We start from the raw sequence: 55,364 nt of genomic DNA on the forward strand, positions 1-55,364 counted from the left end.
CCCCCCCCCCCCCCCCCCCCCCCCCCCCCCCCCCCCCCCCCCCCCCCCCCCCCCCCCCCCCCCCCCCCCCCCCCCCCCCCCCCCCCCCCCCCCCGCGCCACGTCTGGAGCCCCGTGCTCGCTCCCGTCCTGTTCCTGCTCGCCGGTGCCAGCGCCCTGCTGGCCGCCCTGCTGCCCCGGGTCGTCGACCGGCTGCCCCTCAACCTGCCGATGACGTTCCTCGGCGTGGGCGCCCTGCTGGGCCTCGTGCCCGGCCTGCCGCTCGTCAGCCCCGTCGACCACCCCGTCGCCACGGAGCACGTCACCGAGATCGTCGTGATCATCTCCCTGATGGGCGCCGGCCTGGCCCTGGACCGCCCCGTCGGGTGGCGGCGCTGGGCCAGCACGTGGCGGCTCATCGTCGTGGCGATGCCGCTGACCATCGGCCTCGTCGCCCTCACCGGCACCGTCCTGGCCGGGCTGCCCGTGGCCGCCGCCGTGCTGCTCGGCGCCGCCCTGGCCCCCACCGACCCCGTGCTGGCCAGCGACGTGCAGGTCGGCGAGCCCGCCGACGAGGAGGGCGCCGAGGACGAGGTGCGCTTCGCCCTGACCAGCGAGGCCGGGCTCAACGACGGCGCCGCGTTCCCCGTCGTGCACCTGGCCGTCGTCCTGGCCACCGCGGGGGCCACCGCCGGAGCGCTGGGCGGGTGGGTCCTGGAGGACGTCCTGCTGCGCACCGTCGTCGGCCTCGGCGTCGGGCTGGCCGTGGGGAACCTGCTGGGCCGGCTGTTCTTCCGCCTGCACCTGGGCGGCGGCCGCCTGGCCGATTCCGTGGAGGGGTTCACCTCCCTCGCCGTGACCTTCCTCGCCTACGGCGTGGCCGAGCTGCTGCACGGGTACGGGTTCGTGGCCGTGTTCGTGGCCGCCTGCTCCATCCGCGCGGTCGAGCGCAGCCACGACGCCCACCGCGTCGCCCACAGCTTCGTCGAGCAGGTCGAGCGGATGCTCACCGCGTGGCTGCTGCTGCTGCTGGGCGCCGCGCTCACCGACGGCCTGCTCGGCGCCCTCACCTGGCAGCTCGCGCTGGCCGGCGCGCTCCTCGTCGTCGTCGTGCGGCCCCTCGTCGGCTACCTCAGCCTCGCCGGCACCCCCACCGGTCCGCGCGAGCGCTGGGTCGTCGGCATCTACGGCGTGCGCGGCATCGGGTCGCTGTACTACCTGGCCTGGGCGCTGGAGCAGCACGACGGGTTCCCCGCCGAGCAGCTGTGGGCCACCGTCGGCTTCACCGTGGCCCTGTCCGTGCTCGTGCACGGCGTGACCGCCAAACCGGTCGTGCGCCGCCTGGACGCCCAGCGGTTCGAGCGCGCGCCCTCCGACCGGCCGCAGGACGTGGCCGGCACCCACGTCTGAGGGCGCTCAGCCGGCGGTGCCCACGCGCACCTCCGGCGGGTCCGGCGGCAGCACCACCGGGCCGGCCTCCGGCGGGCGCGGACGGTCCTCCGGGTGGGTGCGCAGCACGAGCAGCGCCACGTCGTCGTCGTGCTCGGCGGCCACCTCGGCCACCAGCGCGTCGCACAGCTCCTCGACGGTCAGCTCGTGCCGGGCCGCGACGAAGTCGCGCAGCCAGTCCAGGCCCTGCTGCAGGGGCGCGTCGCGGCGCTCGACCAGGCCGTCGGTGTAGAGCACGACCGTCGCCCCGGGTTCCAGCCGCACCCCGTGGTCGGCGCGCGGGCTGTCCGGCGCCAGGCCCAGCAGCAGGTCCGGCGGCGTGGTCAGCAGCCGCGCCGCGCCGCCCGGCTCCACGAGCACCGGCGGCGGGTGGCCGGCGCTGGACCAGCGCAGCGTGCGCACCCCGGCCGCCCGCTCCGCCGCCGTCTGCTCCACCTGCGCCAGCACCGCCGTGGCGATCGCGCCGATGCCCAGCTGCTGCATCGCGCGGTCCAGCCCGGCCAGGACGTCCGCCGGGCCGCCGGCCAGCGCCACCGCCACCCCGCGCAGGAGGTTGCGGACCTGCCCCATCGTGGCCGCGGCGTCGCGGTCGTGGCCGGCGACGTCGCCCACGACGAGGCTCGTCACGCCGGGCGGGGCGATGAAGCAGTCGTACCAGTCGCCGCCGACGCGCGCCTGCTCCGCCGCCGGCAGGTAGCGCACCCCCACCTGCAGGTGGTCCGGCTCGTAGGGGGCCGTCAGCAGGCTGCGCTGCAGGGCCTCGGAGACCTGCCGCTCCTGCTCGGCGGCGCGGATGCGCGCCAGCGTCTGCGCGCACTGCGCGGCGAACGCCGACAGCAGCTCCACGTCGCGGTCGCTGAACTCCTGCTGCTCGCGCCAGCCGACCGTCAGCGAGCCCAGAGTGCGCTCGGCCGCGCGCAGCGGCAGCGCCACCCACGTCACCAGCCCCGTCTCGGCGACGACGCGCTCGACCTCCGGCGAGAGCGGGGCCTCCGCGCGGGCGTCGGGGACGACGACGGGCGAGCCCGTGGCCGCGGCCACCGACGGCGGCAGCGGCGAGTCCAGCGGCACCGTGCGCCGCTGCCCGCCCCAGCGGCGCAGCGAGCGCGTCAGGGTCAGCTCCAGGCCGTCGCCGGTCACCACGCCCACCGCGCCGCCGTCGGCGCCCAGCACGTCCAGCCCCCGCACGACCGTCTCCGTCAGCTCCGGCAGCGTGGAGGCCGCCGTCAGGTGCACCGCCACCCGCGCCAGGCCCGCCAGCCGGCGGTTCGCCGCCGCCTCGGCCGTCAGGGCGTCGCGCAGCCGCCGGCCCTGCGCGTGCAGGTCGCCCTCCAGCTGCTCCACGGCCCGCTCCGCGTACGGGGAGACGGGCTCACCGCCCTGCGCGCGCACCCACGCGGTGACGTCCTCCACGCGGTGCAGCAGGTACGCCACCTCGCCGTCCGGGCCGCGCACGGGCGCGTTGACCGGGCTCCACCAGCGCACCTCGAAACCCGCCCCGTCGGCGACGGCGATGTCGTAGCGCTGCAGCGGCATGACGTCCGGCTCGCCCGTCTCCAGCACGCGGCGCAGCGAGGCGGCCAGGTTGCCGGCGCCCCGGGAGCCGGGGTCGTCGGGGTTGTCCGGGTACACCTCGAACAGCGGGCGGCCCACGACCAGCTCGCGCGGGTGGCCGGTGGCCAGCTCGCGGGCGCGGTTGACGGCCACGACCCGCAGGTCGCGGTCCAGCACCAGGTACGGCGTGGGCAGGTCCTCGAAGACGGCCGCGAAGTCGACGCCCGCCCCGGCACGGGTGCCAGCGCGGGTCCCTGCGTCGGTCCTCGTCACGGCGGTGCTGCTCCTGGACGTCCGGACGGCGCACGCCCGGCGTGCTCGGTCCTGCTGATCGTAGGCGGCGCACCGGCCGGGCGGAGGACGCATGAGCGTCGCCGTCCGCGGGTAGGCCGATCCCGAGCGCCCGCCGCCGGCGGGCCGCACGACCCCGAGGAGGACCACCCGTGACCGGACGCCAGACCCTCATCCGCTCGTTGCACGACGTCGGCCTCGCCGCCTGGTTCGGCGGCTCGCTGTTCGGCGCCGTCGGCCTCAACGGCGCCTCCGCCGTCGTGCGCGACCCCCGCGACCGCACGAAGGTCGCCGCCGCCGGCTGGGCGCGCTGGGCCCCCGTCAACGCCGCCGCCCTGACCGCGCACGCCATCGGCGGCGTCGGGCTGATCGTGGGCAACAAGGGTCGCGTCCTGGGGCAGAGCGGTACCCGCGGCAACACCGTGCTCAAGGCGGCGCTGACCGTCGTCGCGATGGGCGTCACCGGCTACTCCGGCCTCAAGGGCGCCCAGCTGGGCAAGGACGCCGACGCGCCCGCCGCCAGCGGCGTCGACCCGGACGCCCGCACGCCGGAGGACGTCGCCGAGTCGCAGCGCAAGCTGAAGGCGCTGCAGTGGGCGATCCCGGCCCTGACCGGGGTGCTGCTGGTGATGACCGCCCAGCAGGGCGAGCAGCAGAAGGTCTCGCAGGTCGTCAAGGGCTTCCTGCCCGGCGTGCGCTGACCCCCTCCCCCCACCACCGCCCCCTCCCCCACCACCCCCGCGGTGATCGTGGATGGGTGAACGCTCACCCGTCCATGATCACGGCGGGAGGACGAGGTGGGGACGGGAGGGTTGGTCCGGGCGGGTGACACGGGGCGCGCGGGTGCAACGCGGCACCCGGCGCGCGCGATGAGCAGGACGTGACGCAGACACGAGCCCTCGCCGCCTGGTGGGCCGGCCTGGACGAGGGCCGGCGCGCCACCGCACTGGACCTCCAACCCGGCCAGCACCTGCCCGCCGACCTGGCGGACACCCTCGTCCAGCACGGCGTGCGCGTGCCCACGGCCTGCGTCGTCTGGGACGCCGCCGGCGTGCAGCTGCGCCGCACCCTGCACGTGCAGCCCGGCGCCCTCACCGACTTCCTCGCCGGCGTGCGCGCCTGGAGCTGCGCCGCCGCCTGAAACCCGTCCCGCGGTGATCATGGACGGGTGGACCCTCACCCGTCCATGATCACGGCGGGGTCAGGTCAGGGTGTTCTTGACCTTGCGCACCACGTTCTCGACGGTCTGCGCCCGCGCGCCGGCGGCGTTCCCCGGCTTGGCCGGCCCGGCGTTGCCGTCGTAGGTGACGAACTGCAGCGGGTCCGGCGCCGGCAGCGTGCCGTCGTCCTCCGTGAGCGGCCGCAGCGGCTCGACCCGGAACGGCTCGCCGTCGATCACGCTCTCGCCCGTCGCCCACAGGCCCTGCCCCGCCGCGCTGTCGTCCTGCGCGGTGTAGAACACGTGCGCCGCGTCGTCGTCCTCCAGGTCCGCGTTCGAGCGCTCGATCACGCCCTCGACGAAACCGTCCTCGATGAGCATCTGGATGCCGAGCATCCACTGCTGCTGGTGGTAGGTGTCGCGGGCCAGGTTGAAGGCCAGCATGTCCTTGACGCCGCGGTCGTCGGTCATGTTCGCGATGCGGCTGGTCATCAGGCGGCTCTGGCCCTCGGCGGCCGCGTTGGAGCGGAAGTCCGTCAGCAGGTTCCCGCTGGCGACGATGTAGCCGGCGTTCCAGGGGTTGCCCAGGCTGTCCGTGGGGCGCGCGCCGCCGCCGGAGACGATGGCGTGCTGCGGGTTCTGCCCGCCGATCACGGCCGCCAGCACGGGGTTGGTGGCCACGGCCTTCTCGGTCACCTCGCCGGGCGCGCCCTCCAGCAGGCGCGCCAGCATGACGGTGAGCATCTCGACGTGCGAGATCTCCTCCGTCCCGATGTCCATGATCATGTCCTTGTACTTGCCGGGGACGCGGCAGTTCCAGCCCTGGAACAGGTACTGCATCATCACGGTCATCTCGCCGAACTGCCCGCCCAGGATCTCCTGGAACTTCATGGCGAACAGCGCGTCGGGCTTCTCGGGCTTCGCGGTGAACTGCAGCTCTCGGGTGTAGCGGTACACGATCTCGCCTCCGGTGGTTTCGTCAGGACGTCCTGTTCCCGGGAGCGGCGCGCGGACGGCACTGCCCCGCACGGCGGTCCACCGGGGGCCTGGGCTCGACCACGCCCGACGCTAGGCGCGGAGCGGGCGGTCCGCACCCGGGGAACGGCCCGGTCGCGGGCCTTGTTGCGGAGGGCGGGGGGCGGACCTAGCGTTCCCGGCAGGTCGACACCAGGCCAGCACCAGCGCAGCACCGCGCACCCACCTCCCGTCGGAGAGACCGATGACCCCCGCAGCCCGCACCGCGGGCACGCCCTCAGGACCGGCCCGCGGGCCGGACCTTGTGCGTGCCGTCGCAGAACGGCGCACTGCCCGTCCTGCCGCAGCGGCACAGGGCGATCGTGCGCCGCTCGCGCGGGACGTCCACGCCGTCGGCGTCGAGGACGACGGCCGGCCCGCGCACCAGCAGCGGACCGTCCGGGCAGACGGTGATGGTCACCTCGGCGGGAGGCGTCGCCGGGACCTCCCGGCCGTCGTCGGTGGGAGCGGCGTCGCGGAGCCGGTCGGCTCGGGTGTCGGTCACACGACCGCTCTACCCGCTGCGGCGCGGTTCCACCAGCGCGCCGCCCCGAGGCGACCCGGAGGTCCCGTGACCACGCAGCTCGAGCCCACGACCACCGCACCCGGCACCGACGACGGGCGCATGCCGCTGCCGGCCCCGCGCGGCCGGCTCAGCGCCGCGCTGCTGGCCCACCTCGTCGAGCCCGGCTCGGCCGGGACGGCGCAGGACCTCCTCGACCTGGCGCGCGCCGCCGCGAGCACCGCCGACGTCCTGCGCGACGAGGACGTGCAGCTGTCCCTGACCGTCCTGTACGAGCTGTCCTACCGCGGCCTGGCCGGGGTCGACGACGCCCTCGAGTGGGACCTGGACCTGCTGCGCGTGCGCCAGACGCTCGAGGAGCCGTTCGAGCGGGCCGTCCGCGAGCTCGTCGACGTCCCCGCCGCCGAGCCCGGCGACGTCGCCGAGACCCTGTTCCGGATGGCCGCCGAGGACGACGGCCCCGGCCTGTCCCGGTACCTGGCCCGCCGGGCGGACCTGGAGCAGTACCGCGAGTTCCTCACCCACCGCTCCGTGTACCACCTCAAGGAGGCCGACCCCCACACGTGGGCGATCCCCCGGCTGGCCGGCCCCGTCAAGGCCGCGCTCGTGGAGGTGCAGTCCGACGAGTACGGCGGCGGCCGCGCCGACCGCATGCACGCCGCCCTGTTCGCCCGCACCATGCGCGCCCTCGGCCTCGACGACACCTACGGCGCCCTCGTCGACCGGGTCCCCGCGATCACCCTGGCCAGCACGAACGCCATGTCGATGTTCGGGCTGCACCGGCGCCTGCGCGCCGCCGTCGTCGGCCACCTGGCGGTGTTCGAGATGACGTCCTCGATCCCCAACCGGTTCTACGGCAACGGGCTGCGGCGCCTCGGGTTCGACGCCGACGCCACCTGGTTCTTCGACGAGCACGTCGAGGCCGACGCCGTCCACGAGCAGATCGCCGGGCGCGACCTCGCCGGCGGGCTGGCCCGCCGCGAACCCCACCTGACCGGTGACGTCCTGTTCGGCGCCGCGGCCTGCCTGGCCCTCGACGGACTGGTCGCCGCGCACGTCCTGGAGCGCTGGGAGGAGGGGCGCAGCTCGCTGCGCGACCCCGCGTGACAGCCGGCCCGGAGGCGGTCGCCCACCGCGCGGTCCCCGTCCGCGGCGCCCAGCGCCTCGACGGCGAGTACGTGCTGCCGGTGCGCTGGTCCGGGCGCCCCGGGCACGAGCTCGAGGAGCTGGCCGCGTACCTGCGGGGGCTGTCCGGGCAGCTGCACGTGACCGTCGTCGACGGCTCGGCGCCGGAGGAGTTCGCCCGGCACGCCGCCGCGCTCGGCGGCACCGGCGTCCGCCACGTGCCGCCGGAGCCGTGGCCCGGGCGCAACCGCAAGGTCGCCGGCGTGGTCACCGGGGTGCGGGCCGCCCGCTCGGAGTTCGTCGTCGTCGCCGACGACGACGTCCGCTACGGCCCCGGCGAGCTGCGCGACGTCCTGGAGGCGCTGCAGGACGCCGACGTCGTCGTCCCGCACAACGTCTTCGCACCGGTGCCGTGGCACGCGCGCTGGGACACCGCGCGCGTCCTGCTGAACCGCGCCACGTGGGGCGACTCCCCCGGGACCCTGGGGGTGCGGCGCAGCCTGTTCACCGCGATGGGCGGCTACGACGGCGACGTCCTGTACGAGAACCTGCAGCTGCTGCGCACCGCACGGGCCGCCGGCGGGCGCGTGGTGAGCGCGCCGTGGGTGTACGTGCGTCGGCTGCCCCCGACGGCGGCGCACTTCCGCTCCCAGCGGGTGCGGCAGGCCTACGACGACTTCGCCCAGCCGGCGCGGCTGCTCGTGGAGGCGAGCTGGCTGCCGCTGCTCGTGCTGGGGGCGCTGCGGCCCAAGCTGTTCGGGCTGCCGGCGGCCTCGCTGCTGGCCGGGTCCGTCGCGGTCGCCGAGGCGGGCCGGCGGCGCGCCCGCGGCACCCGCCACTTCCCCGCCGACGGTGCGCTGTGGGCGCCGCTGTGGGTGCTGGAGCGCTCGGTGTGCGTGTGGCTGGCGATCGGCGCCCGCGCCCGCGGCGGGGTGCGCTACTGCGGCGAGCGGCTGCCGCGCGCGGGGCGGCGACCGCGGCCGCGGGTGACCGGCTGGCGGGAGGGCTCGTGAGCGCCCGCGTGGCCGCGACCGGCAGCTGGACGGCCGACGACGGCGCGCGCCTGCCCGCCGGGGAGGTCCACGCCTGGGAGCCGGGGCAGAACCAGACGCTGTGCGGCGTCCCGCTGCACCGCGCGGGGCTGCGCCGGTTCGCCGGGGTGGCGTTCACGGACGTCGACCCGGCCACCGGCGGCAGCGCCGACGCCGTGCGGGAGGTGTGCCCGCGCTGCCTGGCCGCCACGGGCGCCTCCCGCCGCGGCCGGCACCCGCGCTGGCAGCGCACCGACCCCCGCCCCTGACCCCCCTCCCCCACCGTGATCACGGAGGGGGCGGCGCGGGGAGGGGCGGTCTAGCGGCGTCAGCCGCGGGGCTGGGAGGGGTTCGTGGGATCGCCGTGCGAGGGCGGGTTGACCGGCGGCGCGTCCGTGTCGCCGACCTTGCGCCCGGCCGGCGGCGGAGCGCCCTCCGGCTGCAGGCCCGCCGGGTCCCCGCCCGAGGGCTCGGCCCCGGACGCCAGCTGCGCGGCGCGCTGGCGCAGCACCGTCAGCACCGGCTCGCGGGCGCCGTGCTGCTCCTCGTAGGCGATGATCTGCGCCAGCTGGCCGGCGTCCAGCGCGCGGGCCCGGTCGGCCAGCGCCGCGGTGGGCAGGTGGTCGTAGTCGGGCACGGCCAGGTGGCTGCGGTCGTCGGTCACGGTTCCTCCGTCGTCCTCGTCGGGTCCCGGGGACCGGGTCCGCCGGGCAGGCGCGATCCTCCACCTCCGGCCACGGTAGGAGGGACGGCGGCGCCGGGCGAGCCGGGCGGGCGCGACTACGCTCGCCGCATGAGGACTCGCGACGTCGTCGTCGTCGGCGCCAGCGCCGGGGGCGTCGAGGCGCTGCGCGCCCTCGTCGCCGGACTGCCCGAGGACCTGCCCGCCGCCGTCCTCGTCGTCCTGCACGTCCCGCCGACCGGCGCGAACGCGCTGCCGGCGATCCTCGACCGCTCCGGGCCGCTGCCGGTGCGCACGGCCCGCTCGGGCGACGCCCTGGAGCGCGGGCAGGTGCTCGTCGCCCGGCCCGACCGGCACCTGTTCGTCGCCGACGGCCACGTCCTGCTGACAGCCGGCCCGCGCGAGAACGGGCACCGCCCGGCCGTGGACGTCCTGTTCCGCTCCGCGGCGCGCGCGCTGGGCCCGCGGGCGGTCGGCGTCGTCCTGTCCGGGAACCTCGACGACGGCGCGGCCGGGCTGCTGGCCCTGCGCGCCGCGGGCGGCACGGGTGTCGTGCAGGAGCCCGCGGACGCCCTCTACCCGGGGATGCCGGCAGCCGCGATCGCCGCGGGCGAGCCCGAGCACGTGGTCCCCCTCGCCGACGTGGCCGCCACGGTCTCGCGCCTGGTGGGCCAGCCGGTCGGCGACCACCCGGCCGGCACCGACCCCCTGCTGCGGGAGGAGACCGACGTGGCGCGCTCGGCGGCGAACCCCGGCGCCGGCGACGACCACGCCGGTGCGCCGTCCGGCTACACCTGCCCGGACTGCAACGGGTCCCTGTACCGGATCGAGGACCACGGCATGCTGCGGTTCCGCTGCCGGGTGGGGCACGCCTGGTCGCCGGAGAGCCTGCGCACGCAGCAGTCCGTGTCCACCGAGGGCGCGCTGTGGATGGCCGTGCGCAGCCTGGAGGAGCGCGCCGCGCTGCACCGGGAGATGGGCCGGCGCGCCCGCGACGCCGGGCACGGGCTGACGGCGCAGCGGTTCTCCGAGCGCGCGGCCGAGAACGCCGCGGCGGCCCTCGCGCTGCACCGGCTGCTCGCCGAGCCGGGCGACGCGGCGGACGACGAGGACGGGGAGCGGGACGTGCGGGACGCGGAGGTGGTCCGGTGAGCGAGCACGACGGGACCGTGGACGGGGCGGTCGACGGGTTCGGCGACGGCGCCCTCGAGGAGGTCGAGGAGGGTCCGGCCGTCGTCCCGGACGGTTTCGAGGACCTGCTGGAGCTGCTCAAGGAGTCCCGGGGGTTCGACTTCACCGGGTACAAGCGGCCCAGCCTCGTGCGGCGGGTGCAGCGGCGCATGGCCGACGTGGGGATCGAGTCCTTCGGCGACTACCGCGACCTGCTCGAGGTGGACGGCGACGAGTTCACCGCCCTGTTCAACACCATCCTCATCAACGTCACGTCGTTCTTCCGCGACCCCGACGCGTGGGACCGGTTGCGCACCGACCTGCTGCCGGAACTGCTGGCCCGCCGTCCCGAGGGACCGCTGCGCGCGTGGAGCGCCGGCTGCGCGTCCGGGCAGGAGGCGTACAGCCTGGCGATCTGCCTGGCGGAGCTGCTCGGTCCCGAGGAGTTCCGCGCCCGCGTGAAGATCTACGCCACGGACGTCGACGAGGACGCCCTGGCCCACGCCCGCACCGCCACCTACTCCGAGCGGGAGGTGCGCAGCCTGCCGCCGGACCTGCTGTCGCGGTACTTCGAGACCAGCGGCAGCCGGTGGACGTTCCGGCCGGACCTGCGCCGCTCGGTCATCTTCGGCCGCGCGGACCTGGTGCAGGACGCGCCGATCTCCCACGTGGACCTGCTGCTGTGCCGCAACACCCTGATGTACCTGAACGCCGAGACCCAGGCGCGGATCGCCGAGCGGCTGCACTACTCGCTGAACCCCGAGGGCACCCTGTTCCTCGGCAAGGCGGAGATGCTGCTGAGCCAGAGCGCGCTGTTCACGCCGATCGACCTGAAGAACCGGCTGTTCCGCCGCGTCGGCCCCTCGCGGGCGCCGCTGCGGGTGACGGCCGCCGCGCCGCTGCCGGTCTCCGCGGGCGCCGACGTCCCCGCGGCGCTGCGCGCCGAGGCCATCGCCGCCAGCCCCGTCGCGCAGATCGTGCTGGACGCCACCGGGCGCGTCGTGCTGACCAACCACCGCGCCGACACCCTGTTCGGGCTGTCCCCGCACGACGCGGGCCGCCCGTTCCAGGACCTGGAGGTCTCCTACCGACCCGTGGAGCTGCGCTCGGCGGTCGACCAGGCGCACAGCCAGCGGCGCACCGTGTGGATCCGCAACGTCGAGTGGCGCCGCGGGCGCGGCGAGCGCGAGTGGCTGGACGTGCAGGTGGTCCCGCTGCGCAGCCCGCAGGGCGTGGACCTCGGCACGGCCGTCGTGTTCGTCGACGTCACCCGCTCGCGCCAGCTGCAGGACGAGCTGGAGGAGGCGCACCGGCAGCTGGAGACCGCCTACGAGGAGCTGCAGTCGACCAACGAGGAGCTGGAGACCACCAACGAGGAGCTGCAGTCCACGGTCGAGGAGCTGGAGACCACCAACGAGGAGCTGCACTCCACGAACGAGGAGCTGGAGACGATGAACGAGGAGCTGCAGTCGATGAACGACGAGCTGCAGGCCTCCAACCACGAGCTGCGGCTGCGCACCGACGAGGTCGGGTCCCTCAACACCTACATGGACGGCGTGTTCGCCAGCCTGCGCGTGGGGGTCGCCGTCGTCGACCCCGACCTGCGCGTGCGGGTGTGGAACGCGTGGGCGGTGGACGCGTGGGGGCTGCGCGCGGACGAGGTCGTCGGCGAGCACCTGCTGACCCTGGACACCGGCCTGCCGCTGCAGCGGGTGGGCGCGGCGGTGCGGGCGGTGCTGGCCGGCGAGGGCGACGCGAGCCTGGTGGAGGCGGCCGTGAACCGGCGCGGGCGCCCGCTGACGGTGACGGTGACGGTGTCGGCGCTGGCGGAGGCGGGGTCGGTGACGGGCGCCGTGGTCGTCATGGAGCAGGTCGCCGCCGACCGGGCCGCGGCGCCGGGCGAGGGCTGAGGCCGGCGGCCCTCGGCGGCCCGGCGACGACCCGCAGGAACTCCTCGGGCAGCCCCTGACCGGCGGCCACCCGCGCCGCGAGCGCGGCGGCCACCTCGCGCAGCTTCACGTTGCTGCGCTGGGACACCTCCACCAGCAGGCCGAACGCCTCGTCGGCGTCGCAGCCGCGCACCAGCATCACCATGCCCACGACGTGCTCGATGGCGGGGCGGCTGCGCAGCGCCGCGCCCAGCTGCTCGACCTCGCGCTCGAGCTCGGCCACCCGCGCCGCGGCGGCCCGGGCCCGCTGGACCACCTCGGAGCTGCGCTCGCACGCGGACAGGGCGCGCAGGTGAGCCACCGCGAGGTCCTCGTGCAGCGAGCGGCGCACCCCGTGCTCGTCCGCCGCGCCGTCCAGCAGCGCGAGCGCCTCGACGTCCGCGGCGTCCTCGTCGTGGGTCCCGCCGGCGGGTGCGGCGCGGTCGCGACGGGTGTCCTGGCTCACACCGCCAGCCTCCACCCCCGCGCCCGGCGCGGCCACCGGGCTCGGGGCGCACCTCCTGCTGCGCACCGGACGGGCGCGGGTCCAGCATGGGCCGGTGGGTGTGGAGACCTCCGGGCGGCTCGTGGCGCACTCGCGCGCGCTGGTCCTGGGCGCCCGCCAGCGCGACAGCGCGCTGCGCGAGCGCAACCAGCAGCTCGTCGAGCGCGTCACCGGCCGCGGCGGGCCCGCCGTCGGACCCCGCCCGGCCCCCTCCCCCCTCACCACGGGCACGCGGGAGCCCGCGCCCGCCAGCCCCGAGCTCGCCGTGTGCGCGGCCATGGCGCCGGTCGTCCGCTTCGACCGGGCGGCCGTCGTCCTGCTGGCCGCCGAGGACCTGCACTCCGCGCTGGCGGGCAGCGACGCAGCGCTCGTCGCGCACCTGCAGCGGCAGCTGACCGTCGGGGAGGGGCCCGTCCTGGAGGCCCGGCGCCGGCGCTGCGGCGTCCTGGTGCCCGACGTGCACTCCGCGACGTCGTGGCCGCTGCTGGCCGCGGCCGGGCCGCGGCCGCCGTTCCGGGCCCTGGCGGCGCTGCCCCTGCAGACGGGCGGCGTCCCGCCGGTGGGCGTGCTGTGCGCGGCCCGCGACGGGGCGGACGCCTTCGGCGCCTCCGAGCGCGCCGCCCTGGACCGCCTGGCCGACGTCCTCACCGCCAGCGTCCTGCTGCGGCTGGACGAGCAGCACCCGACCGCCCTCGCGCCGGTCGTGGACGACGTCCCGGACGCCGTGTCGGTGGCCGCCGGGGTCCTGCGCCAGCGCCACGGCCTGGGCGTGGAGGAGGCGCGCGCGCTGCTGCGGGCGGCGGCCTTCTCCCGCGGCGGCACCGCGGAGTCGCTGGCCCGGGCCGTCCTGGCCGGGCAGGCGGACCCGGTGACCGACGGCTGAACCGCCCCGGGCCCGGGGGTCAGGGGTGCAGCCGCACCGCCAGCAGCGCCACGTCGTCCTCGGCGTCCTGCGGCACCAGCCGCTCCAGCACCGCCGAGCACAGCTCCGGCAGCCCGGCGCCGCGCAGGCCCGCCACCGCCGCCCGCAGCCGCCGCAGCCCCTCGTCGACGGACTGCCCGCGCCGCTCCACGAGGCCGTCGGTGAACAGCAGCAGCGTGTCCCCGCCCGCCAGGGTCGTCACCCGGTCGGTGCGCCGCGCGGCGGCGTCGATGCCCAGCAGCAGCTCGTGGACGGGGGTCTCGAGGTACTCGCACGTGCCGTCGGCGCGCAGCAGCAGCGGCGGCGGGTGCCCCGCCGACGACCAGCGCAGCAGCGCCGCCCCGCCCTCGCCGCGCTCCAGGCGCGCCACCAGGGCCGTCGCCGTGGTGTCCACCGCCAGGCCGCGCATGGCCGCGTCCAGGCCGGTCAGCAGCTGCGCCGGCCCGTGGTCGGTGGCGTGCGCGATGCCGCGCAGCAGGCTGCGCAGCTGCCCCATCGCGGCGGCCGCCGACACGTCGTGGCCCATGACGTCGCCGATGACCAGCACCGAGCGGCCGTCGCGCTGGCGGAAGGCGTCGTACCAGTCGCCGCCCACCTGCGCGGCCGCGGCGGCCGGCAGGTAGCGCGCCTCCAGGTCGGCGCCCTCCGGGTCGACGAGGGCGGTCAGCAGGCTGCGCTGCAGCCCCTCGGCGATGTGCTGCTGCTCGGCGTACAGGCGCGCGTTGTCCAGGGCCAGGCCCGCGCGGTCGGCGACCTGACCGGCGGTCAGGGCGTCCTGCCCGCGCAGCGGCTCGCGCTCCGGGCCGCGGAACAGCGTGACCAGCCCGCTGGTGCGCCCCCGCGCGCGCAGCGGCAGCACGGCCATCGACTCCGGCGCCAGCTCGGCGAAGACCTCGCGCGCCGGCCCGGGGGCCAGCAGCTCGCTGACGGCGGGGGCGGCGTCGCGCTCGACGAGCACGGCCTGCTCGGTGCGCAGCGCCTGGTGGACGAAGGAGTTCGGCGACATCCCGCGCAGGCGGTGCGCGGCGTAGGTGCGCACCAGCTCCCGCGCGGCCGGGTCGCGGTGCCAGGAGCCGACGTCGCGCAGGCCCCCGTGCTCGTCGACGAGGGTCACCACGCACCAGTCGGCCAGCACGGGCACGACGGTCTGGGCCAGGCGGGCCACGGCCTCCTCGGCGTCCAGGGTCGCCCCCAGCTGGTCGCCCACCGACGCCAGCAGGCGCAGCCGCTCGGCGGCCGCGGCCGTGCGCACGCGCTCGCGCTCGGCCTCGGCGCGCGCGGCCTCCACGGCCTCCACGGCGCGGCGGCGGGCGGTGACGTCGATGAAGTACACCGACAGCCCGTCGGGGGTGGGCCAGGCGCGCACCTCGAACCAGGCGTCCAGCGGCGCCGGGTAGTACGCCTCGAACGCGACGGGCTCGCCCGTGTCCACCGCCCGGTGGTACTCCTCGTCGAAGGGCGCGCCGACGGCGGCGGGGAACAGCTCCCACACGTCGCCGCCCAGCAGCTCGCCGCGCGCGCGGCCCAGCAGCTCCTCGGCGCGGGCGTTGACGTAGGAGAAGCGCCAGTCGCGGTCGAGGGAGAAGAACGCCGTCGGCATCGACTCCAGCACGCGGGCGGTGCGGGCGTCGGCGTCGCGCTCGGCGGTGGTGTCGTACGCGGCGCCCAGCATGCGCACCGCGCGGCCGGAGGGGCCGGCCAGGGCCTTGCCGCGCGCCTGGACCCAGCGGGTCGTGCCGTCCGGGCGCACCACGCGGTACTCGGCCTCGAAGGTGCCGCAGGTGGCGATGCACTCGTCGACGGCGCGCGAGACGCGCGCGCGGTCGTCCGGGTGCAGGCGCGCGTCGAAGGCGGCGATGTCCTCGGCGAAGGTCGAGCGCTCGTAGCCGAACAGCTCCACGAGCCGGTCGTCCCAGCTGAGGCGGCCGGTCACCAGGTCCCAGTCGAAGCCGCCGATGCCGGCGGCGGTGATGGCCAGCTGCCAGCGCAGCCGGGCGGCCTCCCGCTCGACCTGCTGCTCGACCTGCTGCTCGACCTCGCCGGGCGCGCCGAGGTCGCCCGCCAGGTCGTGCCCGTGCCCGTCCACCCGGCCCCCTCTCGCCTCGCGCCCTCCGGGCCGCCCTCGGCGGGGCGGCCGCACGGGAGGAGCCCGTGGTCCCAGGTGGACCCACGGTAACGGAGGCGGTGGGCGCGGGTCCCGCCGCGGACGGCGGGACCCGGCACCGCGACCCCGGCCCGCCCGGGGGCACCCGCACGGGTCACCCCGCGGTTGCCCGGGGCCACGCAGGTGCCACAGTGGTGGCCCTCCGACACGTTCGGAACAGACTCGCAACAGACGCAGCCGTGCAGAAGGTCCGCGGCCTACCTGGAGGTGGGATGGCGCGCGCCCGTTTCGCGGCGGAGCTGTCCGCCGCGCGCGCCGCGCGGCGGTGGCTGCGCGAGGAGCTCTCCTCCCCCGGCCTGCCGGCCGCGCTGCAGGAGCGCGTGGAGCTGCTGACCACCGAGCTGGTGACCAACGCGGTGCGGCACGGCTCCGGCCCGGTCGCCGTGGAGTGCGACGTGCGCGCCCGGGCGGCCGGCCGGGTGGTGCGGGTGGCGGTGGCCGACACCTCCGACGCCCGGCCGCAGCTGCGCCACGTCGCGCCCGAGGCGACCGGCGGGCGCGGGGTGGCGCTGGTGGACGCGCTGTCCGCCCGGTGGGGCGTGGAGCGCAGCGGTGCGCACGGCAAGGTGGTGTGGTTCGAGCTGGACCTGCCCGGGTGAACGCCCCGCGGGGAGGAGCGGGTGAGAACGCTCACACCCCCCGCCCCCCGGCGCCCACCGGCGCTGGGCGGGTGTCGGGACCTCGGGCTACTGTCGAACGCGTGGACGGGGTGAACGCCGGATTCGCGAGCGACGCCGTCGCCGACTCGCTGCCGCGCGTGGTGCAGAGCCAGCCCGGTGCCGTGCTCCTCGTGCGGGTGACCGACGGCGTCGTGCTGACCGCCAACCCGACGGCCGAGCAGCTGGCGCCGGGCGTGCAGCTGCCCTGCGCCGTGGACGACTGGTCCCGCGCGGCGGGCCTGCAGGCCGCCGACGGCTCCGACCTGGACGACCCGACCTCGGGGATGGCCGCCAGCCCCCTGTCGCGCATCGCCGCCGGGCAGCCGGTCCAGGGCGAGCGGGTGACGGCGCAGCGCAGCTCGGACATGTCCGACAGCCGCGAGGACCTGTGGGTCGTCGGCGTCCCCTTCGACCAGGAGGAGACGTTCGAGCCGCTCCTGGGCCTGGCGCTCGTCGTGCTGCTGCCGCTGCGCGAGTCCGAGCAGATCCGCGACGTGCAGGAGTCCGCCGAGCGGCTGCACAGCCGGGCCGTGGTCGCCAGCGACCTGTCCTTCGCGATCTCCGACCCGAACATCGAGGACGACCCGCTGGTCTGGGTGAACCCCGCCTTCGAGAAGACGACCGGGTACCAGCGCGGCGAGGTCCTCGGCCACAACTGCCGCTTCCTCCAGGGCCCGGACACCGACCGGGCGGCCGTGCAGCGCATCCGGGAGGCGCTGGGGCGCGGGGAGACGGTCACCGAGCTCCTCCTGAACTACCGCAAGGACGGCACGGCCTTCTGGAACGAGGTCGTCATCTCCCCCGTCCGCGACGCCGACGGGCACGTCACCCACCACGTCGGCGTCCAGTCGGACGTGACGCTGCGCGTGCAGGCCGAGGCCGAGCGCGACGCGGCGCTGGCGGTCGCGCGCGACGCCCGCCGCCGCCTGGAGTTCATGTCCACCGTCACGGACGCGCTGTCCAACGTCCTGGACCCCGACGAGGCGCAGGACCTGCTGCCGGCGCTGGTCGTGCCCGAGTTCGCCGAGTGGGCGTTCGCGACGATGCTCGACAGCACCGGCCGCACCCGCCACATCCGCGCCGCGCACGCCAGCCCCGAGCGCAAGGACGACGCCCAGCGCTTCCAGGACCTGCACGCGCGCGGGCTGTCCGAGCAGTCGGTGTCCATGCGCGTGCTGCGCGGCGACGTCGGGCCCACCCTCATCCAGGACGTCGACGAGGTGTGGCTGCGCCGCGGCACCCGCGAGGGCGAGACCGCCGACCTGCTGCGCCGCCTCGGCCTGGGCAGCGCGATCGTCGTGCCGCTGCGCGCCCGCGGGGCGATCACCGGGTCGCTGACGCTGCTCTCGGGGCCGGACCGCCCGCCGTTCGGCGAGGAGGACCTGCACACGGCGACCGACCTGGGCGCCCGGGCGGGCGTGGCGCTGGAGAACGCGCGCCTGTACGCCCAGCAGCGCCGGCAGTCCGAGACGCTGCAGCGCAGCCTGCTCACCCCGCCCACCGGCGCTCCGGGCCTGGACGTGGCGACCCGCTACTGGCCGGCCGCCGAGGCCGCGCAGGTCGGCGGCGACTGGTACGACGCCTTCACCGTGCCCGACGGGTCCACGTTCCTCGTCATCGGCGACGTCATGGGGCACGACGTGTCCGCGGCCGCCGCGATGGGGCAGCTGCGCACGATGGTCCGCTCGGTGGCCTACGACCGCTCGGCCGGGCCGGCGGAGGTGCTGCGCCGCATCGACGTCCTCATCGAGGGCCTGGGCGTGACGACGCTGGCGACCGGGATCGTCCTGCAGGTCGAGCGCTCCGACCCCTCGGTCGACGGCCGGCGCATCCGCTGGTGCACGGCCGGTCACCTGCCGCCGGTGCTGGCCGATCCCGACGGCACGGTGCGGCTGCTGGAGGGCGACGGGATCGTCCTGGGCCTGGGCACCTACCTGGAGGCGCGGAGCGAGCACGAGGCGCACCTGCCGGTCGGCTCGACGCTGCTGCTGTACACCGACGGGCTGGTGGAGCGGCGCGACCAGTCGATGGAGGACCGCCTGCACGAGCTGCGCCGCACGGTGGTCGAGCTGGGCCAGACCCCGCTGGAGACCTTCTGCGACGAGGTCGCCTCGCGGTTACTGCCCACCGGCAGCGACGACGACGTGGCGATCGCCGCGGTGCGGGTCCTGCCCGACTGACGCCCGGCCGCCGGGCCGGCCCGCGGGGCGGGTCAGGCGGCGGTGCGCAGCTCCAGCCACACCGTCTTGCCGTCGCCCTCGTGGCTGTCCACGCCCCACCGTTCCGACAGGGCGGCCACCAGCGCCATCCCGCGCCCGGAGACGTCGCCCGGCGCGGCCTCGCGCGGCTCGGGCAGCCGCGGGTCGGAGTCGCGCACGCTCAGCCGCAGCACGTCGTCGCAGCAGGTCACGGTCGCGAACACGGGCGGGCTGCCGTGCCGCACGGCGTTCACGGCCAGCTCGGTGGCCAGCAGCAGGGCGGTGTCCAGGGACGCGGCACCGTGCTCGGGGCAGATGCCCCGCCGCAGGACGTCGCGGAACGCGCGAGCGGCGGACAGGTCGTCGGGCAGGTCCACCCGCTGCTCGTTCCGCGTCGCGCACATGCGGTCAGTGTGCTGCGCCGCACCCGATCCCGCCCCCCGACACCACCCGGGCGACGGCACCCCGCCCCCACCCACCACCGTGATCTCGCAGTTGGTCCCAGCAAGATCACGGAGGGTGGAGCACCGGGTCCGCGAGGTCGGGTGGACCGGCGGCAGCTCTCCCCCTGTCGTGATCACGGAAGGGTGGAGGTTCCACCGTCCATGATCACCGCGGAGGGGCGGGGCGGAGTAGCGTCGCGGTGTGCGCGGGCTCGCGGTCGTCGCCGGCGGGGGCGTCGCCGGGCTGGCGCTGGCGCGCGGCCTGCTCGCGGGCGGGTGGGACGTGGAGGTCCACGAGCGCGCCGACGGCCCGCCCGCCACCGGGTCCTCGCTGGGGATGTGGCCGCACGCCGTCGCCGCGCTGCGCCGCCTCGGCCTGGACGACCTGCTGCGCACCCGTGCCGTGCCCGCCGGGCGCGGCGAGCTGCTGCGCGCCGACGGGCGGGTCCTGGCCTCCCTCGCCCCCCGCGGCGACGTCCGGCTCGTCGACCGGCCCGACCTGCTGGCCGCCCTCGCCGGCGGGCTGCCGCCGGGCGTCGTGCGCTGGTCCTCGCCCCTGACGGCCGACGGGCTGGACGAGGCGCTGGAGCGCGCCGACGTCCTCGTCGGCGCCGACGGCCTGCGCAGCGTCGTGCGCCCGCGCGTGGCGCCCGCCCGGCCGCGGCCGCTGCACCAGGTGGCCGTGCGCGGGGCCGCGCGCGGGCGCGCCGACCGGGTCGCCGAGACGTGGGGGCGCGGGCGGATCTTCGGCACGACCGCGCGCGCCGACGGCGACACCAACGTCTACGCCGCCGTCGCCGCGGCGCTGGCGCCCGCCGCCGACCGCGAGGACCCGCTGGCGCTGCTGCGCCGCCTGTACGCGGGCTGGCACGAGGGCGTCACGGGGACCGTGGAGCGGCTGCGCCCGGAGACGCTGGACGTGCGCGAGCTGCACGACCTGCCGCCGCTGCCGGCGTACGCGCGGGGACGGGTGGCGCTGGTCGGCGACGCCGCGCACGCGATGGCCCCGAACCTGGGGCGCGGGGGCTGCGAGGCGCTCGTGGACGCCGTCGTCCTGGCCGACCGGCTCGTCGCCGCGCCGGACGCGGCGAGCGCGCTGGCCGGGTACGACGCCGAGCGGCGCGGGCCGACCCGGCGGGTGGTGCGCGCCTCGCGGGCGCTGTCGCGGATCAGCGGCGCGACGCGGGGGGCGCCGGTGCGCGACGCCGTGGCGGCGCTCGGCGGACGGGTGGCGCGCGCGGCGACGGCGGGCGCGACGGTGCCCCGGGACGTACGGTGATCGCCGACGGGCCGCCCGCCAGGACCCGCGAGCCGCGGGGCCCGGGGGACGGCGGTGACCAGCGAGGGACGGGTGGCGCGGTGAGCGCGGGCACGAGCGCGGGCGTGGACACGGGCGGGGCCGGGCGGCTGCGCGAGGTCGTCGTCGTCCTGAACCCGAACAGCACCGGTGACGGCCCGGCGAACGCGCGCGGCCTGGCCGAGGAGCTGGCCGAGCGGGTCCCGCAGCTGCGGGTGCGGCTGGCCGAGACGCAGCACGCCGGTCACGCGGAGGACATCGCCCACGACGCCGTCGCGGAGGCCGGGGAGGCCGGCGGGGTGCTGGTGGTCTCCGCCAGCGGTGACGGCGGCTACCACGAGGTCGTCAACGGCGTGGTGCGCGCGCAGCGCACGGGCCGGGGCGTGGGCGCGGCGGCGGTGCTGGCCTCCGGCAACGCCAACGACCACGCCACCGCCACGCAGGAGCGCCCGCTGGCCGACGCCGTCGTGGAGGCCGCGGAGGGCGGCGGCTTCGACCGCATGGACCTGCTGGAGGTGGCCGCCACCGGGCAGGAGCCGCGGGTGGCGCACTCCTACGTCGGGGTGGGCATCACCCCCGTCGCGGCGGCCGCGCTCAACGAGCACGACCTGGACGCCGCGAAGGAGACGTACCTGGTGGTGCGCGCGTTCTGGCGCTACCGGCCGCTGACGGTCGTCCACGACGGCCGCGAGGTGCGCATCGACAGCCTGGTGTTCGCCAACATCGACCGGATGGCCAAGTACGCGCAGCTGTCGAGCACCTCGGCGCCCGACGACGGCCGCTTCGAGACGCTGCTGATCCCCCACCGGAGCAAGCTGCGCCTGCTCGCGGAGTTCCTGCGGGTGCTGCGCGGCCGCTTCGAGGTGGAGTCGCGCGAGGCGCCGTACACGTTCACCACGCGCAACCCGATGCCGCTGCAGATGGACGGCGAGGTGGTGTCGGTGCCCGGCGGCACCGACGTGACGGTGCGGTGCCTGCCGCTGGCCCTGCGCACGGTCCGGTGAGGCGTGAGCCCGTCGCCGACGCACCCGTCGCCGACACCCGCTCCGCGGCCACGGGACCCGCCGGTCCCCCCGGCGACACCGGCGTGCCCGCCGGCCCGCCCGCCCCGGGGCCCGGGGTGAGCGACGTCCTGGCCTCGCTGCCGGCGGCGGCCGACCAGGCGCTGGACCGCTTCGCGCGGCTGGCGACCGCCGCGCTGGGCACCCCCGTGGCCCTGGTGTCCTCGGTCCGCGCCGACCGGCAGGTGCTGCCGGGCGCGGTGGGGCTGCCCGAGCCGTGGCAGGCGGCCCGCGAGACCCCGCTGACGCACTCGGTGTGCCGGCACGTGCAGGCGGCCGGGCACGTCCTGGCCTTCCCGGACGTGCGCGCCGACCCCCTGACGGCGGACTCCCTCGCCGCCCCCGACCTGGGGGTCGTCGCCTACGCGGGCGCTCCGCTGCGGGCCCTGGCGCCGGGGCAGGACCCGTACGGCCCCGGCGCGTCGGACGGGCCCGTCATCGGGGTGCTCTGCGCGATCGACACCGCCCCGCGCGAGTGGACGGCCACCGAGCTGGCGCTGCTGAGCGACCTGGCCGCGGCCTGCTCCGCCGAGCTGCACCTGCGCGTCACCGGGGGCGAGGCGCGCCGGGCGGCCGAGGAGGCCCGGGCCGCCGAGCGCCGCAGCCGCCTGCAGCTGGCCGTCTCGGAGGCGCTGGCGGACGTGCGCTCCCCGCAGGAGGTGGCCTCCGCGGTGGCGCTGGTCGCGCGGCGCGACCTGGACGCCGTGTGGGCGGGGCTGCTGCTGGTGGACGCCGCCGGCGAGGAGCTGCGCCACGTCGTGCCCGGCTCGCCGGCCGGGCAGGAACCCGTGGACGCCGCCTTCCGGGCGGTGCCGCTGGACGGGCCGACGGCGCTCGCCCACGCCGCCCGCAGCTGCGAGCTGCTGCTGTTCAGCACGACCGCCCAGCTGCTGGAGCGCTTCCCGGCCTCGCGGGCCGCGTCCCGGCTGGACGAGGTCGGCGCCACCGCGCACGTGCCGCTGGTCGCCGACGGCAAGCTGCTGGGCGTGGTGGTGCTGGCCTTCGCCGACGAGCACGTGTTCAGCCCCGCCGAGGTGGAGGTCGCCAACGGCCTCGCGCAGACCGTCGCGCAGGCCGTGGCCCGGGCCCGGCTCATCGCGGAGAAGCGCACGACGGCGGAGGTGCTGCAGCGCGCGCTGCTGACGCGGATGCCGCAGCCGGACCACCTGGAGCTGCGCGCCCGCTACGTCACCGCCGGCGGGGAGGAGGTCGGCGGCGACTGGTACGACGCGCTGGTGGGCGCCGACGGCGCCACCTCGCTGGTCATCGGGGACGTCACCGGCCACGACATCGTCGCCGCCGGGATCATGGGGCAGATCCGCGGGACGCTGCGCGCGTTCGCGCACGACCGCGACGAGGGGCCGGCGGAGGTGGTCCGGCGCCTGGACCGCGCCATGCCGGGCCTGCAGATCTCCGGGATGGCCACGCTGGTGCTGGCGCGCGTGGAGCAGACCGCCGCCGAGCGCGCCCGCGGGGTGCGGCGGCTGCGCTGGACGAACGCCGGCCACCCGGCGCCGGTGCTGCTGCTGCCGGACGGCTCGACGCAGCTGCTGGCGACGCCGCCCGACCTGCTCGTCGGCGTGCTGACGGAGGTGGCGCGCCGCGAGCACGAGCGCGAGGTGCCCGCCGGCAGCACCGTCGTCCTGTACACCGACGGCCTCATCGAGCACCGCGGCCGCAGCCTGCGCGCGGGCCTGGACGACCTGCGCGCGCTGCTGTCGCGGCGGGCGCACCTGCCGCTGGAGCAGCTGCTGGACGAGGTCGTCGCCGAGCTGGTCGGGACCCGCCCCGACGACGACTGCGCGCTGCTGGCCGTGCGGATGCACCCGCAGGGCTGAACCCCACCCGGGACCTTGGTCCCTGCGGGTGGTCCGGGTCGTGACGCCCTCAAGGGGGGCGCCCGCGCTGTCGTCCTCCTCACCAGTGACCACGGAGGTCACCTCCCGAGAGCACGAGGAGCACCCGTGACGACGACGACCGTCGCCGCCCCGAGCGGTACGACCGGCCTGCGACTGCCCCGCGGCAACCTGCTCAGCCCGTCGGCCTTCGAGCGCCGGCACCGCCTGCTGCGCCGGGTGCTGCTGGCCCACGCGCCCGTCCTGGCCGCGCTGGGGCTCCTGCGCGGGCAGGTGCCCGCGCACGTGCTGCTGGAGGTGGCGCCGCTGCTGGCGCTGTGGGCGCTGTCGTGGCCGCGCGGGCACGCGCGCTGGGCGCGCTGGCAGGCGCTGGCCGTGACGGCCGGGTTCAGCTGGGCCTCGATCGTGCTGGTGCACTTCACGGACGGGGCCATCGAGGCCCACTTCCACTTCTTCATCATGCTGGGCTTCGTCGCCCTGTACCAGGACTGGCTGCCGTTCGCCTGGTACGTCGGCTTCACCGTCCTGTCCCACGGGGCGGGCAGCGCGCTGGTGCCGGGTCTGATCTACAACCACGAGCACGCGCAGGAGAACCCCTGGCTGTGGTCGGGGATCCACGGCGCGGGCGTGGCCCTGCTGGCCGTCGGCCTGGTCGTCTTCTGGTCGTACACCGAGGTGGAGCAGCGCCGCGCGACGGCCCTGGCCGTGGAGCTGGGCGACCGCGAGCTGCAGCAGGCGCAGGCGGACCTCGTGGCGCGCCGCAACCAGCAGCAGCTGCTGGTCGACCTGGCCCGCCGCAACCAGGGCCTGCTGGAGCGCCAGCTGGGGTCCATCGAGACGCTGCAGTCGGAGGAGCTGGCGCCGGAGAAGCTGGAGGAGCTGTACGCGCTGGACCACATGGCCACCCGCATGCGGCGCAACGCGGAGTCGCTGCTGGTGCTCTCGGGCGCCGAGGCGCCGCGCACCTGGAGCGCGCCGATGCCGCTGGAGGAGGTCCTGCGGGCCGCCGCCGTGGAGGTGGAGGACTACCAGCGCGTCGACGTGTCCGTCCCGGCCGCGCTGCTGGTCGACGGGCGCACCGCCTCGGACCTGTCGCACCTGTTCGCCGAGCTGGTGGAGAACGCGGTCAGCTGCTCCCCGCCCACGAAGCGGGTCGCGGTCTCGGCGCTGCAGACGGTGACCGGTGACGTGCTCGTCAGCGTCCGCGACGAGGGCATCGGCCTGACCGGTGCGCAGGAGCAGGAGGTCCGCGAGCTGCTGGACCCGCCGGCGGGCCGGGAGGTCGCCCTGGGCGGCCGGCTCGGGCTGACGGTGGTCGGCCGCCTCGCGCGGCGCCACGGCCTGCACGTGGAGGTCGCCGCGGCCGCCGGGGGCGGCACGCTGGCGCAGGTGACGGTGCCGGCGTCGCTGGTGTCCGTGGAGGAGGTCGAGCAGACCGCGCGCGCCGAGCAGGTCGAGCGGGTCGTCTCCGCGCCGGCCCCGGCCGCCCCGGTCCAGGTCCCCGCCGCCCGCGCGGTGCCCGCGCCCGTCCCCGCGCCGGTTCCCGCGCCCGTCCCCGCGCCGGTCGCCGCGCCCGTCCCCGCGCCGGTCGCCGCGCCCGTCGCCGTCCCCGCCCCGACCGCCGGTGGCCGCCCCGCGCTGCCCAAGCGCGCCGAGGCCGCCGGTTTCGTCCCGCCGGCCCCGGTCGACCTGTGGGCCGACGACGACACCGACGACGACACCGGCGCCCGGTGAGCGACGTGCTGCAGGTCGAGGACCTCGACTGGCTGATGGCGGGGTTCAAGAAGCGCGTCCCCGGTGTGCTGCACGCGATCGCGGTCACCGCGGACGGTTTCCACCTGGCCTCCACGCCGGGCCTGCCCGAGGCGGCCCGCCGCCAGCTGTGCCCGGTGACCTGCGGGCTGGCGAGCCTGGCCACGGGCCTGTCCGGTCAGCTCGGCAAGGGTTCGTGCCGGCGCCTCGTGATCGACACCGAGCGGGGCCGGCTGGTCGTCGCCTCCATCAGCGACGGCTCGGCCCTGACCGTCCTGGTCAACCACCGCGCCGACCTCGGTCAGCTCGGCTACGAGGTCGACCTGCTGGTCGCCCGGGTCGGTCAGGCGCTGACGCCGGAGACCCGCAGCGCCCTGGCGGCGGGGGGCGGACGGTGAGCAGACCCCGCATGACGCGGCCGTTCGCGCTGGTCGGCGGCCGCACCCGGGCGAGCGTCCCGCTGTCGCTGGAGACGCTCGTCACGACGGCCGGCGAGGTGCCGGCCCGCGCCGGCACCTCGCCGGAGACCCTGGCGCTGCTGCGCCTGTGCAGCGCTCCCCGCTCCGTGGCGGAGGTGTCGGCGCTGCTGCACCTGCCGCTGGCCGTCGCGCGCGTCCTGGTCTCGGACGCCGTCCACGCCGGCCTGGTGCGCACGACCGATGCCGACGTCGACCCCGACCTGTTCCTCGAAGAGGTGCTCGATGCCTTCCGCAACTTCTGACACCGCCCGCCCGCCCGCCGCGGGCGACGCCGGACCCGCGCTGCTGCCCGTCAAGGTGGTCGTCGCGGGAGGTTTCGGCGTGGGCAAGACGACGCTCGTGGGAACGGTCTCGGAGATCGCGCCGCTGCGCACGGAGGCCGCGATGACGGCCCTGTCCGTGGGCGTGGACGACACCAGCCAGGTGAGCGGCAAGACCACGACGACCGTCGCGCTGGACTTCGGCCGCGCCCGCCTGAACGACCGGCTGGTGCTGTACATCTTCGGCACCCCCGGCCAGGACCGGTTCTGGTTCATGTGGGACGACCTCGTGGAGGGGGCGGTGGGCGCGATCGTGCTCGTGGACACCCGCCGCCTGGCGGACTCCTTCGGGCCGCTGGAGTACTTCGAGAAGAAGGGCTCCCCGTTCGTGGTGGCCGTCAACGAGTTCGCCGGCGCCCACGACTACAGCGACGAGGAGCTGCGCGAGGCGCTCGGCCTGGGCGCCGACGTGCCGCTGCTGCGCGGTGACGTGCGCGACCGCGCGAGCGCCAAGGCGATGCTCGTGGAACTGGCCCAGCACGCGCTGCGCCGGCGACGGGCGGTGCCCGCGCCGTGAACGCCGCGCAGGTGTTCCCGCGGGTGGCGGTGCCGGCGCTGCTGCTCCTGGCGGGCGCGGTGCTGCTGCGGACGCCGGCCGCGCACGAGGTGGACGGCGTCGTGACGTCGGCGTCCGCGGGGGCGGTGTGCGTGGAGTTCGCCGCCGGCGCGGGCACCTGCTTCGACACCGAGCACATCGCGCACCTGCGCCTGGCGGGGACCACCGCCGGGACCTGCGTGCGCGGCACGTACGCGGGCAGCGCCGTGCGCGCCGAGGCCTTCGACGTGCTGGCGCCCGTCGTGTGCGGGGACGCCGCGCGGGCCTGAGCGGGGGCGGCCGCGACGGCCGCCGGACACGGCCGCCGGGTCGGGGGGACCGTCCTCCGGCCCGGCGGCTCCGTCGTCCCCGTCACCGGCTCGCCGCGGCCTCCAGCCACGTCCACAGCTCCGCCTCCCGGGCGGGGTCGTACGACTCCCGCGAGGAGGGCGCGACGCGGGTGCGGTGCACGTACGACCCGGTGGGCGCCGGGGTGCTGCCCAGGACGACGTCGGCGAGCTCGCGGCCGGCGACCCCGGGGGTGCGCACGAGGGGGGTGCGGGCGAGCACCGGCACGACGCGTCCCACGACGAGCTCCGCCGCCCCGCCGGCGCTGCGGGCCAGGCCGGTGCCGACGACCAGGCCGGGGTTGTGGGCCACCACGTCGATCCCCGCGGGCAGCCGGCGCGCCCACTCGTGCACGAGGTGGATGCCGCCGAGCTTGCTGGTGGCGCAGGCCCGCCGGCCGGCGCGCACGGACCCCGGCCGGGGGTGGCCGCCGGGCCGGGCGAGGGCCTCCGGCGTCGTCCAGCGCGGGCGCGGGAACACCCCGCCGGCGTGGCGGACGTCGCCGAAGTGGGCGTCGCTGACGGTGACGACGACGCGCGCCGGTGCCCGCAGGCGGGTGCTGAGCCGCCGCAGCAGCAGGTGGGTGGAGAGCACGTTGACGGCGAAGGTCGTCTCGTGGCCGTCGACCGTGGCGTGCAGGGCGCTGTCCAGGTGCACCCCCGCGTTGCAGACCACGCCGCGCAGCGGCGGCAGGTCGCCGGCGTCGAGCAGGCCGGCCACGCGGTCCGCGGCGGCGGTGACGTCGGCGGTGCTCGCCAGGTCGACGGGGACCGCGGACACGTGCGGTGAGACCTCCCGCAGCAGCGGCAGCGCCCGCGCCGCCGACGACGCCCGGGCGAGGACGACGAGGTGGGTGCCCGGCGCGCGCCGGAGCAGCTCGCGCGCGGCGTGCAGGCCGAGGCCGCCGGTGGCGCCGGTCATGGCGGTGGTGCCGGTGGGGGTGCCGGTGGGGGTGCCGGTGGGGGTGCTGGTGGGGGTGCTCACGGGTCGTCTCCTCCGTCTCGCCGCCGGCGCTCCGGCCACCGCGGTCCGGTGGCCGCGCGGGGCCGCCGGGCACGACGCTGGCGCAGCGGCGGCGGGTGCGGGAGGTACTGCCGGTCCCTGGCCCTGCCGGTCCCCGGCACCCCGCGGGACGCGGGGCCCGGGGACCCGGCCCGGCGCCCCGGCGTCAGACGCCGGCGCGCTCGCGGCGCACGGCCCGCTCGGCGCGCAGCCGCGCCAGCAGCTCGGCGGCCGGGCCGGGGCGCCCGTGCAGGTAGCCCTGGGACTCGTCGCAGCCCAGGCGGCGCACCAGGTCCAGGGTGGCCTCGTCCTCCACGCCCTCGGCGACGACCCGCATCCCCAGCTGGTGGCCGAGGGCGACGGTCCCGGCGACGATGGCCCGCACGCGCGGGTCGGCGGCGGCGCGGGCGGTGAACGAGCGGTCGATCTTCAGCTCGCGGGCGGGCAGGTCGCCCAGGTACGACAGCGAGGAGTACCCGGTGCCGTAGTCGTCGATGCTCAGGCAGAACCCGCGGGCGGTGAGCGCCTCGCACGTGGCCAGGGCGGCACCGGGGTCGCTCATGAGGACGGTCTCGGTGACCTCGAGGACGGTGCGGGCGGGGTCGAGCCCGCCGGCGACGAGCTCGTCGAGCAGCGCGACGAGCTCGGGGCGCCCCAGGCAGCTGGCGGACAGGTTCACCGACAGGCGCACGTCGTGCCCGGCGCGGCGCCAGCGCAGGGCGCTCGCGGCGGTCTCGCGCAGCACGAACTCCGTGGCGCGCGCGACGAGGCCGCGCTCCTCCAGCAGGTCCAGGAACGCGGCGGGCGGCAGCAGCCCGCGCTCGGGGTGGCGCCAGCGCAGCAGCGCCTCGGCGCCGGTGACCGCGCCGGTGCACAGGTCGACCTGCGGCTGGTAGTGCACCTCCAGCTCCTCGCCGGGCGCGCGGCCGGGCGCGGTGAGCAGGTGCTGCAGGTCCTCGGCCAGCTGTCCGCGGTCGCGGGCCAGGCGGTCGGCGTCGTCGTCGTAGGCGCGCACCCCGCCGCCGGCGGCCTTGGCCGCGTACATGGCGGTGTCGGCGCGGCGCAGCAGCTCCCCGCCGGGCAGGTCGCCGCGGCGGGCGGAGGCGGCGCCGACGCTGGCGCCGACCCGCAGGGGCCGTCCCTCCAGGCGGCCGGCGACCTCCCCGGCGCGCACGAGCCGGCGCGCGACGCCGTGGGCCTCCTCCTCGCCGGCGCCGTCGAGGAGGACGGCGAACTCGTCGCCGCCGAGGCGGGCGAGCAGCCCGCCGGCGGGCACGGCGGCGCCCAGCGCGGTGGCGACCGACTGCAGCAGCTCGTCGCCGGCGGCGTGGCCGAAGCGGTCGTTGACCTCCTTGAACCGGTCGAGGTCCAGCAGCAGGACGGTCAGGCCGCCGCCGCGCCCGGGCCGGCAGGCCTCCTCCAGGCGGCGGCTGAACGCGCGCCGGTTGGGCAGGCCGGTCAGGTCGTCGGTGAGGGCCTCGTGGCGGGTGCGGGCCAGGTGGTCGAGGTCGCGCACGAGGTGGACGACGCGCGCGGCGCCGCAGGCGAAGGCGGCGAGCGCGAGACCCGTGGCCCACCGGGTGACGGCCGGGTCCTGGCGGGTGGCGGCGGCGAGCACGGCGACGGCGGCGACCTGGGCGACGAAGCTGCCGACGGTGAGGGCGGCGTTCCCGGCGGGCCGGGCGCGCACGGGGTGGTGGCGGGCGGCGGCGCAGCCGAGCAGGACGAGCACGACGAGCAGCCACCCGGCGCCGGCGGTCTCGCGCAGCGCGTCGTGGGGGCCGTCGCCGGCGGCGGCGGGCAGCGCCAGCGGCAGCGGGAGGGCGGCCGCCAGCGCCCACAGCCGCCGGTCGCGGCCCAGGCCGGCCAGGCCGGCGACGGCGCCCAGCGCCCCGAGGGCGACCAGCAGCGCGGCGCCCTGCAGCACCCACAGCTGCAGGACGGCCGGGTGCCAGCCGCCCGCCCACGCGGGGGCGGCGGCGCGCAGCGCGAGGTCGGCGGCGGCCGTGACGGCGAGCGCGGCGCCGAGGCCGTTGAGCCAGTCGCCGGGGTCGGCGGTGCGGGTGCTGACGCGGTTCCACACGATGAACGCCTGGTAGAGCACGCCCGCGGCGGTCAGCGCGCCGAGGCTGGCGACGACGGCGAGGACGTCCGGCGCGGGCGCGTGGCCGGCGGCGCGGGCGGCGGCGGTGCCGACGTCGGCCAGCGCCGTGAGGGCGACGGCGACGGGGACCGCGGCGAAGCGCCGCCACACGTCCTGCTCGCCGTCCCCGCGGCGGGCGCGCGCCCGCAGCAGCGCCGCCGCGGCGCCGGCCGCCAGGGCCCGCAGGGCGGCGGCGAGGACGGGCAGGAGCGGGTGGTCGGGGCGGGCGCCGCCGTCGGCGGCGGCCCAGGCCGTCACGGCCAGGGCCAGCAGCGCGAGCAGCGCGGCGGGGGCGGCGCCGCGCCGGGGCAGGGCCCGCGGTGCGCGGGCGTCGTCGTCGCGCACGCCGGGTCCTGTCGTCGGGGGCCGTCCTGGTCGGGTGGGGCTGGTGGCCCCTCGGGCGGGGCCGTCCTCCTCCCCATCGGCGCGCGCCGGGCCGGCCAGGACCCGCCGACCGGGTGAGGGGCCCGCCGCCGCGGCCCCGAGTGGCGGCGGTGAGCGGGCCGCGGTCCCATCGGGAGCACGGCGGGCGGCGTGCCCGGCGAACCGACGGATCGACGAGGAGATCCCGTGATCGAGTCTCTGCACGACGCCGGCGTGAAGTCCGAGTGGGCCTACGCGGCCGGGTTCGCGAGCATCGGCCTGTCCTTCCTGGCCTGGACCATCTCCCGCAACGTCGAGGACCGCGGCATCGACCGCGCCGACCGGTGGGGCATCTTCGTCGGCCACTGGGCCCCCACGTTCTTCGGTGTGGGCAACGCGCTGCGCAGCTACGAGAAGTGACCTCGCGCGCGTGAGGGCGGCCGGCGGCGCGGACGCCGCCGACCGCCCCGCGCGGGGCGGCTGCTCACCACCCGGTCGGCGGCGCCGCCGCTGTCACGGCCGCCGGTGGTCGTCCCGCTGGTCGCGACGTCCGGGGACCGCCGGGACGAGGTCGCCCGGTCGCTGCTCGTGCCGGGTCCGCTGCCCGGCACCGCCCAGCGGCGGTTCGTCGCCGGCACCTCCCGCAGCGGGCTGGAGCGAGGCCCGGCGCGCGCGCCGGCGGGCCTTCGCCGCGTACATGCGCCGGTCGGCGGCCGCCAGCAGGTCGTCGACGACGACCCGCGGGTCCTCCTCCGGCGCCGGCGCGCAGCGCACCACGCCGACGCTGGCGCCGACCGCCAGGGAGCTGACCCCCAGCCGCACCGGCTCGGCGAAGGCGGTGCCCAGCGCGCCGCTCAGCTGCGCGGGGGCGCAGCCCGGCGGGGCGAGGACGGCGAACTCGTCGCCGCCCCAGCGCGCCGCCAGCCCGCCGGCGGGCACCGTCGCGGACAGCCGCGCGGCCACCGAGCGCAGCACCTCGTCGCCCGCGGCGTGCCCGGCGGTGTCGTTGACCTGCTTGAACCCGTCGAGGTCGAGGAACGCCAGCACGACGGCCCCGCCGCGCTCGCGGGCGGTGGCGACGGCCTCCTCCAGGTGCTCGGTGAACAGCGCGCGGGTGGCCAGGCCGGTGAGGTGGTCGACGTGCGCCAGGCGCTGCAGCTCGGCGCGCTGGCCCTCCAGGACGGCCAGCAGCCGCTGGTTCTGGCGCAGGACGAGGAACTGCCGGCTCAGCGCGGTGACGGCGATGCCGGTCAGGACGCCGACGGCGATCTTGTCGACGTCCTGCCAGGTGTGCAGCACCCCGGCCACCAGCGCGGGGAACAGCGCCGCGTAGGGCAGCGCCCACACGCTGCGCGCGGGCAGGTAGGCGCGCGGCGGGTCGGACAGGGCGCGGTGGCGGGCCCACCCGGCGGCCGCGAAGCAGGAGAAGGCCAGGACCCACAGGACGTCCTGGGCGCCGCCGGTCACCACCGTCCCGCGGGCGGACAGGACGAGGAAGACGGTGTCCGCGACCGTCAGCACCACGCCGCCCAGGAGGATCAGGAGACCGGGCAGCGTGCGCAGCCGCAGGACGACGAGGGCGACGGTCACGGTGAACACGACGTCCGCGCCCGGGTAGAAGATCAGCAGGCCGGTCGCCAGAGGGTCCTCGCGCTGCGCGGGGGCCAGCTCGTCGTAGAAGGCGACCCAGCCGACGACGAAGCACGACGCCGCGCACAGCGCGCCGTCGATGAGCAGCCGCCAGCGCGCCAGGCCGCGCTCGGGCAGGGCGAGGACGGGCGAGGCCGCCAGGACGAGGGCGGCGGGCACGAACAGCCAGTCCCCGGCGGCCGGGAACGGTGCCCGCCCGGAGATCTCCTCGACCGTGAACAGCGCCTGCCCGGTGGCCCACAGCGCGCACGCGCCCTGCAGGGCCAGCCAGCTGCGCTGCTCACCGGTGCCCGCCCGCGGGTCGGCGCGGACGCGGCCGGCGAGGACGGCGCCGGCCGCGGCCACGAGGGCCTCCAGCGAGCCGACGACCGCGGCGGTGCCCGTGGAGGGCGCGGTCCCCACCACGACGGCGGCGACGGTCAGGACGGCGGTCACCAGCAGCGCGGGCACGAGCGCGGGCACGAGCGCGGGCAGCCGGGGCAGCCGGGGCAGCCGGGGCAGCCGGGGCAGCACGGACCGCGCCGCCCGGCTCGCTGCCGGGCGCGCGGGGGCTCCACGCACCACGCCCACCTCCTCGTCCACCTCGCAGGTGTCGGCCGCCGGTGGCCCGTTCAGGAGGTGCCGGGCGCCCCGCTCCCCCGGACGGCGGTACGCCGCCGCACCCGGTCCCGCCCCTCGGCGGGAGGCCTCACTCCCCCGCGGACGCGTCCGCGGGCCGCATCAGGCGCAGCAGCGGCTCGGCGCTGGCGCGCTGCCACGCCAGGCCGGCCCCGGCCAGCAGCACGAGCAGCCCCGCCAGCGCCAGCGGCCAGGCGTCGACGGCGAAGGCCAGCACGACCAGCAGCATCGCCAGCAGCGGCGGGACGACGACGGGGACCCGGTGGTACCAGCGCGGCTGCAGGACGGCCGCGGCGTACCACCAGGAGACGGCGGCGACGCGCTCGTCGGGGTGGCGGCGGCCCTGGCGGGCCAGCGCGAGCGCCTCGCGGCGGTCCTCGGCGGGCAGCGCCTGGAAGGCGCGCACCGCGCGGGCGCGGGTGGCGGCGTCCAGCTCGGGACCGACGACGGTCACCAGTCCTCCTCGGTCGACGTGCTGCGGGGCGCGGGTGCCGCGGCGGGTGCGGAGGGCATGGGATTCGAACCCATGAGGAAGGAGTGGTTACCTCCCTAGCGGTTTTCAAGACCGCCGCCTTCAGCCGCTCGGCCAGCCCTCCAGCGCCCTCGCGGGCCCGTCCACTGTACGGCGGCCGCCCGGGCGCGGCGGCTGGGCGGGGCCGCGCTGGGGTAGCGTCGGCCGACCCCGACCGACCGACCAGCGAGCGAGCGCCCAGCGGTGAGCACCGAGAAGACCCTGCGGACCGTCGTCGTGCTCCCCACCTACCAGGAGGCCGACAACGTCGAGGCGGCCCTGCGCCTGCTGCTGGACAGCCCGGTGGCCCCCGACGTGCTGGTGGTCGACGACTCCTCCCCCGACGGCACGGGCGAGGTCGTGCAGCGGGTGGCGGCGGCGCTGCCGCCGGGGCGGGTTCGGCTGCTGACGCGGCCGGTCAAGGAGGGCCTGGGCGCGGCCTACCGCGCCGGGTTCGCCGCCGTGCTGGCCGCGGGCGAGCACGACGTCGTGGTGCAGATGGACGCCGACGGCTCGCACCCGGTGAGCGCGCTGGAGGAGATGCTGCGGCGCCTGGCCGCGGGCGCGGACGTGGTGCTGGGCGCGCGCTACGTGCCCGGCGGGTCGCTGGACGACGCCTGGCCCTGGTACCGCAAGGCGCTGAGCCGGGGGGCCAACGCGTACGCGCGCACGCTGCTGCGCGCACCGGTCTCGGACCTGACCGGCGGGTTCAAGGCGTGGCGGGCGGAGGTGCTGCGCTCGCTGCCGCTGACGGAGCTGACGGCGGCCGGGTACGCGTTCCAGGTGCAGACGACGCTGGCGGCGCTGGAGCGCGGCGCGCGCGTGGAGGAGGTCCCGATCCGCTTCACCGAGCGCACCCTGGGGGCCTCGAAGATGTCGCGGGCCATCATCGGCGAGGCGATGGTGGCGGTCGTGCGGATGCGCCGGCACGGCGCCACGGGCGCGCGGCGGCGCTGAGCCCGGACGGCGCGGGCGGGTCAGGTGGCCGGTGCCGGACGCGATGTGATTGCCTGACTGACAGTGATCTGGAATCGTCGTGGCGTCACGGGCGGGGCGGGGACCGGGCAGTGCCCGCCGCCCGCCCACCACGGCGCCGAGCACCCCCGGCTCGCCCGGAGGACCGCGGGAGGACCGGGAGTGCTGGAGGACGACGCCGACGCGGTCGCGCAGCTGCTCGACCTCGCCCGCGACATCTTCGGCACGCCCGTGGCCGCCCTGACCCGCGAGGGGCTGCGCCGCGCCGGCGGCGAGGGCGCGGACGGCGTGCAGCAGACCAGCAGCGTCCTGGACCCGCGCGCCACGGTGCGCCTGCTCGCGGACACCGACCTGGACCGCTCGGTGCTCGCCGTGCCGGTGGTCCGCCCCGACGGCGAGCCCGACGGCCGGCTGGTCGGCGTCCCCGACGGCGAGCCCGAGGAGCTGTCCTCGCGGCAGCTGGAGGCGCTGCACGTGGTCTCCGCGCTCCTGGCCGGCGTCCTGCACCACCGCGAGCGCCGGCAGGCCGAGCGCAGCTCCCGGCTGGCCTCCCTGGACGCGCTGGTCGCCGGGACGGGCCGCTCGACGGTGCTGCAGCCCATCGTGGACCTGCGCGACGGCGCCCTGGTGGGCGCGGAGGCGCTCAGCCGCTTCACGACGGCCGACGGGGTGCCGCAGCGGCCCGAGCAGGTGTTCGCCGACGCGCGCTCCTCGGGGGCGGGGGTCCGGCTGGAGCGGGCCGCGATCGCCTCGGCGCTGCCGCTGCTGGGCGAGCTGCCCGCGGGCGCCTACCTGGGGGTGAACGCCTCCGCGGAGGCGCTGCTGGACCCGGGCACGCAGCGGCTGCTGCTGTCGGGCGACCCGCACCGGCTGGTCGTGGAGGTCACCGAGCACGACCCGGTGACCGACTACGCCTCGCTGGCGGCCAGCACGGCGGACCTGCGCGCGGCGGGCGTGCGGCTGGCGGTGGACGACGCGGGCGCGGGTTTCGCCAGCCTGCAGCACGTCCTGCACCTGGCCCCGGACATCGTCAAGCTCGACGGGGCGTTCGTGCGGGGCATCGACGCGGACCCGGCCCGGCGCGCCGTGGCGCGCGCCCTGGTGGGTTTCGCCTCCGAGCTGGGCTCGACGACGGTGGCCGAGGGCGTGGAGCGGACGGGTGAGCTGGAGGTGCTGCGCGACCTGGGCGTGCACTGCGGGCAGGGCTACCTGCTGGGCCGGCCCGGCGCGGCGCTGGCGCCGGGGCCGGTGCCCCCGGCGGGGCGGGTCACCTCCCCCGACGACACGACGGTCGTGGAACTGCCGGTGACCCCGGTCGAGCCGGAGGAGCACGGGGACCCCGGGGACGACGGCGCCCCGCCGTGACCGGTGGTCGCGGCGGGGCGCGTCGTGGTGGTTCCCGGCGGGGGCGTCAGAGCGTGACGACGCTCAGCTTGCCCTTGCCGTAGCGGGCGACCTCGACGGCGAGGTCGAGGCGGCTGCCCGTGCGGGTGCACGCCTCGACGACGTCGGGGCGCAGCACCTCGCCGGGGGCGTAGGCGGCGTGCAGCTTCAGGTGCGGGGCACCCTCGACGTTGAACAGCGACGCCATGATGTTCAGCACCTCGTTGGCGTTCTGCCGCAGCGCGGCGGACAGCTCGCCGTCCTCCAGCGCCGCCTCGCTGGCGCCCGGCGGGAGCAGGCCGATGGCCGCCCCGGCGTGCGCGGCGAGCGCGAAGTCGAACACCACGACGGCCGAGGAGCGCAGCCGGTCGTCCACGTACAGGCCGACCGCGGAACCCGGCGCGCCGCCCACGGCGGTCGGGGTGCCCGGGGACACCTCGACGTCGCGGCCCAGCAGGTCGGACAGCAGGTTGCGCACCGCCAGGTTCGAGGGCAGCGGGCTGGTGCCGGACTCCGACACGCAGCGGCCCGCCGTGGCGACCTCGGCCGGGGCGGCGGCGGAACCGCCGCCGAGCACCGGCGCCAGGGCCGCGGCGAACGCGTCCGGCGTGAACGGCTTGGCGATGAGGAACAGCGCCCCGGCCGCGGCGGCCTTCTCGCGCATGTCCTCCGAGCCCTCCGAGGTGACGAACCCGAACGGCACGTCCTGCCCGGACGCGCGCAGGTTCTGCAGCATCTCGTAGCCGCTGGCCTCGGGCATGTTCCAGTCGGACAGGACGATGTCGGGCTGCTCGGCGCGGACCGCCTCGAAACCCTCCCTGCCGTTCTCGGCCTGGACGACGTCCACCCAGTCGAAACCGGCCTGGCGCAGCGTGCGGATGACGATCTGCCGCATCACGCGGCTGTCGTCGACGACCAGGGCCTTCACGTCAGACCTCCGTAGCGGGAGCGGTGGCGGCCGACCCGGCCAGCCACACCACGAACGACACCGGGTGCCCCTGCCAGACGGCGTCGAGGCGCGCGGCGCACCGGCTGCCCGTGCGGGGCAGCGGCGGGGCGGCCGCGATGGCCGGCAGCCCGAGGGCCCCGGCGTCGGGCACGAGGGCCTTGACGTTGCCGCCGATGATGTTGGCGACCTCGCCGAGGGCGTCGTACACGTCCTCGTCGTCCAGGTCGCCGTCCTCGCTCAGCAGCACGGCGGCCAGCGAGCGGCCCGCGGCGCGCGGCACCGTGACGGTGACCAGGCCGGGGCGCGCACCGGTGATGCCGACGCTCGCGCACAGCACGTCGCCGGTCACCTCCAGCGGCTCGAACGACGGCAGGAACGGCTCGCTCGCGGCGAAGTACGACTCCCACATCTGGTCGACGATCTGCGCGAGCGCCTCGTCCTCGACCGCGTCGGGCTCCAGGCCCTCCAGCTCCACGACGTCCTGGCTCACGCGCCCGCCCCCTCGGGCAGCAGGCCCAGCAGGCCCAGCTTCTCCTCCAGCGCGTCCACCGTGAACGGCTTGATGAGGTACTCGTGCGCGCCGGCGGCCAGGGCGCGGACGATCTGCCCGTGCTCGGCCTCCGTGGTGACCATCATGATGGTCAGCGCGCGGTACTCGCGGTTCGCGCGGACCTGCGTGACGAACGTCAGACCGTCCATCACGGGCATGTTCCAGTCGACGGTCGCCAGGTCGGGCAGCGGGCCCGCCTGCAGCACGGCCAGCGCCTCGGCGCCGTCCGCGGCCTCCACCGTCTCGTACCCCAGCTTGCGCAACGCACCCGCGATGATCTTCCGCATCGCCCGGGAGTCGTCCACGACCAGCGCCTTCATCACTGCCCTCCGTTCTTCGGTCGGTGGACGGAAACCCGGCCGACGGGTTCCCTGTCCCAGTTGTCGTCGACGCCCAGCGTCGTCTCGGCCCCCCCGAGGAACAGGTAGCCCCCGGGCTTCAGCACGCGGCGCACCCTGGTGAGGATGTCCCGCTTGGTCTGCAGGTCGAAGTAGATGAGGACGTTCCGCAGGAACACCACGTCGAACTGGCCGAGCAGGGTGTACGGGCTGGTGAGGTTCAGCTGGCTGAACCGCACGAGCCGGCGGATGTCGTCGTTCACCTGCCACTGCGTGCCCACCCGCGTGAAGTGGCGCACCAGCAGCGGCGCGGGCAGGCCGCGGTTGACCTCCAGCTGCGAGTAGCGGCCGGCCTTGGCCTTCTCCAGCACCTCGGTGGACAGGTCGGTCGCGACGATCTCCGCGCGCCAGCCCTCCGCCACGACGCTGTCGGCCAGGCTGATCGCCAGGCTGTACGGCTCCTGCCCGGTGGAGCAGGCCGCGGACCAGATCCGCAGCGAGCGGGTCGAGGCGCGGGCCTGCTTCAGGGCCGGGACCACGGAGGTGGCGAACGCCTGGAACGGCGCCCCGTCGCGGTACCAGGACGTCTCGTTCGTCGTCAGCGCCTCGACGATCGCCGTCTGCGCCCTGCGGTCCGGGCGCAGCCGGACGCCGTCGACGTACGCGGAGACGTCCGCGGCACCGGCCGCCCGCGCGAGCGGGACGAGCCGGGACTCCACCAGGTACTCCTTGCCGCGCTCCAGGACGATCGCGCTCTCTCGCCTCACGAGGGTGCAGACCCACTCGAAGGCCGCCGGCGTCAGCGCCACGTCATCACCTGCCTCAGGGGGTTCGGACCGCGGGGGCGGTCGGACGGGTCGCCGGCGGTCGCGCCGGCGAGGGGGTGGCCGCGGCGCGGCTCGTGAACGAGCTCGCCGGCGGCAGCGGGGGCAGGGCACGGCCGGGGGCCGTGCGCGCCGCCGCGGGGACCGGGGAACCGGCGCGCGCGCCCAGCCGGCGCACGATCGCGTCGGGGATCGCGCCGAGCGGGAGGACCTCGTCGGCCACGCCCTCGCGGGCGACGGCGCCGGGCATCCCCCACACCACGGAGGTGGCCTCGTCCTGGACGACGACCTGCCCGCCGGCCTCGGCGACGGCCTTGCAGGACAGCTTGCCGTCCGAGCCCATGCCGGTGAGGACGACGGCCAGCAGGTCACCGCCGAACACGGAGACCGCGGAGCGGACCATGACGTCGACGGCGGGGCGGCAGAAGTTCTCCGGCGGGCCCTGGTGCAGCTTCACGGCCAGGCCCGCGCCGCGGCGCACGACCTCCATGTGGAAGTCGCCGGGGGCGATGTAGACGGTGCCGGGCACGACGGCCTGGCCGTCGGCGGCCTCGACGACGGTCAGCGCGGTGGCCTTGTCGAGGCGCTGCGCGTACAGGCGGGTGAACACCGGCGGCATGTGCTGGGTCACGAGGACGGGCACCGGCAGGGACGCGGGCAGCTTGGCCAGGACGGCGGCCAGCGCCTCGGGGCCGCCGGTGGAGGAACCGATCACCAGGGCGCGCGGGGTGCCGGGGGCGCCGCTGCGGGTGCGGACGGCCACGGGCGCGGCCGGGCGCGCCGGGACCGGCGCCGCGGCGGGCGCGGCGGCGGGCGCGGCGGCGGGGGCGGCGGCCTCGGAGAACCACGGGACGAGCGCCTTGATCTTGGGGATGAGCTGGGCGCGCACCGACTCCATCGACTCGGCGACCGACCCGACGTTCGCGGGCTTGGTCACGTAGTCGGAGGCGCCGTTCGACAGGGCCTCCAGCGTCGCCGACGCGCCCCGCTCGGTGAGCGTGGAGAACATCACGACGGGCAGGCGGCGGTCGACCCTGCGGACCTCCAGCAGCGTCTGCAGACCGTCCATGACGGGCATCTCGATGTCGAGCGTCATGGCGTCCGGCGACAGCTGCGCCAGCTTGTCCAGCGCGACCCTGCCGTTCGGGGCGGTGCCGACGACCTCCAGGGCCGGGTCGCCGGACAGGACGTCGGTCACGATGCGGCGCACCACGACGGAGTCGTCGACGACGAGGACTCGAACGCGTCGCTGCACCTCGCACCTGGCCTTCCGCGCGGCTGACGCGCCGCAGAGCGCACCGCCCCGGACCGGGCGGCTCCCCTGTCCATCGGCCGGAGCGGGCCGGGCCTGAAGCGCCGCCCCGAGCGGCCTCGCCCGGCGGTCCGCGTCCCGGCGCGCGTGCGCCCGCGACGCCCCCGGCGGTGCTGCCGGGGGCGCCGCGGGACGCGGTCGGGCGGAGGGGTCGGGCGGAGGGGTCAGACGGAGCGGCGGCGGGCGCGCAGGCCCAGGGCCAGTCCGCCGAGGCCGGCGGCGAGACCGGCCCCGGCCAGGGCGCGGGCCACGCCGTCCGGGGCGCCGGTCGAGGCGCTGTCCGAGCTGACGGACGCGCTGGCGACCGGGGCGGTCCGCTCCCCGGCGTCGGCGGGCGCCGCCCCGTGGGCGCCGTGGCCGTCGGCGGTGGCCTCCGTCGTCGTGAACTCCGGCGCCGGGTGCTCCGGCTCCTCGGCGCCCGGCGCGCCGACCTCGGTCCAGGCCGCGACCTCCCCGTCGGCGTACGTCTGCACCGCGGGCAGGACGACGCGGGTGCCGGCCGCCGGCAGCGGGCCGACCTGCAGCTGGAACTGCTCGAACTCCCCGACGCCGGTGCCGGGGCCGTCGGCGGTCCAGGTGACCGTCAGCGGCGCCCGCGTGAGCGTCACGCCGTCGACGTCCACGGGCTCGGGCAGCTCGCCCTCGCGGACCACGGCCGTCCAGCCCGGCAGGGGCCGCACCCGCACCGAGGTGAACGGGACGTCCGTGGGCAGGCTGACCTCCAGCGACGTGCTGGCGGCGGTGTCGGACTCGGTCGGCACGCGCAGGGTGACGACGCTCCAGCCGCCCGCGGCGGTGGTCTCGGGGACGGCGCGCACGTGCGCGGAGGCCGCCGGCGCGCCGGCGAGGAGGGTCAGGCCGCTCAGGCCGGTGACGGCGAGGGCGGCCGCGCCCGCGCGGGCGAGGGCGCGCGGACGGGTGGGGGTGGTGCTGGGCACAGGGGTCTCCCGGGTCGGGTCAGGGGTGGGATCCGTGCCCGGAGGCGCGTCAGGGCGACGCGGCGAAGCTCCGCGCACGGGGTGGCGAGGGCTGGCGCCGCGGGGGCGGCCCCCGCCGCGGTGCGCGGCGGACGACGAGGAGGCAGGGGGCGGCCACGGCCGGCGGGGCGGGCGGCGGGGTGCGCCGCGGGCCCGGCGGCGGCGCGACGGCCAGGCGCAGGACGACCAGCAGCGGCCGCCACCAGGTGCGCAGCGCCCACAGCGCGGCCTCGCCGCGGGCGAGGACGAGCGCCGCCAGCAGCGTCGCGGCGGTGTGGGCGGCGAGCATGCCGGCCGACCAGCCGGGTGCGCTCGCGGCGGCGGTGGCGGCGGCGGTGGTGGCCGGGTCGGTCGTCAGCAGCTGCCCGTGGTGCCCGGCGCCCGCGAGCGCCCCCGTGGGGACCGCGCAGGTGGCGACCAGCACCTCGTGCAGCACGACCTGCCCGGCGCCGAGGACGCCCACCAGCGCCGGCCCGGACAGCCGGCGGCGGGTCAGCAGGTGGGCGGCGCAGGTGGTGAGCGCGAGCAGGGCGAGCACCGTCAAGGCGTCGGGCAGGCCGCCGCCGGCCGCGACGTGCGCGGCGGAGGCGAGCGCCAGGACGGTGGCGGCCACGGCGGCCGCGCGCGCGGCGCGCAGCGTCCCCCGGGCCGGTGCGATCACCCCCCGACCCTAGGCCCCGCCACCGGCCCGCCCTCCCCGTTCCCCCACCCGACACCTCCCACCACCGTGATCACGCACGCTTGAACGTCCACCCGTCCATGATCACCGCGACGGCTGCGATCACCGTGGTCTTGCAGGGTTTCCAGCGAGGTCACGGCGGGGAGGGGCGGCGAGCAGGCGCGGGAAGGAGGGGCCGCTGCGGGGGCGTCTCGTCAGGGGGCGGGCGTCGGCTCGTCGCCGAAGGCGGCCACCCAGGGGCGCAGCAGGACCGCGCGGGCGTCGGAGGACAGCAGGTCGGCGACGACCTCGGCGTGCACGACGCCGCTGACGACGTTCCACAACCCGCCCGCGCCGTCGGCGGCGTCCAGCCCGCCGGCGCGGAACGCCCGCACGGCCAGCAGCTGCGCGGCCGCCGCGGTGCGGGTGCGGCCGGACAGGTGCACCGCCCAGGAGGCGTCGTGCACGGCGCTCGCCCACTCCCCGCCGCTGGGCCGGGCGGTGTCGGCCGCCGCGCGCAGGCACGCCCGGTCGGTGCCGTCGAGGCGGGCCAGGGTGCCCAGCACGACCGCCACACCGCCCTGCTCCGGGCCCAGCCCGTCGGGCACGTCCGGCAGCGGCGCCAGGTCGCGGGACGCCTGCACGTACGGGGCGGCCAGCGCCCGGCGCACGTCGGCGGGCAGCCGGTCCGCCAGGTACGCGGACAGGGCGGCGTCGGCCAGGACGTCCGCGGCGCGCGCGGCCACGTCCGCGCGCAGCGCGGGCCCGTCGCCGTCGAGGCTGCGCGACCACGTCCAGTCGAGGACGTCGTGGTGCACCAGGCGCACCAGCGCGTCGGCGTCGGCCACCGTGCCGGCCCGCAGGGCCCGCACCACCCCGGCCTCCAGCCGCGGCCCGACGACGTCCTCCTCGAACGCGCGCTCGGCCAGCCCCCCGGCCACCTGCCCGAGCACGTCGGTCAGCTGCGGCGCCGCGGCCACCGCCGCGCGCACGACCTCGCGGGTGCGCTCGCGCGCCGCCGGGTCGCAGCGGGCGGCCAGCACGTCCAGCTCGCGCGGGCCGCAGTCCAGCCCGCGCAGCAGGACCTCGGCGGCCGAGTCGCCGGCCGGCAGGCGCACCAGGTCGAACCCCAGGACGGGCGAGCTCACGAGCGAGTAGTGCACGGCGTCCGCCTCCGGGTGCTGCTGCGCTGCGCCGTCGTCGGTGCGGCGTCGCGACCACCCTCGCACCGCGCGGTGCGGGCGACCAGGCACGGCCGTGCCGCGTCACCCGGGAGGAGGCACGCACGACCACCGGCGGCGCACCGCGAGCGCCCGCGCTGCGCCGGACGGGTGAGCGCGCCCGGGTCCGGCCGTCCACCACGCGCGCGGCCGTCACCGGCCGTAGCGTCGGGGGGTGGCGGGAGAACGGGCGCGCGCGGGCGGTCGCACCGGTCGGGAGCGCGGGGACGAGCACGCGGACGAGCGCGAGGACGAGCACGGGGGCGGCGGTGGTGCGGCCGGCGCGGACCCCGGCGCGCGCACGTGGGTGCCGTGGGTCCTGTGCGCGGCGTCGCTGGGCACGCTGCTGGTGCTGGGCGAGGCCGCGCACTCGGTGCTCAGCGGCGAGGTGGACGAGCAGCTGCTCGGCATCCCCTCCGGGGACCTGCTGACGGCCGCGCAGAGCGAGAGCCTCGACACGGCCCGGATCGGCGCGCTGTGGTCGGCGGTCGACGGCGCCCCGGGGCTGCTGGTGAGCGTGCTGGGGCTGGCCGCGGTCGCGGCGGCCGGGACCGCGCGCCGTCCCGGCTGGCTGGTGCCGTCGGCGTCGGCGCGCTGGGCGGCGGGCGGGCTGGCCGCCGCCACCGCCGTGGCCGCCGCCGCGTGGTGCTCGGTGGGCCTGCGGCTGGCGGTGGCGACCCTGGACGAGGAGGGCTTCTGGTACTGGGGCCGCCCCGGGCCGGGCGTGTGGACGGTCGCGGCGGTGCCCGCGGGCGTGGCGCTCCTGGCCGCCGTGGTCGCGGGCGCGCTGCTGCGGCCGGGACCCGCACCGGCCGCGCAGGAGGCGGGGACCCGGGACGCGGGGGACGCGGACGGCGCGGCGGGCGACGGGGAGGACGCTCCGGGACCGGGCGCCGCGGACGCTCCAGCGGCCGCCGCCGACGTCCCCGCCAGCGGCGCGGCACCCGGTGGCGGCACGGGCGGCGTCGGCTCCGGGCTCCTCCGAGCCGGGGCGAACGGGACGAACGGGACGGAGGTCGCCGGCCACGCGCCCCCGCGCACCGCTGCCGGGTCGGCGAGGTCACCGCTGGGCGACCTGCCCAAGGGCGACCCGTCCCTGTACCGCCGCCCCGCCTCCTGACGGTCCCCCGGCCCCGCCCCGTCCCGTCAGGCGGCGGCGCCCTCCAGCTCGAGGGCCTTGTCGACGTCCAGGACGAGCAGCAGCGCGTCGTCGAGCTTGTAGGCGCCGCGGATGAGCTCGCGGATCGGCCCGGACAGCGTGTCCGGCGGCGGCTCGAACGTCGCGTCGGCGGCCTCGATGACCCCGCCGATGGAGTCGACGAGCAGGCTCCAGACCTCCTCGGCGGCGCGGACGACGACGTTCATCGCGACCTTGCCCTCCTCGCGGTCGGGCAGCCACAGGCGGCGGCGCAGGTCCAGGGCGGTGACGACCTGGCCGCGCAGGTTGATGAGGCCGGCGACGGCGTGCGGGGCCAGCGGGGCGGGGGTGCGGGGCTGCTCGGTGAGCACCTCCTGCACCCGGCGCACCTCGACGCCGAACAGGTGGCCCGCCAGGTGGAACGTCGCGTACTGCGTGGACATCTCAGGCTCCCAGTCGGGTCGAGGCGGCGGCGAGCTCGCGCTGGGCCTGCTCGCTGAAGAAGTTCGGGTCCGCGGCGAGGATGGCCGCGCGGACGTCGAGGAGCTCGGTGACGCGGTCGCGGATGACCGCGGAACCCACCAGGCCGGTGTCGTCGATGTCGCTGTGGGCGTCCTGGCCGGAGACGATGTCGACGATCTCGTCGACGACGATGGCGACGCTGCGCCCGCGCGCCGAGTACACGACGCCCGGCAGGGCGTCCAGGTCGCCGCCGCCCGGGCCGCCGCGGAAACCGCCGCCGAGGTGGTTGGCGAGGCGGACCAGCGGCAGGATCTCGCCGCGGTAGCGGACGACCTCGCGGCGCCCGACGCGCTCGATGGAGGCGGTCTTGAACTCCTCCAGGCGGGTGACGACGTCCAGCGGGATCGCCACGCGGCGGTCGTCGCCGAGGCCGACGACGAGCAGGCGCTGGCCCTCGGCGGTGGCGGAGGTCGCGGTGGCGGTCTCGGCGGCCGCGTGCTCGACGCCGTCGGCGCGCATGGTGCGCCGCGCCAGGGACTGCACGTCGAGGATGAGGGAGACGCGCCCGTCGCCGAGGATGGTGGCGCCGGCGTAGCTGCCGATGGCCTTCAGCACGCCGGACAGCGGCTTGACGACGATCTCCTCGGTGTCCAGGACGCGGTCGACCACGAGGCCGAAGCGGCGGCCGTCGCACTCCAGGACGGCGATGACGAGGCTGGTGGGCAGTTCCTCGCCGGCGGGGCGCTTGAGCTCCAGCGCCTCCTCCAGGCGCACCAGCGGCAGCAGCGCGCCGCGCAGGCGGTACACCTTGGCGCCGCCGACGTCCTCGATGGCGTTGGCCATGCGCTCGGTGTCGAGGCTGACCAGCTCCAGCAGGTTCACCTGCGGCATGGCGTAGCGCTGGCCGGCGCACTCGACCGTCAGGGCGGGGACGATCGCCAGGGTCAGCGGGATCCGCAGCCGCCAGATGGTGCCCTGGCCGGGGGTGGACTCGACGTCGACGGAACCGCCGATGCGCTCGATGTTCGTCTTGACGACGTCCATGCCGACGCCGCGGCCGGAGACGTTGGTGACCTTCGCGGCGGTGGAGAAACCGGGCAGGAACAGGAACTGCAGGACGTCGTTGGTGGTGAGGGTCTCCAGCTTCGCCTGGGTGACCAGGCCCTTGGAGACGGCCTTGGCGCCGATGACGGCGGGGTCGATGCCCTTGCCGTCGTCGCGGACCTCGACGAGGACCTGCCCGCCCTCGTGGGCGGCGCGCAGGCGCAGGGTGCCGACCTCGCGCTTGCCGGCGGCGAGGCGGACCTCGGGCGGCTCGATGCCGTGGTCGACGGCGTTGCGGACGATGTGGGTCAGCGGGTCCTTGACGGCCTCGAGGAGGGTGCGGTCGAGCTCGGTCTCCTTGCCCTCCATCTCCAGCTGGATCTTGCGGCCGAGCATGTTGCCGAGGTCGCGCACGACGCGGGGCAGCTTGGACCACAGGTGCTCGATGGGCTGCATGCGGGTGCGCATGACGCCCTCCTGCATCTCGCTGGCGACGAGGTTCAGGCGGTGGCAGGCGCGGGTGAGGTCCTCGTCGCGCAGGGCGCTGGCGCGCTGCAGGATCTGGTTGCGGGCCAGGACGAGCTCGCCGGCCTGGCGGACCAGGGACTCCAGCAGCTCCACGTCGACGCGGACGGTGGCGTCGCTGGCGGCCACGCGCTCGCCGCCGGCGGCGGGGGCCGCGGGCGCGGGAGCCGCGGCGGCGGGGGCGGCGGCGACGGGGGCGGCCTCGACGACGGGCTCGGCGACGGGCTCGACGACGGGCTCGGGCTCGGCGACGGGCTCGGGCTCCACGAGCTCGGGCTCGGGGACGACCTCGGGCTCCGGCTCGGGCGCCACCTCGGCGACGGGCGCGGCGACGTGCGCGGCGGCGGGCGCGGGCTCGTCGACCACCTCGGCGCCGGCGGGGGCGGCGGCGGGCAGGACGGGCTCCTCGCCGTCGAGGACGGCGCGGATGGCGGCGACGACGTCGTCGACCTCGACGGTGTCCTCGGTGCCGCGCTCCTCGATGGAGGCCAGCAGCGCGCGGATGGTGTCGACCATGCGCAGCAGCACGTCGGTCGTCACGGGCGTCATGACGAGCTGGCCGTCGCGCAGGCGCGCCAGGAGGTTCTCGCCGACGTGCGCGACGGACTCCAGGCGCCCGAAGGCGAGGAAGCCGCTGGTGCCCTTGATGGTGTGGATGGTGCGGAACACGCTGGCCAGCAGCTCGCGCGAGCCCGGCTGCTGCTCCAGCGCGACCAGGTCGGAGTCCAGCTGGTCCAGGTTCTCGTAGCTCTCGACGAGGAACTCCTGGACGATCTCGTCCATGCCGTCCACGGATGCTCCTGATCTCGCGTCGTGCGGCCACCGGCACCGGCGGCCCCGGGGGGTCGAGGTCTCCATCGGCAGCGGCGCCGCCGGGCTGAAGCCCCGCCCCGGGGTGCGGGGGCGCCGGTGCGCGGGTAGGCAGGGAGGCATGAGCGGGAAGTCCGCGGAGGACTACGGCGAGGACTACACGGAGCCCGAGCTGCGCGAGCGGCTCAAGGAGGAGATCAAGGCCGGCGACAGGGGCGGGAAGCCGGGCCGGTGGAGCGCGCGCAAGAGCCAGCTCCTCGCGCACGAGTACGAGGCCGCCGGCGGCGGGTACCGCCACCCCGGCGAGCGCAGCGGGTCCCAGGAGCACCTGCAGCGCTGGACGGAGCAGGACTGGCGCACCGCCGACGGCTCGGCCGACGCCCGCGACGACGGCGGCGGTGGGACGAAGCGGTACCTGCCCGACGCGGCGTGGGAGCTGCTCGACGAGGACGAGAAGCGGGCCACCGACACCCGCAAGCGCTCGGGGAAGGAGCAGCACGTCGCCAACACCGGCGCCGCGCAGCACGCCCGCGCGGCCGCGGAGCTGATCGACCTGACCGCCGCCGAGGCCGCGAAGGCGGTGCGCGGCATGGACGACGCCGACGCGCTGGAGCGCGCGGAGAAGGCCGAGCGCGAGCTCGGGAAGGGCCGCAAGACCGTCCTGGAGGCGATCGAGGCGCAGCGCGCGAAGCTGTGACCGCCCGACTGCCTGACCGCCCCTCCCCCTCCTGTCGTCCTCTCTGCCCGGCCGTCCCTTCCGTGATCTTGCAGGGTTTCCCAGCGAGATCACGGAGGGGTGGGGAGCACCCGGGCCCGGACGCGCGCGAGGCCGGCGCCCCGGTGGGGCGCCGGCCTCGGCGGTGCTGCGCGGGCGCGACCCGCGCTCCTGTCCGCGCGCTCAGGCGGCGTTGAGGCGGGCGAGCGCCGTCTGCACGAGCGTGATGAGGCTGTGCTTGGTGGCGGCCTTGCTGCGCGCGTCGGTGTAGACGAGCGGGGTGTCGGCCGGCACGGCGAGGGCCTCGCGGACGGCCTCCAGGTCGTGCTGGGCGACGCCGTCGAAGCAGTTCACGGCGACGACGAACGGGATGCCGCGGGACTCGAAGTAGTCCACGGCGGGGAAGCACTGGTCGAGGCGGTCGGTGTCGACGAGGACGACGGCGCCGATGGCGCCCTTGACCAGGTCGTCCCACATGAACAGGAACCGGTCCTGCCCGGGGGTGCCGAACAGGTACAGCCACAGGTTGCCCGGCAGCGCGATGCGGCCGAAGTCCATGGCCACGGTCGTGGACGTCTTGCGGTCGGAGTTCTGCCCGGCGTCGTCGACGCCGACGGAGTGCTCCGTCATCGCGGCCTCGGTGCGCAGCGGCTCGATGTCGGAGATCGACCCGATGAAGGTCGTCTTGCCGACGGCGAACCCGCCGGCCACGACGATCTTGACGACGGTGGGGGGCGCGGTGGGCTCCGGAGCGCTTCCCGCGGGCGCACCGGCTCCGGCGGGAGTGCTCACGTCAGAGCGAGGAAATGCCATTGAGAACACTCTCCAGGACGCTGATGGTGGTCGCGGGTTGGCCGGTGGTGGCGGGCGCGACGCCGTGGACGCGGACCTTCCCGGCCTGGGACAGGTCGCTGACCACGACGCGCACGACACCGACGGGCAGGTGGACGTGGGCGGACAGCTCGGCGATGGACAGGTAGGAGGTCTTCGTCAGCTCGAGGATGGTGCGACGCTCGGGCGTCATCCCGACCTCGGGCGCGGCGACGGCCTCGACGAGGGCCTCGACGGGCAGGACGTCCGTCGTGGGGCGGGTCCGCCCGCCCGTCACGGTGTACGGGCGGACGGTGAACTCGGCGACGTCGTCGTGCTCGTCGTCGGACCACAGGTCGGCGCCGCCCCCCGGGTTGCCAGGGGAAGTCACGGTCGCGTCACCACCTCGCCGCGACCGGCGCCGAGGTGGGCAGGTTCGCCCGCATCTCGGACACCAGCTGCGGCGTGAGGACGGCCTCGCAGCGCTGGACCAGCATGGCCATCTCGTAGCCGATGAGGCCGACGTCGCAGCCGGCCTCGGCGGCCACCGCGAACACGGAGCCGTCGGAGATGTTGACGAGGAAGAAGAACGCCTCGTCCATCTCGATGATGGCCTGGCGCACCTCGCCGGAGTCGAGCTGGCGGGCGGCGCCGCGCGAGAGGCTGGACACGCCGGACACGATCGCGGCGAGCTGGTCGCCGGCCTCGCGGTCGAGCTTGTCCGACATGGCCATGAGCAGGCCGTCGGCGGAGACGACCACGGTGTGCTGGACGCCGGGGACGTTCTTGACGAAGTTGTCGAGGAGCCAGCTGAAGTCGGCTGCCTCGGTGCTGAGCGCGGTCACAGTGGGGTTCCTCTTCTCGGGCGGGCCGGCGCGGTCGCGGCGGTGTCCATCGGGTCGTGGGATCGGTGGGTGCGGGGGTCTGTCCCCCGGCCGGGCGGCCGGGGCGTCGGGGCGGGCGCCACGTGTGCCACGTGCGCGCCCGCGGTCTCAGGCGTCCTCACCGGCGGTCCCGGCGGGGTCCTGGGAGCCGTCCGGCGCGGTGCCGTCGGCGGTCTCGGCCTGACGGCCGCGCGAGACGCCGGCCTGGAAGCCGGACAGCATCGAGCGGACGTCGGCGGGGGCCCGGCGCTGGCGCGCGGCGGCCGTGCGGGCCGGCGCGGGCTTGGCGGCCGCGGCGGTCGCCCCGGCCTGCCGGCGCACCAGCGGCTGGGAACCGCTGGCCATCGACGGGTTGAAGGAGGCGCCCTCGGTGAGGGCGGACAGCGCCTCCGCGGCCAGCGAGGAGCGCTGGCGCAGGGCCTCGCCGCCGACGCGGGTGGCGGCCTCGGCCGGGGCGGCCTCGGCCCGGGGGCTCCGGGCCGGCAGGGCCGGCACCGGGGCGGCCGCGGGGGCCTCCGGAGCCGCCGCGGCAGGTGCCTCGGCGACGGGGGCGACGGGGGCGACGGGGGCGACCGGCGCGTCCTCGGGGGTGCGGGCGGCCGGGACGTGAGCGGGCTGGGCCTGCTCGGTCCGCGGGGTCAGGGGCGCCAGCGGCTCGAGCGGCGCGAACGCCTCCGGGGCGGCCGCCCGGACGGGGGCCTCCTGCGGGGCCTCGACCGGGGCCTCGGCGGGGGCCTCGACCGGAGCCTCGACGGCCTCGACCGCCTTCTCGGTCCCGGCCGCCTCGACGGCCTTCTCGCCCTTGTCGGAACCCTTGCGGCGCGACGTCCAGAACGCCTCGGCGGCGGTCTTGGGCGGGGTCGCGGTCTCGCGCACCTGGCGCTGCTTGCGGCCGGCCTTGGGCAGGATGTCCTGCGCCGGGGCCAGCGCCGCGGGCGCGGACGGCTTGCGCTCGCGCTTGGGCATGGCGGCGGCCGCGTCGGCCTGCACCACCGGCACCACCGGGGGCTGCCAGGAGCCGCCCGCCGGGGCCGCCGGGGCGGCCGGGGCCGGAGCCGCCGGAGCCGCGGGAGCCGGTGCGGCGGAGGCCTCGGCCGGAGCGGCCGGGGCCGCGCCGGCGGACCTGCGGCGCGCGGGCAGGGAGCGACCGGGCAGCTTGGCCGTCGGCTGGGCCGCGACCACGTCGGAACCGGCGGCGGCCTCGGCGGCGGAGCGCTGCAGCGTCTGCGACAGCGCGCTGCCGACCCCGTCGGCCGCGAGCGGGTTCGCGACGATGCTCGACGGGCCCGCGGGGGGCGTGGTGGTCGGGGCGCTCGCCGCGGCGTCCGGCAGCGCGCTGGGCAGCGCGTCGGGCAGGGCACTGGGCAGGGCGCTGGGCAGCGCGTCGGGCAGCGCGCTCGGCAGGGCGGAGGGCGCCGCGCCGTCCGGCGCCGCGTCGAGGGCCGCCAGCTCGGGCTGGCCGGCGTTGACGCTGCCGGGCGTGAACAGGGACGCGCCGAGCAGCAGCGTCACCGTGGTGCCGCCGCCCTCGCCCGCGTCGATGCGCACGTCGAGGTCGAGGCGGGCGGCCAGGCGGCCCACCACGTAGAAGCCCAGGCGCTGCGCGCCGACGAACTCGCTGGCGCGGCCGCCGGAGATCCGCTGGTGGGCGGACTCGACCTCCTCGGCGCTCATGCCGAGGCCGGAGTCGCGGATGGCGACCTCGACGCCGCGGTCGGTCTCGGTCGTCGTGACGACGACGCGCGAACCGGGGTCGGAGAAGTTCGTCGCGTTCTCCAGCAGTTCCGCCAGCAGGTGCGACAGCGACAGGGCCAGGTGGCCGACGACGGGCGGGTCCACCTGCAGCGACAGGTCGACGCGGTCGTAGTGCTCGATCTCGCCGGCGGCGGTGCGCACCACGTCGGACAGCGGCAGCGGGCGGCGCAGGCGGCGGCCGGTGTTGATGCCGGCCAGCACGAGCAGCGACTCGGCGTTGCGCCGCATCCGGGTGGCGAGGTGGTCGAGGGTGAACAGGTCCTCGAGGGTGTCCGGGTTCTCCTCGGTGCGCTCCAGCTGGTCCAGGAAGGTCAGCTGGCGCGACAGCAGCGCCTGGTCGCGGCGGGCGACGTTGACGAACATCTCGGCGATGGAGGCGCGCAGGGCGGCCTGCTCGCCGGCGATGCGGAACGTGGTCTCGTTGAGGTCGTTGATGACGACCTTGAGCTGGCCGATCTCGTCGTCGGAGGTGACGGGGATGGGCGTGAACTCCACGCCCGGGCCCTCGCCGGGGGTCTGCATGCGCTCGACCATGCGGGGCAGCTCGTCGCGCACGCGGGTGGCGGCCTCGGCCAGGTCGCGCAGGCGGGAGCCGATGCCGCGGCCCAGGCCGCGGGCGAACAGGGCGGTGGCGGCGACGATCGCGAGGCTGATGAGGCCGATGACGACGCTGAGGGTGGTGGCCGCGGCGGCCGCCTCGTCGGCGTCGTTCGTGACGTCCTGGGCGATGGTGGTGGCCGCGCCGCGGTGGATGTCGATGACGTCGCCGGAGTACTGCAGCCACTGCTCGGGGTCGACGTTCGGCGTGGCGAAGGAGGAGGCGAACAGGTTGCGGTCCGGGGTCACCCACGCGTTGGCGGCGGTGGCCTCGGGGGACTTCAGGGCCTCGTCGAGGACGACGGTGCTGTCGTCGTCGAGGCGGGCGCGGGCCTGGCGCTCGAAGTACTCCTGCTCGCCGATGGCGGTGGTGCGCACCTGGGAGACGGCGGCGCTGCCGGCGCCGCGCGCGGCGATCCAGCCGGCGGCCTGCTCGGTGGCCAGGGCGTCGACCCCGTCGACCAGGTAGCCGAAACCGGCGACCTGGGAACCCAGCTCGCGGTCGGTGGCGGACTCGGCGACGGCGGCGGTCAGCGCGACGTAGGCGTCGGTGAAGGTGCCGTAGGTGTTCAGCGCGTCCAGCGGGGTGGTGAAGTTCTTGTCGACGGCGGTGCGGACCTCGGTCAGGCCGCGGGTGCGGACCTCGTCGACGGCGGCCCAGGCGTCGGCGACGGCGCCCTCCTGGGACCCCAGGTCGGCCTCGGCCAGCGCGGCGAAGGCCTCGGCGCCGGCGGCGTCGGTGGCGGCGCGGGCCTCGGCGAGCGCCTGGACGGCCTGCTCGCCGCCGCCGACGAGGACCTGGACGCTGCGCAGGCGCTCGGTGCGGACGTGGTCCAGCAGCACGTCGACCTGCGGGGCGGAGGCCGCGAAGGCCGCGACGCGGCGGGCGTCGGCGCCGTCGGCGGACACGCGGACGTTCACCGCGGCCGAGGCGAGGAGCAGCAGCACCAGCGGCACCGTGACGAGGGCCGTCAACTTGGCCCTGATGCTCAAGTTCCGCAGCATGTCAACCTTCCGTACGGTCGGTGGGCGGTGAGTGGTCCCACCGTGGTCGAGCAGACTCCGGGGTGATCGGCACCGGGAGGCGGAACCCTGAGGGGTCGGGGGTCACGTCCTCCGTTCGGGCTCTCCGCGACCGGCGTGTCGGGTGGACGGCGGGCGCCGCGGCGCTCCCGGGATCGGGGGGACCGGTGGGGGACGGGACGGCGGCCGTGGTCGTGGCCGGGGGTGCCGGGTCGCGGTTCACCGCAGCGGGCGGGGCGGGCGACAAGCTGGACGCCGACGTCGGCGGCCGCCCGGTCCTGCACGAGCTGCTGCGGGCCCTGGTCGGCGCGGGGCCGGGACGGGTCGTGCTCGTGGGTCCCGCGCGCGACCTGCCGGCGCCCCTGGCGGCCCGGGTGGAGCGGGTGCGCGAGGACCCGCCGGGCGGTGGGCCGCTGGCGGCGCTCGCGGCGGGGCTGCGGCACCTGGCGGCCACGGGGGCCGGGCGCGGGTGCGCGGTCGCGCTGCTGGCCGGGGACCAGCCGTTCGCGGCGCCGGCGCTGCCCCGGCTGCTGGGCGCCCTGGGACCGGCGACCGCCGCGGTGGGCGTGGACCCCTCCGGGCGCCGGCAGCCGCTGCTGGCGGCCGTGCGGCTGGGCGCGGCGCTGGACGCGCTGGCGGGGGGCGCGGTCGACGGGCGTCCCGTGCGCGAGCTGTACGCACGGCTGGAGGGGCGGTTCCCGGGGGCGGTGGCCCAGGTGCCCGTCAGCGAGCGCGAGCGCCTGGACGTGGACGTGCCCGCGGACCTCGCGGCCGCGCGGGAGGCGGCGCGGGAGGCCGCGCGGGGGACGCCGGCACAGGGTCCGCGCCCGGGGGCGGGCCGGGGGCGCCCGACGTAGTGTCGCGGGGTGCGAGCCGTGATCGTCGAAACCCCCGGCGGCCCCGAGGTCCTGCGCGCGGCCGAGCTGCCCGACCCGGTGCCCGGCCCCGGCGAGGTGGTCGTCGACGTGGCCGCGGCGGGCGTCAACCGCGCGGACCTCATGCAGCGCGAGGGCCGCTACCCGCCGCCGCCGGGCGCGCCGGAGCACCCGGGGCTGGAGGTGTCCGGCTGGGTGTCGGCGCTCGGCGGGGGCGTCAGCGGCTGGACCGTCGGCGAGCCGGTGTGCGCGCTGCTGGCCGGCGGCGGGTACGCCGAGCGGGTCGCCGTCCCCGCCGGTCAGCTGCTGCCGGCGCCGGCGGGGGTGGACCTGGTGGACGCGGCGGCGCTGCCGGAGACGGCGTGCACGGTGTGGAGCAACGTGCACGTGCTCGCGGGCCTGCGCCCGGGCGAGCTGCTGCTCGTGCACGGCGGGTCCAGCGGGATCGGCACCACCGCCGTGCAGCTGGCCCGCGCGGTGGGCGCGCGGGTGGCGGTGACGGCCGGGTCGGCGGACAAGCTGGCGCGCTGCGCCGAGCTGGGCGCGGAGGTCCTCGTGAACTACCGCGAGGAGGACTTCGTGGAGCGGGTGCGGGCGGCCGGCGGCGCGGACGTCGTCCTGGACGTCGTGGGCGCGCCCTACCTGGCGCGCAACGTGGAGGCGCTGGCCACGGGCGGGCGGCTGGTCGTCATCGGCCTGCAGGGCGGGCGCAGCGCCGAGCTGGACCTGGGGACGCTGCTGGCCAAGCGCGCCTCCGTGCACGCCACCTCGCTGCGCGGGCGGCCGCTGGAGGAGAAGGCCGCGGTGGTCGCCAGCGTGCGCGACCACGTGTGGCCGCTCGTGGCCGACGGGGCGGTGCGCCCCGTGGTGCACGCGCGGTTCGCCCTGGAGGAGGCCGCCGACGCGCACCGCGTGCTGGAGGAGTCCTCGCACGTGGGCAAGGTGCTGCTGACGACCGGGCTGACCGGGCCGATCGAGCCGCGCGCGTGACGCCGGACGAGCTGTCCGCCGCGTTCCCCCCGCAGGTGCTGCGCGACTACGCGCTGGTCGCCGACGGCGCGCGCGGGGCGGTCGTCGGCCCGCGCGGGGCGATGGTGTGGATGTGCGCGCCGCACTGGCACGACGACGCCGTGTTCTCCTCGCTGCTGGGCGGGCGCGGGCTGTTCGCGGTCTCCCCCACCCACCCGTACGTGTGGGGCGGCTGGTACGAGCCGGCGACGCTGGTGTTCCGGCACCGCTGGACCAGCCGCGGCGACGGGACGGTGGAGTGCCGCGACGCGATGGCGATGCCGAGCGACCCGTCGCGCGCGGTGGTGCTGCGGCAGGTGGTGGCCGCCGAGGGCGACGCGGAGGTGCGCGTGGTCCTGGACCTGCGCGCCCGCTTCGGGACGCGGTCGCTGCGGCAGCTGCACCGCGACGACGAGGGCCGCTGGACCGCCCGCACGGGCGACCTGCACGTGCGCCTGTCCGGCCTGCCGGACGCGGCGGTCAGCGAGGACGGCGTGCTCGTGCAGGAGCTGCGGGTGCCGGCCGGGGAGCACCACGACCTGGTGCTGGAGGTCGGCACCGGCGCACCGGGCGACCCGGTGGACCCCGCGCACGCGTGGGCCTCGACGGTGCACACGTGGCGCTCGGCCGTGCCGGAGATCGCGAACTCCGTCGCACCGACGGAGGCGCAGCACTCCTACGCCGTGATCCGCGGCCTGACCTCCGACGCGGGCGGCATGGTGGCGGCGGCCACGACGTCGCTGCCCGAGCACGCCCAGAAGGGCCGCAGCTACGACTACCGCTACGCCTGGATCCGCGACCAGTGCTACGCCGGGATCGCGATGGCCGCCTGCGGGGGGCCGTACCCGCTGTTCGACACCCTCGTGGCGTTCGTGGTGCAGCGGGTCCTGGAGGACGGGCCGCGCCTGGTGCCCGCGTACACGGTGACGGGGCGCCCGGTGCCGGAGGAGCGGTCCACGGGGCTGCCCGGCTACCCGGGCGGCTGGGACGTCGTCGGCAACCACGTGCGCGGGCAGTTCCAGCTCGACGCGTTCGGGGAGGTGCTGCAGCTGCTGGCGGCCGCCGAGGGCGCGGGCCGGCTGGACGCCGACGGCTGGCGGGCGGTCGGCGTGGCGGTCGCGGCGATCGAGCAGCGCTGGGACGAGCCGGACGCGGGGATCTGGGAGATCCACGACGACTGGTGGGCGCACTCGCGCCTGGAGTGCGTGGCGGGTCTGCGCTCGATCGCGCAGGTGACGGCCCCCGGTGAGGCCGCGCGGTTCTCGGCGCTGGCCGACCGGATCCTCGCGGAGACCTCGCGGCGGTGCCTGCACGCCGACGAGGGCCGCTGGCAGCGCAGCCCGACCCAGCCGGGCGTGGACGCCGCGCTGCTGCGCCCGGCGCTGCACGGGGCGCTGCCCGTGGACGACCCGCGGTCGGTGGCGACGCTGGCCGCGGTGCGCCGCGACCTCGTCGAGGACCACCACGTGTACCGCTACTCCCCCGACTCGATGCCGCTGGGCTCGACCGAGGGGGCGTTCCTGCTGTGCGGGTTCCTGCTCGCCGAGGCGCTGCACGCGCGCGGCGAGGAGGTCGAGGCGTTCCGGTTCTTCGAGCGCAACCGCGCGGCGTGCGGGCCGGCGGCGCTGCTGAGCGAGGAGTGGGACGTGCAGCAGCGCCAGCTGCGCGGGAACCTCCCGCAGGCCTTCGTGCACGCGGCGCTGCTGTCCAGCTCCGTGCGCCTGGGGTCCTGACTCCCCGCTGCCCCTGCCCCCTCCCGCCGTGATCATGGATGGGTGCACCTTCACCCATCCATGATCACG

The 55,364-nt window shown here is 77.3% G+C and carries 51 protein-coding genes, 1 tRNA gene and 1 pseudogene; 27 read left to right on the forward strand and 26 right to left on the reverse strand.

The genetic code is table 11. The features are described 5' to 3' along the window. The first annotated feature begins 113 nt into the window (after window positions 1–113). Entirely contained in the window at window positions 114–1,388 is a 1,275-nt protein-coding gene (locus AB8M62_RS14655) for a cation:proton antiporter (protein ID WP_369070035.1), read from the forward strand. Between the two features lie 6 nt (window positions 1,389–1,394). Here AB8M62_RS14655 and AB8M62_RS14660 read toward each other — a convergent pair whose 3' ends face one another. Next, the gene (locus tag AB8M62_RS14660) at window positions 1,395–3,254 is read right to left on the reverse strand and encodes a SpoIIE family protein phosphatase (protein ID WP_369070037.1); all 1,860 of its coding nucleotides are present in this window, start codon (window positions 3,252–3,254) and stop codon (window positions 1,395–1,397) included. A gap of 170 nt (window positions 3,255–3,424) precedes the next feature. Between AB8M62_RS14660 and AB8M62_RS14665 the strand changes: the two genes are divergently transcribed. Then, complete coding sequence (locus AB8M62_RS14665; RefSeq protein ID WP_369070038.1) at window positions 3,425–3,973, forward strand: hypothetical protein; 549 nt, start codon at window positions 3,425–3,427, stop codon at window positions 3,971–3,973. Between the two features lie 179 nt (window positions 3,974–4,152). Beyond that, window positions 4,153–4,413: a hypothetical protein gene (locus tag AB8M62_RS14670; protein WP_369055817.1), complete on the forward strand. Its 261-nt coding sequence runs from the start codon at window positions 4,153–4,155 to the stop codon at window positions 4,411–4,413. A 60-nt stretch (window positions 4,414–4,473) separates the two neighbouring features. Here AB8M62_RS14670 and AB8M62_RS14675 read toward each other — a convergent pair whose 3' ends face one another. Both AB8M62_RS14675 and AB8M62_RS14680 read right to left on the reverse strand, forming a co-directional pair. After that, window positions 4,474–5,388, reverse strand: a complete 915-nt coding sequence (locus tag AB8M62_RS14675; RefSeq protein WP_369055818.1) for a manganese catalase — start codon at window positions 5,386–5,388, stop codon at window positions 4,474–4,476. A 295-nt stretch (window positions 5,389–5,683) separates the two neighbouring features. Continuing rightward, complete coding sequence (locus tag AB8M62_RS14680) at window positions 5,684–5,866, reverse strand: CDGSH iron-sulfur domain-containing protein (protein WP_369055862.1); 183 nt, start codon at window positions 5,864–5,866, stop codon at window positions 5,684–5,686. 204 nt (window positions 5,867–6,070) lie between these two features. Here AB8M62_RS14680 and AB8M62_RS14685 point away from each other — a divergent pair, with 204 nt between their 5' ends. The 3 genes from AB8M62_RS14685 to AB8M62_RS14695 are packed head-to-tail and all read left to right on the forward strand — an operon-like array spanning window position 6,071 to window position 8,393. After that, complete coding sequence (locus AB8M62_RS14685) at window positions 6,071–7,075, forward strand: iron-containing redox enzyme family protein (RefSeq protein WP_369070071.1); 1,005 nt, start codon at window positions 6,071–6,073, stop codon at window positions 7,073–7,075. Next, window positions 7,072–8,106 carry a glycosyltransferase family 2 protein gene (locus tag AB8M62_RS14690; protein ID WP_369055819.1) on the forward strand — a complete coding sequence of 345 codons (1,035 nt, stop codon included), beginning with the start codon at window positions 7,072–7,074 and terminating at the stop codon, window positions 8,104–8,106. Before AB8M62_RS14685 ends, AB8M62_RS14690 begins: the two co-directional genes overlap by 4 nt. Further along, window positions 8,103–8,393 carry a hypothetical protein gene (locus AB8M62_RS14695; protein WP_369070040.1) on the forward strand — a complete coding sequence of 97 codons (291 nt, stop codon included), beginning with the start codon at window positions 8,103–8,105 and terminating at the stop codon, window positions 8,391–8,393. Before AB8M62_RS14690 ends, AB8M62_RS14695 begins: the two co-directional genes overlap by 4 nt. Before the next feature lie 59 nt (window positions 8,394–8,452). Here AB8M62_RS14695 and AB8M62_RS14700 read toward each other — a convergent pair whose 3' ends face one another. Continuing rightward, the gene (locus tag AB8M62_RS14700) at window positions 8,453–8,788 is read right to left on the reverse strand and encodes a DUF8129 domain-containing protein (protein WP_369070041.1); all 336 of its coding nucleotides are present in this window, start codon (window positions 8,786–8,788) and stop codon (window positions 8,453–8,455) included. Between the two features lie 129 nt (window positions 8,789–8,917). Between AB8M62_RS14700 and AB8M62_RS14705 the strand changes: the two genes are divergently transcribed. Continuing rightward, entirely contained in the window at window positions 8,918–9,958 is a 1,041-nt protein-coding gene (locus AB8M62_RS14705) for a chemotaxis protein CheB (protein ID WP_369070042.1), read from the forward strand. A gap of 104 nt (window positions 9,959–10,062) precedes the next feature. After that, window positions 10,063–11,886: a CheR family methyltransferase gene (locus AB8M62_RS14710; RefSeq protein WP_369070072.1), complete on the forward strand. Its 1,824-nt coding sequence runs from the start codon at window positions 10,063–10,065 to the stop codon at window positions 11,884–11,886. Here AB8M62_RS14710 and AB8M62_RS14715 read toward each other — a convergent pair. Continuing rightward, window positions 11,837–12,370 (reverse strand): ANTAR domain-containing protein, encoded by a 534-nt coding sequence (locus AB8M62_RS14715; protein ID WP_369070043.1) that lies wholly within the window; start codon window positions 12,368–12,370, stop codon window positions 11,837–11,839. The two genes, AB8M62_RS14710 and AB8M62_RS14715, sit on opposite strands and share 50 nt — an antisense overlap. Window positions 12,371–12,464: 94 nt before the next feature. Between AB8M62_RS14715 and AB8M62_RS14720 the strand changes: the two genes are divergently transcribed. Continuing rightward, window positions 12,465–13,292 carry a GAF domain-containing protein gene (locus tag AB8M62_RS14720; protein WP_369070044.1) on the forward strand — a complete coding sequence of 276 codons (828 nt, stop codon included), beginning with the start codon at window positions 12,465–12,467 and terminating at the stop codon, window positions 13,290–13,292. Window positions 13,293–13,311: 19 nt separating this feature from the next. On the opposite strand, the gene AB8M62_RS14725 is transcribed toward AB8M62_RS14720, so the two are convergent. After that, complete coding sequence (locus tag AB8M62_RS14725) at window positions 13,312–15,417, reverse strand: SpoIIE family protein phosphatase (protein WP_369070045.1); 2,106 nt, start codon at window positions 15,415–15,417, stop codon at window positions 13,312–13,314. A 290-nt stretch (window positions 15,418–15,707) separates the two neighbouring features. Between AB8M62_RS14725 and AB8M62_RS14730 the strand changes: the two genes are divergently transcribed. Both AB8M62_RS14730 and AB8M62_RS14735 read left to right on the forward strand, forming a co-directional pair. Then, window positions 15,708–16,094, forward strand: coding sequence for an ATP-binding protein (locus AB8M62_RS14730; protein WP_369055826.1), 387 nt, complete (start codon window positions 15,708–15,710; stop codon window positions 16,092–16,094). Between the two features lie 101 nt (window positions 16,095–16,195). After that, window positions 16,196–18,334 (forward strand): SpoIIE family protein phosphatase, encoded by a 2,139-nt coding sequence (locus AB8M62_RS14735; RefSeq protein WP_369070046.1) that lies wholly within the window; start codon window positions 16,196–16,198, stop codon window positions 18,332–18,334. A gap of 32 nt (window positions 18,335–18,366) precedes the next feature. On the opposite strand, the gene AB8M62_RS14740 is transcribed toward AB8M62_RS14735, so the two are convergent. Next, window positions 18,367–18,756 (reverse strand): ATP-binding protein, encoded by a 390-nt coding sequence (locus AB8M62_RS14740; protein WP_369070047.1) that lies wholly within the window; start codon window positions 18,754–18,756, stop codon window positions 18,367–18,369. 241 nt (window positions 18,757–18,997) lie between these two features. Between AB8M62_RS14740 and AB8M62_RS14745 the strand changes: the two genes are divergently transcribed. From AB8M62_RS14745 to AB8M62_RS14780, 8 genes are all read left to right on the forward strand, one after another. Beyond that, window positions 18,998–20,074, forward strand: coding sequence for an FAD-dependent monooxygenase (locus AB8M62_RS14745; RefSeq protein WP_369070048.1), 1,077 nt, complete (start codon window positions 18,998–19,000; stop codon window positions 20,072–20,074). Between the two features lie 80 nt (window positions 20,075–20,154). Next, on the forward strand, window positions 20,155–21,096 hold the full coding sequence (locus AB8M62_RS14750; protein WP_369070049.1) for a diacylglycerol/lipid kinase family protein: 942 nt from the start codon (window positions 20,155–20,157) through the stop codon (window positions 21,094–21,096). Between the two features lie 116 nt (window positions 21,097–21,212). After that, window positions 21,213–22,991, forward strand: a complete 1,779-nt coding sequence (locus tag AB8M62_RS14755; protein WP_369070050.1) for a SpoIIE family protein phosphatase — start codon at window positions 21,213–21,215, stop codon at window positions 22,989–22,991. Between the two features lie 126 nt (window positions 22,992–23,117). Then, the gene (locus AB8M62_RS14760) at window positions 23,118–24,743 is read left to right on the forward strand and encodes a sensor histidine kinase (RefSeq protein WP_369070051.1); all 1,626 of its coding nucleotides are present in this window, start codon (window positions 23,118–23,120) and stop codon (window positions 24,741–24,743) included. After that, the gene (locus AB8M62_RS14765) at window positions 24,740–25,159 is read left to right on the forward strand and encodes a roadblock/LC7 domain-containing protein (protein WP_369055833.1); all 420 of its coding nucleotides are present in this window, start codon (window positions 24,740–24,742) and stop codon (window positions 25,157–25,159) included. The genes AB8M62_RS14760 and AB8M62_RS14765 overlap by 4 nt, the downstream gene beginning before the upstream one ends. Before the next feature lie 11 nt (window positions 25,160–25,170). Beyond that, window positions 25,171–25,482 carry a DUF742 domain-containing protein gene (locus AB8M62_RS14770; RefSeq protein ID WP_369055834.1) on the forward strand — a complete coding sequence of 104 codons (312 nt, stop codon included), beginning with the start codon at window positions 25,171–25,173 and terminating at the stop codon, window positions 25,480–25,482. Further along, on the forward strand, window positions 25,463–26,077 hold the full coding sequence (locus AB8M62_RS14775) for a GTP-binding protein (RefSeq protein WP_369055835.1): 615 nt from the start codon (window positions 25,463–25,465) through the stop codon (window positions 26,075–26,077). Before AB8M62_RS14770 ends, AB8M62_RS14775 begins: the two co-directional genes overlap by 20 nt. Then, window positions 26,074–26,385 (forward strand): hypothetical protein, encoded by a 312-nt coding sequence (locus tag AB8M62_RS14780; protein ID WP_369070052.1) that lies wholly within the window; start codon window positions 26,074–26,076, stop codon window positions 26,383–26,385. The genes AB8M62_RS14775 and AB8M62_RS14780 overlap by 4 nt, the downstream gene beginning before the upstream one ends. Window positions 26,386–26,467: 82 nt before the next feature. Here the strand turns inward: AB8M62_RS14780 and AB8M62_RS14785 are convergent, their stop codons facing one another. Together AB8M62_RS14785 and AB8M62_RS14790 are read right to left on the reverse strand one after the other, a co-directional pair. Next, window positions 26,468–27,427: an SDR family NAD(P)-dependent oxidoreductase gene (locus AB8M62_RS14785; RefSeq protein ID WP_369070053.1), complete on the reverse strand. Its 960-nt coding sequence runs from the start codon at window positions 27,425–27,427 to the stop codon at window positions 26,468–26,470. Window positions 27,428–27,611: 184 nt separating this feature from the next. After that, window positions 27,612–29,933, reverse strand: a complete 2,322-nt coding sequence (locus tag AB8M62_RS14790; protein ID WP_369070054.1) for a putative bifunctional diguanylate cyclase/phosphodiesterase — start codon at window positions 29,931–29,933, stop codon at window positions 27,612–27,614. Between the two features lie 225 nt (window positions 29,934–30,158). Between AB8M62_RS14790 and AB8M62_RS14795 the strand changes: the two genes are divergently transcribed. Then, window positions 30,159–30,371, forward strand: a complete 213-nt coding sequence (locus AB8M62_RS14795; protein ID WP_369055839.1) for a hypothetical protein — start codon at window positions 30,159–30,161, stop codon at window positions 30,369–30,371. 93 nt (window positions 30,372–30,464) lie between these two features. On the opposite strand, the gene AB8M62_RS14800 is transcribed toward AB8M62_RS14795, so the two are convergent. The 3 genes from AB8M62_RS14800 to AB8M62_RS14810 form a co-directional block, all read right to left on the reverse strand. Then, window positions 30,465–32,165, reverse strand: a complete 1,701-nt coding sequence (locus tag AB8M62_RS14800; protein ID WP_369070056.1) for a diguanylate cyclase domain-containing protein — start codon at window positions 32,163–32,165, stop codon at window positions 30,465–30,467. Between the two features lie 124 nt (window positions 32,166–32,289). Then, on the reverse strand, window positions 32,290–32,673 hold the full coding sequence (locus tag AB8M62_RS14805; RefSeq protein WP_369055841.1) for a hypothetical protein: 384 nt from the start codon (window positions 32,671–32,673) through the stop codon (window positions 32,290–32,292). A 49-nt stretch (window positions 32,674–32,722) separates the two neighbouring features. Then, window positions 32,723–32,815 (reverse strand) — tRNA-Ser (locus AB8M62_RS14810). Between the two features lie 119 nt (window positions 32,816–32,934). Between AB8M62_RS14810 and AB8M62_RS14815 the strand changes: the two genes are divergently transcribed. Together AB8M62_RS14815 and AB8M62_RS14820 are read left to right on the forward strand one after the other, a co-directional pair. Next, window positions 32,935–33,687, forward strand: a complete 753-nt coding sequence (locus AB8M62_RS14815) for a polyprenol monophosphomannose synthase (protein WP_369055842.1) — start codon at window positions 32,935–32,937, stop codon at window positions 33,685–33,687. Between the two features lie 180 nt (window positions 33,688–33,867). Continuing rightward, window positions 33,868–35,070 (forward strand): EAL domain-containing protein, encoded by a 1,203-nt coding sequence (locus AB8M62_RS14820; protein ID WP_369070057.1) that lies wholly within the window; start codon window positions 33,868–33,870, stop codon window positions 35,068–35,070. Window positions 35,071–35,659: 589 nt separating this feature from the next. Here the strand turns inward: AB8M62_RS14820 and AB8M62_RS14825 are convergent. From AB8M62_RS14825 to AB8M62_RS14860, 8 genes and pseudogenes are all read right to left on the reverse strand, one after another. Next, window positions 35,660–36,016, reverse strand: a pseudogene (locus AB8M62_RS14825) (response regulator); the annotation flags it as partial. A 1-nt stretch (window position 36,017) separates the two neighbouring features. Continuing rightward, window positions 36,018–36,527 carry a chemotaxis protein CheX gene (locus AB8M62_RS14830; RefSeq protein WP_369070058.1) on the reverse strand — a complete coding sequence of 170 codons (510 nt, stop codon included), beginning with the start codon at window positions 36,525–36,527 and terminating at the stop codon, window positions 36,018–36,020. Beyond that, window positions 36,524–36,907, reverse strand: coding sequence for a response regulator (locus tag AB8M62_RS14835; protein ID WP_369055845.1), 384 nt, complete (start codon window positions 36,905–36,907; stop codon window positions 36,524–36,526). Before AB8M62_RS14835 ends, AB8M62_RS14830 begins: the two co-directional genes overlap by 4 nt. After that, window positions 36,907–37,734: a CheR family methyltransferase gene (locus AB8M62_RS14840; RefSeq protein ID WP_369070059.1), complete on the reverse strand. Its 828-nt coding sequence runs from the start codon at window positions 37,732–37,734 to the stop codon at window positions 36,907–36,909. The genes AB8M62_RS14835 and AB8M62_RS14840 overlap by 1 nt, the downstream gene beginning before the upstream one ends. Window positions 37,735–37,747: 13 nt before the next feature. Further along, window positions 37,748–39,004, reverse strand: coding sequence for a protein-glutamate methylesterase/protein-glutamine glutaminase (locus tag AB8M62_RS14845; RefSeq protein WP_369070060.1), 1,257 nt, complete (start codon window positions 39,002–39,004; stop codon window positions 37,748–37,750). 221 nt (window positions 39,005–39,225) lie between these two features. Beyond that, window positions 39,226–39,999 carry a YcnI family copper-binding membrane protein gene (locus AB8M62_RS14850; protein WP_369070061.1) on the reverse strand — a complete coding sequence of 258 codons (774 nt, stop codon included), beginning with the start codon at window positions 39,997–39,999 and terminating at the stop codon, window positions 39,226–39,228. 49 nt (window positions 40,000–40,048) lie between these two features. Then, window positions 40,049–40,699 carry a hypothetical protein gene (locus tag AB8M62_RS14855; RefSeq protein ID WP_369070062.1) on the reverse strand — a complete coding sequence of 217 codons (651 nt, stop codon included), beginning with the start codon at window positions 40,697–40,699 and terminating at the stop codon, window positions 40,049–40,051. Between the two features lie 212 nt (window positions 40,700–40,911). Further along, window positions 40,912–41,859, reverse strand: a complete 948-nt coding sequence (locus AB8M62_RS14860) for a hypothetical protein (protein WP_369055850.1) — start codon at window positions 41,857–41,859, stop codon at window positions 40,912–40,914. Between the two features lie 232 nt (window positions 41,860–42,091). Between AB8M62_RS14860 and AB8M62_RS14865 the strand changes: the two genes are divergently transcribed. After that, a complete protein-coding gene (locus AB8M62_RS14865) occupies window positions 42,092–43,036 on the forward strand; it encodes a hypothetical protein (RefSeq protein WP_369070063.1) in 945 nt (314 codons plus the stop codon). A 26-nt stretch (window positions 43,037–43,062) separates the two neighbouring features. Here AB8M62_RS14865 and AB8M62_RS14870 read toward each other — a convergent pair whose 3' ends face one another. Together AB8M62_RS14870 and AB8M62_RS14875 are read right to left on the reverse strand one after the other, a co-directional pair. Further along, window positions 43,063–43,497, reverse strand: coding sequence for a chemotaxis protein CheW (locus AB8M62_RS14870; RefSeq protein ID WP_369055852.1), 435 nt, complete (start codon window positions 43,495–43,497; stop codon window positions 43,063–43,065). A 1-nt stretch (window position 43,498) separates the two neighbouring features. Next, entirely contained in the window at window positions 43,499–45,877 is a 2,379-nt protein-coding gene (locus AB8M62_RS14875) for a chemotaxis protein CheA (RefSeq protein ID WP_369070064.1), read from the reverse strand. A gap of 139 nt (window positions 45,878–46,016) precedes the next feature. Between AB8M62_RS14875 and AB8M62_RS14880 the strand changes: the two genes are divergently transcribed. Then, a complete protein-coding gene (locus tag AB8M62_RS14880; RefSeq protein ID WP_369070066.1) occupies window positions 46,017–46,592 on the forward strand; it encodes a hypothetical protein in 576 nt (191 codons plus the stop codon). 201 nt (window positions 46,593–46,793) lie between these two features. Here the strand turns inward: AB8M62_RS14880 and AB8M62_RS14885 are convergent, their stop codons facing one another. From AB8M62_RS14885 to AB8M62_RS14900, 4 genes are all read right to left on the reverse strand, one after another. Then, on the reverse strand, window positions 46,794–47,423 hold the full coding sequence (locus tag AB8M62_RS14885; RefSeq protein WP_369055855.1) for a GTP-binding protein: 630 nt from the start codon (window positions 47,421–47,423) through the stop codon (window positions 46,794–46,796). Continuing rightward, a complete protein-coding gene (locus AB8M62_RS14890; RefSeq protein WP_369055856.1) occupies window positions 47,404–47,811 on the reverse strand; it encodes a DUF742 domain-containing protein in 408 nt (135 codons plus the stop codon). The genes AB8M62_RS14885 and AB8M62_RS14890 overlap by 20 nt, the downstream gene beginning before the upstream one ends. Window positions 47,812–47,818: 7 nt before the next feature. Beyond that, entirely contained in the window at window positions 47,819–48,265 is a 447-nt protein-coding gene (locus tag AB8M62_RS14895) for a roadblock/LC7 domain-containing protein (RefSeq protein WP_369055857.1), read from the reverse strand. A gap of 147 nt (window positions 48,266–48,412) precedes the next feature. Next, a complete protein-coding gene (locus AB8M62_RS14900) occupies window positions 48,413–51,649 on the reverse strand; it encodes a sensor histidine kinase (protein WP_369070067.1) in 3,237 nt (1,078 codons plus the stop codon). Between the two features lie 197 nt (window positions 51,650–51,846). Here AB8M62_RS14900 and mobA point away from each other — a divergent pair, with 197 nt between their 5' ends. The 3 genes from mobA to AB8M62_RS14915 are packed head-to-tail and all read left to right on the forward strand — an operon-like array spanning window position 51,847 to window position 55,295. Further along, on the forward strand, window positions 51,847–52,536 hold the full coding sequence (gene mobA, locus AB8M62_RS14905; RefSeq protein WP_369070068.1) for a molybdenum cofactor guanylyltransferase: 690 nt from the start codon (window positions 51,847–51,849) through the stop codon (window positions 52,534–52,536). Window positions 52,537–52,545: 9 nt separating this feature from the next. Next, window positions 52,546–53,544: an NAD(P)H-quinone oxidoreductase gene (locus AB8M62_RS14910; protein WP_369070069.1), complete on the forward strand. Its 999-nt coding sequence runs from the start codon at window positions 52,546–52,548 to the stop codon at window positions 53,542–53,544. Beyond that, window positions 53,541–55,295, forward strand: a complete 1,755-nt coding sequence (locus AB8M62_RS14915) for a glycoside hydrolase family 15 protein (RefSeq protein WP_369070070.1) — start codon at window positions 53,541–53,543, stop codon at window positions 55,293–55,295. Before AB8M62_RS14910 ends, AB8M62_RS14915 begins: the two co-directional genes overlap by 4 nt. Window positions 55,296–55,364 lie beyond the last annotated feature (69 nt).

This window comes from Kineococcus terrestris, assembly GCF_041020755.1.
In the GTDB taxonomy this organism is placed as follows: Bacteria; Actinomycetota; Actinomycetes; order Actinomycetales; family Kineococcaceae; genus Kineococcus; species Kineococcus terrestris.

What these genes read in the sequence shown, in the direction of transcription:
- AB8M62_RS14685 (WP_369070071.1), top strand. Translation starts at nt 6,071, where the DNA reads ATGCCGCTGCCGGCCCCGCGCGGCCGGCTCAGCGCCGCGCTGCTGGCC.
- AB8M62_RS14705 (WP_369070042.1), top strand. Translation starts at nt 8,918, where the DNA reads ATGAGGACTCGCGACGTCGTCGTCGTCGGCGCCAGCGCCGGGGGCGTC.
- AB8M62_RS14730 (WP_369055826.1), top strand. Translation starts at nt 15,708, where the DNA reads ATGGCGCGCGCCCGTTTCGCGGCGGAGCTGTCCGCCGCGCGCGCCGCG.
- AB8M62_RS14740 (WP_369070047.1), bottom strand. Translation starts at nt 18,756, where the DNA reads ATGTGCGCGACGCGGAACGAGCAGCGGGTGGACCTGCCCGACGACCTG.
- AB8M62_RS14770 (WP_369055834.1), top strand. Translation starts at nt 25,171, where the DNA reads ATGACGCGGCCGTTCGCGCTGGTCGGCGGCCGCACCCGGGCGAGCGTC.
- AB8M62_RS14775 (WP_369055835.1), top strand. Translation starts at nt 25,463, where the DNA reads ATGCCTTCCGCAACTTCTGACACCGCCCGCCCGCCCGCCGCGGGCGAC.
- AB8M62_RS14835 (WP_369055845.1), bottom strand. Translation starts at nt 36,907, where the DNA reads ATGAAGGCGCTGGTCGTGGACGACTCCCGGGCGATGCGGAAGATCATC.
- AB8M62_RS14870 (WP_369055852.1), bottom strand. Translation starts at nt 43,497, where the DNA reads ATGTCCACGCAGTACGCGACGTTCCACCTGGCGGGCCACCTGTTCGGC.
- AB8M62_RS14880 (WP_369070066.1), top strand. Translation starts at nt 46,017, where the DNA reads ATGAGCGGGAAGTCCGCGGAGGACTACGGCGAGGACTACACGGAGCCC.
- AB8M62_RS14885 (WP_369055855.1), bottom strand. Translation starts at nt 47,423, where the DNA reads ATGGCATTTCCTCGCTCTGACGTGAGCACTCCCGCCGGAGCCGGTGCG.